Origin of the sequence: Nocardioides piscis, from assembly GCF_011300215.1 — a bacterium.
GTDB lineage: Bacteria > Actinomycetota > Actinomycetes > Propionibacteriales > Nocardioidaceae > Nocardioides > Nocardioides piscis.
Genome location: NZ_CP049866.1, coordinates 3027687 through 3084044, shown reverse-complemented (window position 1 = coordinate 3084044; position 56358 = coordinate 3027687). Strand labels below are relative to the sequence as shown.

Genomic DNA, 56358 nt, shown 5'->3' with positions numbered 1-56358 from the left:
CGAGCTGCACCGCCCGGCCGAGCTTGGTGGTGGCCGTCGCGTCGTCACCGGCCGACTTGGCGGCCAGGCCTTCCTGGATCATGGCGGCCAGCTCGGCCTGCCCGGTGTAGTGGGCGACCTGCTTGTCGATCTTGGCCGTCAGCTCGGAGTCGTTGGACCAGGTGGCCTTGACGAGGCCCTGGGCGACGACGTCGTCGCCGACGGCGAGCTGGACGCGGGCAGCCAGCTGCTCCTGGCCCACGGCCTTGGCCGGGAGGCGTACGGCGACGTGGTAGTCGCGTGACTCGTCGGCCCAGGCGCCAGTGGGATAGGCCCCCGTCAGCGGGTTGACCTCGACGCGGCGGGCGGTGAGGTCCTCGACCGTCGGTGCCACCTGGCGCACGAAGAGCACCTGCGACCCCTGAGGGGTCCACACCCGGAGCTGGGCGTCGGCGACGCCGCGCGACATCGCGGCCTGCATCATCGCCTTGAACTCGTCGCGCATCTCGTCGGGCCGGGGGATGATGCCGACGGTGCCCAGGAGTGCGGTGGCGACCCGTCGCAGCTCTTCGACCTTCCAGTCGGTGCCGGCTCCGCGGCAGTCGCACTGGAAATAGCCGGTGGCGCGCTGGATGGCGGCGTCGAGCACTTCCTGTCGCTCACCGTTCTCGCCGTCGGTGAGCAAGATGGCGTGCCGCTGGGTGACCTCGGGGACCGAGGCGAAGACGCTGCCGGCCAGGTCGAGCCACGAGCCGATCGCGGTCCCCCCGGACGCCCGGAAGCGCGAGATCGCGTCGAGCGCCTCCGCGCGGGTGGTGTCGTCCATGACGGCGAGCGCCGGTCCGGACCGGACCTGCGGATAGACCAGGGCGGCCTTCTCGGTGCCGGCGATCACCGCGAAGCGGGTGCCGTCGAGGATCTCGGCCACGGCTGCCTGTGCCGCATCCTTGGCCGCCTCCATGGTGTCGTGGCCCATGGACCCCGAGGTGTCGACGATGATGATCTCGCCGGCGGCACCCGAACCCGACTGGCCGGCAACCCCCGCACCCGTGCAGGTGACCGTCACGATGGCATTCACGTCGGTCCCGCCGTCAGGCAGGAACTCGTTCTGATAGACGGCGGCAGTGAACTCAGCCATGCGGCTGCTCCTTCGGGGTCGGGGTGGGTTCTGGGGCGTGCTCGAGCGGCTCCACGCGGGCGAGCACGGTGGTGATGTTGTCCTGACCGCCGCGACCGTTGGCGAAGTCGGTCAGCGCCAGCGCCACGACGGCCGGGTCGGAGCTGTCGACCGCCCGGATCTGCTCGGCCAGAGCGGCCGGCTCGGAGGCGTAGTTCCACAGCCCGTCGGAGCAGACGAGCAGCCAGCCGGGCTCGGACAAGGTCAACCGGACGACCCGGGGCGCGTGGCCCTGGCTGTCGCGTCCCAGCCACTTGGTGATCGCATGGGCCTGGGCGGACGACTCGGCGACCAGCCGGGGGACGCCGGCCTCGATCTGGTCCTGGGCGGCGGAGTCGTCGACGCTGAGCTGCACCCCCGTCGAGGCGTCGGGCAGCCAATAGATCCGGGAGTCGCCGACGTTGGCGCAGGTGACGGTGTCGTCCTCGAGCACGGCCGCGGTGAAGGTCGCCGAAGCCGGGTTGGCGGCATCCGCCGGCGCTGCCGCGACCACCTCGGCCTGGGCTGCCTCGACGGCCGCCGTCATGGCCTGGGTGGCGGCGGCGTGAGTGCTGTCCGGGGTCCCCATCCCCTGGGGCAGCCGTGCCTGGAGGACGGCGAGAGCGGCCCTGGCCCCAGCGAGGGAGCCGACCTGCGAGTCGTCGGTGTTCGACACCCCGTCGAGGACGATCAGGACGGCTCGACGCTCAGGAGCCGATCCGTCGTCGCTGGCTGACATCGCCATGGCGTCCTCGTTGCGGCTGTGTCGGATGCCCTTGTCGCAGACCCCGGCGACCCAGGTGGCGGGCTGCTCGCGGAAGTGGTCGCGCGCGCTGAGCGCCTTGACTCCACACTGCTCGCAATAGCCGTCGGGCCCGACGACGCCCCCGCAGGAGACGCATGGCGGCACGGGTTCGGGGGCCGGCGGCGGGGCGGGGGCCTGTGCCGCGGTGGCTCGGGAGATCGGGCCGCTGCCGAGGTCGTCGATCGGACTCGGCTCACCGCCCTCGGGGTCGGGCACGGTGAGCCGCGGCGACCCGGCAGGCGCTGAGGCCGCCTCGGCGTTGAGGGCTGTGCCGCAGTCCTCGCAGAAGTTGGACTCGCCGTCCGCGGCGACGCCGCAGGAGGGGCAGGCCAGGGCTTCGGACATGCTCACACCAGCGTCCAGTTGCGCACGGCGTTGGCCTGGTTGACCAGCGTGACGCGCTCGTCGAGCGAGCCGGCCTCCCGGGCCAGCCCGCGATACGCCTGCTCGAGCGCATCTCGCAGCGTGTCCTCGCGGGCCTCGATGCCGCCGATCGTGGGTCGCTCGGCGCCGGCCCTGACGGCTCCTCCCTTGGTGACAACCTCGAGCGCATGGTTGAGGATCCGCACGGTGTAGCGCTGTCGCTCGCCGGGATCCATCCGGACCGAGCCGATGCTCGTCAGCGCCTGGTCGAGCACGGCGAGGTCATCGGGCGAACCGGCCAGCAGGACGTCGGCTCGCAGCTGCCGGCTCTCGGGATAGCCGCGACTGGTCGACGGAACCATGTCGAGCGCCCGCACGGCGCCGGCGGTGTCGCCGCCGGTCGCGCGCACCCGGGCGACGCCGAAGGCAGCCGGCGCAGCATAGGCCGCGTCGGTGGCCGCACAGGCGGCGTAGAGCGCCTCGGCGACCTCGGGGAGGCCGCCCCGCTCGCAGGCGATCGCCAGCGCGAGCTTGGGCGCGAGCTCGCCGGGCACCTGCTTGTAGACCGCGCTGAACGCCCCCTGGGCGCTGGCCCAGTCCTCGTCCCGGATCGCGGCGAGGCCGTCGATCCACAGTGCCCGCCAGTCCCACGGGTCCTGCGCCAGCAGCTTGGCCGTCGACTCCTTCGCGGCCGCATCGTCGCCGACCTCGAGCGCTGCGCGGGCGCGGCGGAGCAGCACCTCGGCCGACTCCTCAGGAGCCTGCGCGAGCGCGGCCAGCAGGTCTGCGGGGTCGGCAGCGCCGACGCTGCTCAGCCACGAGTGCTGGGGGTCTGACTGGTCGGGGCGGAGAGCTGGCAGGTGGTGCCAGTCGAGGTCGGAGGCGGAGGTCGACGGGGCCTCGAACAAGGGCGAGGCAGCAGAGGTCAGCGCCGTACCCGTCGTCCTGGCTGCCACCACCTCGCGCAGGACGCCCAGCAGCTGGGTGCGCAGCTCCTCGGCGGAGGTGAAACGGTCGGCAGGGTCGGGCGCACAGCACTTGGCGATCAGCCAGTAGAGCGAGTCGTGCTGCTGGAAGAGCGGGGTGGTGTCGACCGGCGGCAGGGTGTGCAGATAGGTGCCCTGATAGCCGCGGAACTCCATGCAGAGCACCACCAGCGTGCGGCCGATCGTGTAGATGTCGGAGGCGACGCTGGTGCCGACGTGCGGGACCTCGGGCGCCTGATAGCCCACGGTGCCGAAGATGGCGGAGTCGTCGTCGCTGATCCGCCGCACCCCGCCGAGGTCGATCAGCTTGACCGCATCACCGACCTGGATGAGGTTGTCGGGCTTGAAGTCGCAGTAGGCCAGGCCGAGGTCGTGGAGATAGCTGAAGGCGGGCAGGATCTCGAGGATGTAGGCCAGCGCCTGGTCGACCGGCAACGGGTCGTAGGTGCCGTTGTTGTCCTTCATCCGTTGCTTGAGGACCTGCTTCAGCGAGCGGCCGCCGACCCACTCCATCACGATGTAGCCGGCGCCCTCGTGGGTGACGAAGTTGTAGATCTCGACGATCAGCGGGTGCTCGACCTGGGCGAGGAACTGCTGCTCGGCGATCGCCGCGGCGAGCGCGTCGGGGTCACCGGAGTTGAGCAGACCCTTCAGCACGACCCAGCGGTTGGACACGTTGCGGTCACGGGCCAGGTAGATCCAGCCCAGTCCGCCGTGCGCGATGGCCCCGGCGACCTCGTACTGGCCGGCGACGAGGTCACCGGGGCCGAGCTTGGGGGTGAACGAGAACGGCTGACCGCACGTGGGGCAGAAACCCTCCGAACGCCCGGGCCTGCCGTCCTTCGAGCGGCCGATGGCGGAGTCGCACTTGGAGCAGGTGCGCTTGCTCTCCGGCACCGACGGGTCGGCGATGATGGCCTTGGTGGCATCGACGGCGGGCGCGGCGGGCACGACCGTCAGGCCGGCCCCGAGGCGAGCGGCCCGGGTCCGGCGCGACCCCGACCCGGTGCGCCGGGTGGAGCTCGTGCCGGCGCGCGTGGAGCCGAGTGCCGCGGACTGGATGCGGCTGGCCGACGTCTTGGCCGAGGCGGTGCCGGCCGTCAGCGGATCGGGCTCGGCGGCCGCGGGTGCCGGCGCAGCGTCGGCGGGTGAGCCGCAGACGTCGCAGTAGCCGTCCAGGATCTTGCCGGAGCAGCCTGCTTGTGAGCAGCCGGAGCTTGCGCTGGCAGCAGCCGGGATGGGCGCCGCACCTGTGTCGGCGGCCATCCCGCAGACGTCGCAGTAGCCGTCCAGGATCTGGCCGGTGCAGCCGGGCTGCTGGCACGTCATGCGGACTCCTCGGTGAGCACGTGGGTGAGCCAGGACTGATAGGTCGCGACCAGGGACCGCGCGACCGGGAGCGGGGTGGGTTCGCGGGCCAGGACGGCGCGGGCCTTGTCCTCGCTGGCTGCCAGGTCGGCCTCCTCGCCCAGACCATGGGCATCGGCCTTGGCGCGCAGGGCATCGAGGAGGTCGACAAGCTGGGTGCGCTCGGCCAGCGCATCGGCATACGCCCCCTCCGCGATGTCGAGCGCCTGGGCGACCCGCTGGAGGCGCTGGCGGAACGCGCCGATCTCGTCGGGGGTGCTGGGCACCGGGCCGAGGGCCTCGACGTCGGGGATGGCGTAGCGCGGGGCGGGCTCCACGGCGCGGACGCAGCGCTCGGCGAGGGTCGCGATCGTCGACGCCCGAGCGATGAGCTCGCGTCGCAGGGCCTGGGTCGCGTGGAGGTCGGCACGAGCGGCACGGCGCTCGGAGTTGCCGACGATCAGGTCGCGCTCGAAGATGCTGGCGTCCTGCTCGAGCGGGGGCAGCAGCCCGCCGACGTCGGCGCCGCGCTGGGCCCGCTCGGTGACCTGGTCGAGCCGCCGCAAGAGCCGATCGAGGGTCGCGCGAGCTGCGTCGCGCAGGGTGCCCGGCTCCAGCTCGACCTGGTCACGAACCCGCTCAAGGTGGGCGCGCAGGTCCTTGATCCGGGCGGCACTGGCGTCGGCACCGGGCACCAGGGCCAGGCGGGTCCGGAGCTGACCGGCGAGCGCGTCGGAGAGGCGGCACGCCTCGGGCAGCGAGACGGCCAGACCCGCCCCGAGGTCACCGTCCAGCCGTCCCCACACCTGGGTGGAGAGGCGCTCGGCCTCGACCGGTCCCACCCGACCGCCGTCGAAGGTCGCGTTGATCAGCTGGTAGCGCTGCTGCACCGCCTGCCAGAGGGCGAGCGACAGCACCATGTCGGCGGCGACCTCTTCGCCGCGGCCGGCAGCCAGGGCGGCCGCGTCGACCTCGTCGAGCTCGACCCGTCGGGCACGCACCCAGTCGTCGAGAGCCAGCAGGAAGGCCTGCGCCTCGGCCGGGGCCAGGGGCTGCCCCAGGCGGCCCGGGGGTGTGGGGGCAACCGTCATGGGCGCCGTCCGTAGAGCGGTGTCGGTTGGGTCGCGTCGACGCCGAGCGAGGGCTTGAGCCATCGGTTGTACGACGCCTGCCACGACCCGTCGGCCCGCATCCGCTCGAAGACCCGGTTGATGAAGCGGACCAGGTCGACGCGCTCGGAGTTCACGCCGATGCCGTAGGGCTCCTCGGTGAGCCGGCGAGTGGCCAGCACCTCGGCGTAGGGGTCCTGGGCAGCCAGCCCGGCGAGCACGGTGTCGTCGGTGGTGATGGCGTCGGTCTCGCCGTTCTGGAACTTCACCAGGCACCCGGTGTCGTTCGTGGCGGTGACGGGGATGGCTTCGGGGGCGAGCGCCTGGATGTTCTCGATGCTGGTCGTGCCGACCGGGGCACAGGCGCGCTTGCCTGCCATGTCCTCGATGGACTTGATCCCGGAGCCCTTGCGGACGAGCAGCTTCTGGCCCGAGCGGAAGTATTCGGCCGAGAAGGCGATCTGTTGCCAGCGGGTGCAGTTGATCGTCATGTTGCGGGCCACGATGTCGACCTCGTCCTCCGCCAGGAGGGGAATGCGGTCAGCGGCCGTGATGACGCGCAGCTGCACGTGGCCGTCGCTGGTGCCGAAGATCCCGGCCGCGATCGCGTTGACCATGTCGATGTCGAAGCCCTCGATCTGGGCAGTGAAGGGGTTGCGGAAGCCGAGGAGATAGTTGTCGGCGGCAACACCCGCGATGAGGAAGCCGCGCTCGCGGATCCGCTGCAGCGACTGGCCCTGGTCGGCACCGCCGTCCGGGGCGAAGGACTGGGTTGCGGTGGAGGCGTCGCAGGTGGGGGGTGCCGCGGGCTCGGCAACCTCGGCTGAGGTGTCAGGCGCGGGTGGGAGCGGGGTGGCGTCATAACCGCAGGAGGTCGCGGCGAGCACCGCCGCCGAGGACAGGAACGCGACGGCGAGTCGGTGGAGGCGGGTGGCGGTCATGCGTACTCCCTACGACGCTGCGCGATGCCCCAGGCGGACAGGCCAGCGGCCCCGATGCCGAGGAGAACGGTGATGACGGCGAGCAGCAGGAACACGACGTTGCCGCCGCGGAGCTCGTCAGTGGCTGCCTTGGCCGCTCGGGCGGTGACCTCCTGGGAGGCCCGGTCGAACTCGTCCAGGAGGGTGGTGGGACCGTCGGCCGCAGCGGTCGTGGCCAACGCCACGGCCTGCTCGTACTTCCCGCTCTCCTCGAGGTCGACCACCCGGGTGTGGAGGTCGGAGTAGCCGCGCCACAGGCCCAGGGTGGAGTCGGAGGCGTGGGACTCGACGGTCTCGTTGGCACTGCGCCATCCCTCCTCGAAGACCGCCCCCGAGCCCTGGGCGCCCAGGCGCAGGCTCTCGTTGGACTTGGCGTCGTTGGCCGCAGTCCGCGCGGTGGCCTCGTCCACGGCGACTCGGTAGCTGCCGGCGAGGAGGTCGTCATTGTCGCCCTCCTGGCCCGCACTGACCGTCGCCGTGACGAGGGTCAGGAGAGCGACGATCGCGAACGCGGCGGCGATGCCGACGTTGAAGCGACGTCGGAACACCCGCGAGAGCTGCACGTTCACCCACCACAGGAGCGCGAGTGCGACGGCCCCCGGGAGCAGGATCAGGAGGGGGTGCTGGGCGCCGAGCTCGTCCTCGGCGCGCTGCGAGTTGGCGCGGGTGAGGGCGGCGAGGAGGGGCTGCGCCTCGCCGCGCAGCTGGGTGCTGGCACCGCGAAGGTATTCGGCTCCGACGGGGAAGCCCTGACGGTTGTAGTCGCGGGCCTGGGTGTTGGTCTCGGTGAACTGGTTGACCGCCGCGTTGAGCTCTGCCAGGGCCTGCTGATCGGCGGGCTGGGCGTCCGCGGCCTCGGTGATCTGGCGGCTCACCTGGTCGATGGCCTCGTCGTAGGCCTGTCGCCGTTCGGGCGCCTCGAGCCCGCCGACCAGGAAGCTGGTGGTCGCGAGCGCATCGGCGCGGAACAGCGTGGACTGGATGTTCTGCACCCGGACGAGCTGTTCGGTGTTGTCGGCTGCCGCCCGGTTGGCCTGCCAGCCCAGGACCTGCAGAACAGCCGTGACGAAGGCGAACAGCAGGCAGGCGGCGACCACGATGACCTGCCACTGGTTGAGGAGCAGCGGAACGTTGCGAGCGGCGGGCTCGGATGCGGTGGCGGCCTGGGTGCCTGTCGTCGGGGCTTGCGCGACCGTGGGGGCCTGATGGGGTGCGGGTTGGGTCGCTTGGGTCATGAGTGGTCCTCGGGCAGGTCCTGGGGGAGTTGCGCGAACGGCTCGACGGCGTCCGGAGGGGGAGCGAGGTCCTCGGGCACCAGCAGACGCAGCTGCTCGAGGGTGGGTGCTTCCACCTCGCGCAGGCGCCAGGCGTGCTTGCCGATCGCTGCTTCGAGGACGTTGCGGACATAGCGGGCGTTGCCGAAGGACGGCCCCCGCTCGACGCCCGTCAGCATCTCGCGCAGGCGGGCCAGCACCGCCTCGTCGGTGTCGTAGGCGGCCCCGGAGGCCATCAGCTCGAAGATCGCGACCAGCTCGTCGTCGGTGTAGTCGGCGAAGTCGATCGCAGTGCGGAAACGGCTCTCAAGGCCGGGGTTCTGCCCGATGAAGACGGCCATCGGCAGCGGATAGCCGGCCACGATCACGACCAGGTCCCCACGGTGGTCCTCCATCTCCTTGACCAGCGTGTCGATCGCTTCCTGGCCGTACTGGTCGCCTGCCAGCGCATAGGCCTCGTCGATGAAGAGCACTCCGCCGATGGCCGACTTCACCACCTCGGCCGTCTTCATCGCCGTCTGGCCGAGATAGCCGGCGACCAGCTCGGAGCGGTCGACCTCGACGAGCTGGCCCTGCGAGAGCAAGCCGAGCGCTCGATAGATGCCGGCCACGAGCCGGGCGACCGTGGTCTTGCCCGTGCCGGGGTTGCCGTTGAAGATCAGGTGTCGGGTGATGGTCAGGCCTTCGAGACCCGCCTCGGCGCGCAGCCCTTCGACGCGCAGCACCGCCGCCTGCCGGTGGATCTCGGCCTTGACCTCGGTCAGCCCGACCAGGTCGTCGAGCTCGGCGAGGAGCTCCTCGACGGTCTTCCTCGGGGGTTCGGGCTCGACTGGTCCTGGCGGGCTCTGCGGCTCGACGGGGGCCGTCTGGATGTGGTCCGGCTGGGTCGTGCGGTTCGTCGACGATGGGGTCGGGGGTGTGCCGAGTCCGGCGCCCGGGTCATGCAGGAGCTGCGCTCCCTCGAGGGCCGCGAGCTTCTCGCGGACGATCCGGCCCTGCTCCATCACCTGCTGCAGGAAGTGGTCGGCGACACCGGGCACGTGCTCGCGCTCGGCGAGCGGGCGGATGGGCGCGACGTCGCCGGGAGCGGCACCGAGCTGGGCGGCCGCGGCGGTGGCGGCGTTGCCGATGGCGCGGGGGTTGTCCTCGCCGAGCAGGCTGCCTGCGAGCGCGACGTCGGAGAGCGCCTGGGCGTATGAGGCGGCGTGGGTCGAGCCACTGGCCGCGAGCGAGGCCATCGCCGGCGTCTGGGCCACGCGATAGCGCCGGCCACGGGAGGCGGCGGTGGTGAAGTCCTCGGCGGTGCTGTGCCCGGTCTCGGTGCACCAGTCGGCATACGCCCCGCGAGCCGGCTCCGCGACGGTGGCGGCCAGGGCCTCACCCTCGGCACGGGCGAGCGCCGGGTCGAGGCCTGCGGTGGCGGCGAGCTCGGTCAGCGCGTCGAGGGCTTCGCGCAGGGTGCGTGGGGTGCTCATGGTGTTCCCAGGTCGAGGTCGGGGCCGCCCGGGTGGTGGCCGAACTTGGCCTGCAGGAACTGGCCGTGCGCGACCAGGGCCTGGGCGTCGGAGCGGGTCGCCGCGTCGAGGATCTTGTCCATGGTTGCGGCGAGCAGCTCGAGCTGGTCGATGAGCACCATGAGGGCGGTCTTGTAGCCGTCGATGGGTCTGGTGTCGGCCCACTCGCGGGGGAGTCGGAGATAGCCGCCGAGTGCCTCGGGGAGATAGTCGGTGGCGGTGGCGACGACGGAGTAGGAGTCGAGGCTGCCCTGGCCGAGGTTGCGCAGGCGGGGGAGCGTGTCGGTGATGAGCGCGCCGATGCGGTGCACGCGCGAGACGACCACCGGCGGTGCGTTGCCGTCAGCCATCATCTGCTCCACCCGCTCCAGGGCGGCCACGATGTCCGCCTCCGTCGGGGCGGGCGGCGATGTCCCCACCACGTCGTCGGCCGACTGCCCCCGTGCCTTGTCGAACCATGACCTCAGCCCCACTGGCCCACCTGGTCCTGCCCGGTCACGCGCGGTGGGGGAGATCGGTCAGGTCGAGCGTGCCGGTGGGGTTGCGGGCGTCGTGGGCGCGGACCCGGTCGAGATAGGACCTCGACTTCTCGACCTCGGTCTCCAGCACGCCGATGGTCTGCGACATCGAGTCGAGGGCCTTGACCTTGAACTCGTCGATCGAGTCCATCGTGGCGTAGATGTTGGCGAAGGCCGCCTGCAGGTCCTCCATGTTGATGGTCGACGAGGCCGCCTGCTCCTGGATGGCCGCGGAGTTGTCCTTGAGCATCTCCGACGTCCGTCGGATCATCCCCGAGGTGGTGGTGTTGAGGGCCGTCACCTGGTCGAGGACGAGCTTCTGGTTGCCGAGGGCCTGGGCCACGATGACGGCCGTACGCAGCGCAGAGATGGTCGTCGTGGAGGCGCGGTCGACGCCCTTGATCAGCTCGATGTTGTTCTTGATGATGACGTCGATCGCGAGATAGGACTGGATCGAGACAGCGAGCTGGGTCAAGAGGTCCTGGTGCTTCTGGCGGACGTAGAACAGGACGTCCTTGTTGAGGGTCCTGGCGGCCTCGGGGTCGGTCATCTCGAGCTCGGCGATGCGCGCGGTGAGCTTGGCGTCGAGACGCTCGGCGACATAGACGTATTGGTTGAGGCGGCCCATCACGGCCCAGAGGTTGGTCTTCTCCAGGTTGAGCGCGACGTTGTCCTTGGTGAGCTCGTCCTGGCCGTTGCGCAGGCTGTGCAGGATCGCGTTGAGCTGGGACTGGGACGACTGGTACTTGCGGAAGTAGTCCTCGACCTTGTCGCCGAAGGGCAGCCAGTCCATCCACCGCGACACGCCCTTGGCCGTGCTGGGGTCGAGGTCCTCGACCGTTCGGCGCAGCTCGAGCAGCGTCTTGCCGACGGCCGAGCCCTGGGCCAGCCCACCCTCCTGCAGCGCGCGCACCGGCTGCTCGAGCATCCGGTTGGACGTCTCGGCTGCCTGGCGGATGTCGGCATCGCCCATGGTGCGGACGTTCTCGGCCTGCGCGGAGAACTCCGGGCTGCCGGCGGTGGTGGACGACAGGGCGGTGAGGAAGCCGTCGACCTTGGCATCGAGCTCGGGCACGACCTCGGCCGGCACCTGCGGGGCCATCCGCGGGGCCTGGGTCTCGGCGACTGCCCGGGGCGCCTCGGGCGCGGTCAGGGTCAGGGTCGCCTCGGGCGGCGCGAGCGGTGCGGGTGCAGCGGAATCCGACGGCGTGCTCATGTGCTCTATCCCCTCGTCAGCCACATCGAACGTGCGGCCCCTGGGCTGACCCTATCCGCGTCCGAGGGCTGACGGGAGCGCGCCGGTCGTGTCGGTCTGGTCCAGCCACGTCTGTCCCGTCGAGGGCCCATGGGCCTCGGATCAGGTGGTGGTCCATAATGGGACGGGTCAGGCTCGCCAGAGGCTGACTTCGCGGACGTGGTGTAGTTGCAGCACGCTTCCCTTCCAGGGAAGGAGTCGAGGTTCAAATCCTCGCGTCCGCTCCAACTTCCTCGACCGCCGGCTCTGCGCTGGCAGCCGGCTACGGCACGAGCTGCACGTCCTCGCCGATCAGGTGGGCACGGAAGCCGTCATCGTGGACGTCGACGTCCTCGAGGACGAGTCCGTCCGGCAGGCCCTCGACCTCGTGCTCGATGGTGACGAGCTGCCGTACGACCGTGGCGATGGCGTAGGAGATGAAGTCCAGACCCCCGATGTCGATGGAGGTCGGCTCGACGACCAGCCTCCCGGACTCTGCGACCACGGTCCCGGTGGCCGTGACGGTCAGGTCGCGACCGAGGACCTCCACGGTTCGAACGACCATCGACTGGCCGTCGGCGGCCGGGCCGACCGACGTGCCGTCACCGATCTCGTCGGCGACGACCTCGAACGGCACGGTCGCCTCGACGCTCACCCGTTGTGCCACCACCGCGTCAGGGCTGGTGGTGACGTCGTGCCCCACGGCGCTCACGTCGCGGAGCATCGAGTCCTCGGCCACGACCGTCCCGGCATCCAGCCTCAGCTCCTCGAACCAGGCTTCCCCCTCGCTCAGGTCGGTCGGGGGAGTCGTGTCGGGGAGCCCCCCGGCGTCCGTCGGGGTCGTCGCGCTGGGGCGCTCCTCGCCCTGGTCGGCCGGGTCGGTCGCCGTCCACCACAAGGTCGCGCCCATGACGACGAGGACGAGGAGCGTCCCGAAGGCACCCAGCAGCACGTCCCTGGCTCGGCCTCGTCGCATGGGCACAGTGTGGCTCGCCCCTCGTCACGGCTCCTCGGAGCCCCTGCGTTGCAGGCGTCGCGGGGGTGGGTGGCCCTGCCAGACTGACCGGTATGGACGCATACCGGACCCCGGACGCCGCTTTCGACCACTGCCCGGACTTCCCCTGGGAGCCGGCCTACGCACAGGTCGTTGACCCGGACGGCGGCACGCTGCGGATGGCGTATGTCGATGCGGGACCCGCCGACGGCCCCGTGGCGCTGCTGCTTCACGGTGAGCCTTCGTGGTCGTTCCTCTATCGGCACGTGATCGCGGAGCTCACCCAACGAGGGATCCGGTGCGTGGCGCCCGACCTGATCGGCTTCGGGCGTTCGGACAAGCCGCTGGACCAGGGCGACTACTCCTTCGCCCGGATGGTCGAGTGGACCCGCGAGCTGGTCTTCGACCACCTCGACCTGCGCGACGTCACCCTGGTGTGCCAGGACTGGGGCGGTCTGATCGGTCTGCGACTGGTCGCGGAGCACGAGGGCCGCTTCGCCGGGGTGGTCGCGGCCAACACGGGTCTGCCGACCGGGGACTTCGACATGCCGGAGCTCTGGTGGATGTTCCGCCGCGCGGTCGCAGCGGCTGAGGTCCTCGACGTCGGGCGCCTCGTGGCCGCTGGTTGCGTGCGACCGATGGCCGACGACGTCCGGGCCGCCTATGACGCGCCATTCCCCGAGGAGCGCGCCAAGGCAGGCCCCCGCGTCATGCCCACCCTCGTGCCGACCCAGCCCGACGACCCGGCCGCCGAAGCGAACCGTGCGGCTTGGGAGGTGCTCTCGACCAGCCAGGTGCCGTTCCTGCTGGCCTTCAGCGACAGCGACCCGATCACCGGAGCCATGGCACCGATCATGCACAAGCTCGTCCCCGGCGCCCGGGACCTCGATCACCCGACCCTCGAGAACGCCGGCCACTTCCTCCAGGAGGACGCCGGCACCGAGCTCGGTCGTGTGGTGGCCGACTTCATGCTGGGCTGACCGACGCCGAGCTCCTCAGTCAGACGGCGAAATGCACGAGGGCCCCGACCGCGTGTGCGGTCGGGGCCCTCGTGATGAGATCAGGAGACGCGAACGTTCTCAGCCTGGGGACCCTTGGGGCCCTGGGCGAGGTCGAACTCAACCTTCTGGTTCTCGTCGAGCGACTTGTAGCCGTTGGACTGGATGGCGGAGAAGTGGACGAACACGTCCTCGCCGCCGTCTTCCTGAGCAATGAAGCCGAAACCCTTTTCGGCGTTGAACCACTTGACGGTGCCCTGAGCCATGATTTTGATCCTTTGTTTCGTGTCGGGGGCACTGTGCCCGCCGAACCGCTGAAGACATCCAACCTGTGCTGATGTCCAGCGAACCGAAAACCAGGAGTACGAGATACAGGCCGCTACATCGTGTGCGGCCAGGACGACTCGCTGAGCGAGCCATCCCTTCAACGAGAGCAACACTACGCCATGGGTCCAGTGATCCGGACTTCGGTGGCACCTCGGGCGCGCCTGTCGCCCGGTCGAGGGCACCGGATGGGAGCTGAACGTAGGCTCGGGGCCTGCCACACATGTCCCCTCACACAGCCCTCGGAGGCACCGTGTCCCGCACTGCTCCACGAATCCGGACGATCCTGCCCGGGTCCGGCCGCGCCGCGATCGGCGCGACCGTGGCAGGCGGGTTGCTGACAGGGCTCGCCTCGACCCCGGATCGGTTCGGGCGGCTGTTTCGTCGTCGCTTCCCGACGGTGGCAGTCACCGGGATGACCGGGGTCGGGAAGACCCAGCTGGCCGACCGGCTGGCGCGGCGCACACCGGGGGAAGGGGTGGCCGAGGTCGGCTCGGCAGTGATGGAGCGACGCACCCGTCGCTCCCCGCGGCTGCACGGCTTCCGCTTCCTGGTCGTGCCGGGCGACAACGCCGCGACGCGTCTCGGTGCCCTCGACGAGGTCTTCCACGACGAGCCGGTCGACGGCGTGATCCATGTGGTCGCCAACGGCCACGCCACACCGCGACGTACGGCGGGCACCAGCGGTACGGCGAGCGCGACCCGAGAGGAACAGCTGTCCGCGGAGCTGGAGGACTGGTCCATCACCGCCCACCGGATCGCCTCGATGGCCGTGCGACGGGACAAGCCGGTGTGGCTCGTCATCGCGGTGACGAAGGCCGACCTGTTCGCCGACGAGATCGACGAGGTCGTGGACTACTACTCGCCCGGCAGTGGTTCCCCGTTCGCCCAGAAGATCGACGAGCTGCGGGCGCTCGCAGGTGGCGCGAGGCTCTCGGTGGACGTCCTCCCGGTCTCGAGCCAGGGCGGCGATCGCAAGGCAGGCGTCTCAGGCAAGCAGGCCGCCGCCATGGTGGATGCGCTCGCGGCCCGGCTGGCCCAGCTCAGCGGCCACGTGTGACGCCGGCGTGCAGGTCTCACGTGGCCGCCGGAGTGCTCAGAGCAGCCGGCCGCAGGTGGGCCAGGGGGAGCGGCCGCGGGACTTGTAGAGGAGCTTCGCGCGGTAGGTCTGCTCGCTGGACGACGCGTGGTGCGGCATCCCGGAGCCGCCGACGCTGCCCCACGTCGCGACGTTGAACTGGTAGAGGCCGTAGTAGCCCGCCGGGTTCACCGCCCGGGGGTTGCCGCCCGACTCGCAACGGGCGAGAGCGGACCAGTTCAGGCCGTCCGCTCCACGAACGGACCAGGGCTGACGGCCGACGAGCACCCGCCTGGGCTGTGGCGGGCGGATCGTCGTACGCCGTACGACGCGGTAGTTCACCGGCTCACCGTTGTGGATCGTGCGCACAGCGCGGAGTCGCCGGACGCCGGCCTTCCCCTCTCGGACGACCTTGCGACGCCCGGGGGCCAGCTCGGTGGTGGGGACCTCCACGACCCCGGCCGGGACCGACCTGCGCTTGGTCTTGCGTCGCTTCTCCACGTCGACCAGCCGGACGGTGTCACCCTCACGCACTCGCTTCTTGGGCCCACTGACCTCCCGACCGTCACGGACGACCTCGACGAGGTCGTTGCCATCGACGACGACGCCCTGACTGGCCATCAGCCGACTGGGCCAGATCCGAGGCTCGACGGCGACCTCCATCGCAGGCTCGCTGGCGACCTTCAGGCGGACCGTGACCTGGTCGTCGGCTGTCGTCGGCGCCTGCGCCGCGGCAGCGCCGGGCGCCAGGGTGAAGGTCAAGGCGGCTGCGGCTGTGCTCGCGGCGACGCCACGGAAACGGTTGTGGGCAGGACTCGAGGTGGAACGCACGTGGAAGGAACCTCACGAAGTAGCTGTGCGCCATCCGGCGCTCGGACGCGACACCGTCGGGGCGGGTGTCGAGGCCACGGCGTGCATCACCTCACGAGGGGAGGCGCCTCACGCGGGAGGCAGCAGCCACTGGCCCCACCACGACAACACGAGGTGGCCGGCATGTCGAATCGGGCGCGACCGTGTGAAGCGGCTCACGTGGGGGCGAGGGCAGCCTCACCGTGAAGGCGGCGCCCGCACCCAGGGCGGAGCTGACGCGGATCTCGCCGCCGTGGCGCTCGATGATGCGGTGCACGATGCTCAGGCCCAGGCCTGTGCCGGGCAGGGCGAGGGCGGCTGGGTTGGTGGAGCGGAAGAATTCCTGGAACAGCCGATCCTGGTCTTCGGGTGAGATGCCGAGCCCGGTGTCGGCGACGATCAGCTCGACCCCGTCCGGGACGCAGCCGAGGGAGATCGAGATCGTGCCTCCCGAGGGTGTGTACTTGACCGCGTTGCTGATCAGGTTGGCCCCCACGCGATAGAGCTCGCTCGCCTCGCCCCAGGCCCACACCGGACCCGCAGGATAGGTCAGGTCGACCTCGAGGCCTTCCTGGTCGAGGGTCACGCGGAGCAGGTCCAGCACGTCGTCGAGCAGCCGCCGGAGGTCGACGGGACCGGGGTCGAGCACCGAGGTGGGGTCACCGACCTCGGCGAGCACCAGCAGGTCGTCGACCAGGCCGCTCATGCGCGTCACGGCGCGGCCGATGGCCGGAATCGACTCGGGCAGGGACGGAGCGGCGCAACTGCCCGACTCCGCCTCGGCTTCGACCAGCTCGACGTGAGCGCGGATCGAGGTCAGTGGATTCTTCAGCTCGTGCGAGATGGTCGCGATCAGCCGGCTCTTGTAGCCGGCAAGCTCACGCAGCTCCTCGAGGAGCATCCGCTCGCGCTCGAAGGTGCGGGCGTTGACGAGGGCACGACCCAGGTCGTGGCCGATCTCGAGGCCCGTCTGGCGCTCCACCGGACTCCAGTCGGGATGCTCTCCGCGCCGGGTGAGCGCCATGGTCCCGAGGCACTCGTTCCCTGCGCCCAGCGGGATGAACAGCATCGAGGAGGCGCGAATCTCGTGCATCAGGGCGTGAACCAGTTCTTGCTGGTTCGCATCCAGGGCGAGGGTCTCGGCGGGAGACACGGCGTCGGCGGTCACGACTGCCACTTCTTGAGCGGCCCAGAGGCGGCCCGCCGCGACCCGCCCGAGCACGTTGAACGCCTCGAGCGTCTCGTGCTTGGCCCCGGTGGGGGCGTAGATCGTGTCTGCGCTTGCATCGTCCCCCTCGAATGTGTGGAGCCACATCCCGCGGGCGTTGAAACCCAGGGTCACCGCCGGTTGACAGACCTCGATGATTCGTTCGATCGACAGCTCCGAGCTCACCTGACGGACGATGCGTCGGGCCGTGTCCGCGAGCAGCAGCTGCTCGGCGAGCTCTGCTCGTTCCAGCGCGGTGAGCACGCTGCGCCGGGTCTGTCGCGCATAGCGCTGCAGCTGCTCGCGCATGGCCGGGTCGGGACGTCGGCGGTCGCGCGGCACGTCCACCGACAGCAGCCCGCGGAGCTTCCCGCGCTCGTCGAGGATCGGCGCCAGGAGCAGGTCGAGCGGGTGCCACATCTCCGGGTCGTCCGAGAGCTCCAGGTCCGGGATCCAGCCCAGGTCGTCGAGGTCGATGCTCATCCGCTCGTGCGGGACGAACCGGAGGGCGCCCCACCTCTCGGCGCTGGCCAGCTCCTGCTCGATCTGCGAGATCGGTGTGCGGTGTCCGAGCAGCTGGTCGCGAGCCTCCGTGCTGCCGGCGACGGCGATCATCTCCAGGGTGTCGTCGCCACGGGCGATGCTGATCGCAGCGACCTCGAAGCCCAGCAGGTCGGTCACGCCCTCAGCGATGTTCTGCAGGGCATCGACGAACACAGCCTCGACGTCCGGCTGGTCCATCACGTCCCCACTCTGCTGGCCCCTGGCACTCGTCATCGAAGCGGTGCCCACCCTCCGACCCTAGCCGCTGCGCCTGCTCCGCGATCGCGATTCGCGAGGTTCCCCGGCGCCGGGAACGCCGCGGGGAACGTGCCTCATCGCCCCGGCGTCACATCGGCCCCCGGCACCGAGCCCGGCTTCCCGGCGTCGGCGTACGACCTCACGATCGAGGTGTTGAGGGGGAAGTCGATCGAGAGCTGTCGGAAGAGCAGCGCACCTGCAGCCGCGGCGGCGTGGGAAGCCTCCGCGACCACGACGTCGGCCAGGTGAGCGGGGGTGTGGACGACGACCTCGTCGTGGAGGAAGAAGACCAGGTGGGGCCGGGCCTCGACCGGTCCGGCGCCCAGTCGCCAGAGGCGGTTGCGCAGGTCGGCGATCCAGCACAGGGCCCACTCTGCGCCTGTTCCCTGCACCACGAAGTTGCGGGAGAACCGACCGTAGGAACGCCGCCGACGAGTCTCGCTCTCCGGGTCTGCTCGCGCGGTGTCGACGTCGGTGGTCGATGCCTCTCCCAGCGGAGGACAGCCACGCCCGAGCAGGGTGCGGACTCCCAGCCCTCGCTCACCAGCGCGCGCTGCCTCCTCGACGAGGCCGAAGGCGGCGGGGTAGCGGCGCGTCAGCCCGGCCACCATGCGTCCGCTCTCGCCGCTGGTGGCGCCGTACATCGCACCGAGGAGTCCGAGCTTGGCGTCGTTGCGGCTGCCGACAGCGCCGTCGTCGACCATGCCCTGATAGAGGTCGGTGCCCTGTGCCGCCTTGGCCAACGCTCGGTCGCCGCTCATCCCAGCCAGCACACGCGGCTCGAGCTGCGCGACGTCGGCGACGACGAAGACCCACCCGTCGTCCGCCACCGCCGCGGGCCGGACCTGCACCGGGAAGGACAGCGCTCCGCCCCCGTTCGACGACCACCGCCCCGTGATCGACCCGGCCGGCTGGTAGGACGGTCGGAACCTGCCGTCCTTGACCCACTGGTCAGCCCACGCCCAGCCGTTCGTCGAGAAGAGGTGCGCCAGCTGCTTGTAGCGCAGGAGCGGGACGACGGCCGGGTGCTCGACCGCCCGAAGTGTCGACGCACGGGTGTCAGGGACCTCCACCCCGGCGCGGCGAAGTGCACCCAGCAGCTCGGGGCGTGAGTCGGGATTGAGACCAGGAGCCGCGAGGGCGCTGCGCACCTCACCTGCCAGCGCCTCCAGCAGGACTGGGCGTGCGCCGCGCGGCGGGCGCGGCCCGAGCTGCTCGCCGAGCAGGCGCTCGTGGATGTCGGTGCGCCAGGGCACCCCGGTGTGCGTCATCTCGGCAGCGACCAGCGCCCCGGCCGATTCCGCGGCGAGGAGCAGGCCGAGTCGTGGCGCCTCGCTGGAGGCCGCGACGGCAGCACGCTGCCGGGCGTCCTCGAGGTCGGCGCGGAGGTGCTCGGTCGAGTCGTCGACGGAGAACAGCGCCGGATCGGACGGGACGGCGGGCCGAAGCCGGTCCCAGTGCTCGGACTCCTCTGCGACGAGCAGCGACGCGTCGGCGGCGGGCGCCCGACGGAGCAGCTGACGCCCCAGCCGCAGGTCGTGGCACCGTTCGACCCGGATGCCGGCCTCCAGGAGCGGGGGATACCACCGCGCAGTGTCGTCCCATACCCAGCGTGGACCGTCGGGCTCGCGCCCTTCGACGTATGCCGACAGGTCGGCCAGCTCGATGACGTGCTCCAGCCCGGCGTCGACCGCGAGCACGCGATCGCCCGGCAGTCGCGTCAGCGAGATCCGGGTCATGGAGGACACCCTCCCAGCCGAGCCGGGCTGTCCAGGCCAGGCCAGCCGATCAGGGCTCTGAGCTCCAGCGGAAGAGCCGTCTGGCCAGCATCCCGGCGCCGGTCAACCAGGCTGACATGACCACGAGGCTGACCCAGCTCACTGTCGGACCGGCGGGGGCCAGGGCGTCTGCCACCGAGTTGGCCAGGTGCTTCAGCGGGAAGAACGAGCCCACGGTCTCCATCCAGTCCGGGACGACCCCGAACACGAAGACGTCGGAGAAGAAGGCCAGCGGCAGGATGATGCCGAGCCCCACGGCGGTGACCGCCTTGCTGCTGGGAAGCACCGATGCCAGCAACAGGCCGCAGGCCGCCAGCGAAGCGGTGCCGAGGACGAGCACCCCTGCGGCGAGCGGCAGGCCGCCCCAGGCGACTCGCAGGTCGAACCACAGCACCCCCGACACCAGGATGAGGGCCGCGGTGACCAGCACCAGTCCCAGCGCGGAGACCAGTCGCCCCGCGAAGTAGGTCTGGATCTGCAACGGTGTGCCGTGCAACCGCTTGAGGATCCCGCGCTCGCGCGCTCGAGCGACGGCCTCGGGGATGTTGACCACGACGGTGACGACGACGCTCCACGCGATCATCCCCGCGGCGGCCTGCAGCCCGAGGTCGGGCTCCGCCACCCCGGAGCCGCCCATGAGGGACGCGTTGAACGCATACAGCCCCACCGGCATCGCGATGGCGAAGAACACCCAGCCGGCGTCGCGCAGCGCGGACTGCGTCGCCCATCGCGTCTGGTCGCCCACGAGCGACAACCAGCCGGGCCGCCCGACGACCCGGCTCGCCACGTGCCCGAGGGGGCGAGCCACCAGGGTCGAGCGGGCGACGACGCCGTGCCGGGTCCGGCGGCGCGCGCGGCCCTCGGGCGCGTCCCAGCGGAACGTCAGCCTGGCCACCACCGCGGCGCCGGCGACCCAGGCGCCGATCACTGCGAGTGCCCTCAGATCCCATCCGGCTCCTGACGCGAACGGGTCGAACTGCTCCTGCAGGGAGTCGTTGAGGGCCTTCAGCGGGAAGACCCGGGCGATCCGGTCCGCCCAGCCCGGCATCTCGCCGTAGGCCGTCACGCCGGAGACGAAGGACAACAGCACGGCGAGCGCGATCGAGACGGCCTGGGCGGCTGTTGCGGACCGGGCCAGCCCGGCCACCGCGACACCGGCGACGGCGAAGCAGGTCACCGCTGCCAGCACCGTCACCGCTGTGGCGGCGAACGTGTCCCACTGGATCTGCACGTCATAGGCCACGACGCCGACCAGCAGCATGGAGGCCAGGGAACCCAGCGCGAAAACCACTGCAGCGGTCGTGCGCGCGCCGAGATGGATCCACAGGGGCAGGGGAGTGCCGTGGACCCGCTTGAGGATGCCGCGTTCGCGGGCATCGGCCAGCGACGCGGCGATGGTGGGGAAGGCGCCGTACAACGCGCCCATGACGGCCGCTGACGGCGTGACGAACTGCATCACCCGCACCGGGGAGTCGGCGCTGACCGTGTCGTTGCCGACCAGGGCACCCATGACGACGAGGAACGTCAGGGGGAAGGCGAAGGTGAAGACGAGGGCGATGCGTGAGCGCCACAGGTCGCGCAGGGCATAGCCGAGCTGGTCGGTGAACAGTCGCAACGAGGTGGGCCGTCGCTCGTCCGTACGGCGGGCAAACGGCGCCCGGGCGCGGGTCACCAGCGCCGTCATGTCCCCACCGGAGCGGTGTGCGCCTCCACGGGGCTGACCCCCGCCTCCTCGATCAGCTCGAGATAGACGTCCTCGAGCGAGGGACGCTCCACGGTGAGGCCAGACACCTCGACCCCGGCAGACCTGGCCCAGCCGAGCAGACGCTCCAGCGCGACCGTGGGCTCGGTGGTGCGCAGCTGCCAGTCCCCGCCCTGGGGCTGCAGCGCAGCTCCGAGGTCAGGGACCTGGGACACCACGACGTCGAGCGGGAGCCGGAAGGCGATGGTCGACGAGGACCGGCGCGCTCCGCCGAGCTCGGCGGGTGTGCCGATCGAGACCAGTCGGCCGGCGACCATCACTGCGACGCGGTCCGCGAGGTGCTCGGCCTCGTCCATGTAGTGAGTGGTCAACAGGACGGTCTTGCCCAGACCGCGCAGGTTCTCCACCAGCTCCCAGGCCCGACGCCGGGCCGAGGGGTCGAAACCGGTCGTCGGCTCGTCGAGGAAGAGCAGCTCCGGATCGCCGACCAGCCCGAGAGCGAGGTCGAGGCGTCGTCGCTGGCCTCCTGAGAGGGTCTTGACCTTGGCGTCGGCCTTGTCGGCGAGGCCGACGAGCTCGATCACCTCGTCGACGCCCAGCTGCCGCGGATACATGCCGCGGTAGAGCCGCACCAGCTCACGAGGGCTGAAGTCCTCGTCGACACCCGCCTCCTGGAGCACGATGCCGATCTGCTCGCGATAGGCACGGCCTCCCGTGGCGGGGTCGAAGCCGAGGACGTCCACGCGCCCCGACGTACGCCGACGATGCCCCTCGAGGATCTCCACCACCGTGGTCTTGCCGGCCCCGTTGGGACCGACCAGGGCGAAGACCTCGCCCGCCTCCACGCTGAACGACAGGCCGTCAACCGCCCGGGTGGTGCCGTAGTGCTTGTGGAGGTGCTGGACCTCGATGGCGTGGGCTGGGCTCATGACCCGCCCTTGCCCACCCGCATGCCGGCCAACGAGCGGCCCCAGTCGCGGGCCCGCTCGAGCTCACCGTCGAGGAGCGGCCCAGCCATGTCGTCGACGAAGAAGCTCGCCGACGCGAGCAGCCGGCCGAGGTGCTGGCGGCGCACCTCCTTGGCGGCAGCCTTGGCCGCGGAACCGGGGAGGTGGCGCACCGACCCGACGCGGGTGTCGAAGGTCGCGACGTCGAGCCGGTCGCAGGGGCGCAGGTCTCCCAGCCACTCGCGGATGCCCCGGGCCGCATGGCCGGTCTCGGCCCCCTTCCCCTCGGCGTCGCGACGCGTCGTGGCGCGACTCATCGAGAAGGCGTGTGTCGGTCCGCCGACGACCAGCAGGTCGACGTCCTCCGGCAGGGGCACGGGGGCATGGGTGACGTCGACCAACCGCACGTTCCCGTCGATCCCTTCGGCGATCGCCGCTGCCACGGCTCGGGAGTTGCCCCACATCGACTCATAGACCACCAGCGCGTTCATCGTGCGCTCCGTTCTCTCTCGGGAGTCGGCGGTGGCGAGCTTCGAGAACGCCACATCGACCCACCCCTCAACCCAAGACTCCCGCCTGCGTGAGGCGGGAGTCAGGGGAGGAAGTCGGCGATCGACGGGACCTAGGTCAACAGGCCAGCGTGGTCACGCCGTCCTGGCCGTGGTCACGTCAGTCGTGTCGGCGGCCTTGGCCACGGCCATCAGCGCCATCGCGATCAGCAACAGGGTCAGCCCGAGACCGATCGCCATCGCCGCCACGCCGAACGCGACCACCGAGGTGAAGAGGGAGGCGCGCAGGAACGAGGCCGACATCGCGGTCTCGCGCAGCGGGTCCTCACGGTCGAGCTCGGCATACGTCTTGCCGCCCGTGGCCTCCAAGGCGTGCTTGTCGATGATCTGCGCCTCGGCATAGGCAGAGAACGGACCGTTGACCTCGTCCCCGGCCAACATGTCGGCGTCCTCGGCGACGGTGATGTTGGCGGCGGACAGCTGGTCCTGGACCATGAACCAGGTCACGCCTCCCGCGACGATCATGAGCAGTCCGATGATCGCCACGATGCTGGCGAGGGTCTTGGTGCTTCCACTACGTCGTGCCACGACTTCCTCCTGTGCAACTGTTTCTTGTCGGGCGGATGCCCTGGGAAAACTCGGGGGTTCAGCGGATCACTGCAACCGAACAGTGAGCGCGCTGGACGACTTCCTGGCTGACGGAGCCAAGCAGGAGGCCGCTGAAGAATCCGCGCCCGCGGGACCCGACGACGACGAGCGACGCGACGGCGGACGCGTCGACGAGGATCTGGGCCGGAGCCACCGGGATCGCTTCCTGGAGCAGGTCGACGTCCGGGTGCGCAGCACGGACGCCGGCGACGCTCTCGGCCAGGAGCAGCTCCTTGTCCTGCGCAAGGTCGATGGAACGCGGGTCGCTGGCGAACATGTCGGTGGACGGCGTGTGGACCTTCCAGCCGTGCAGGGCCGCGACGCTCGTGTGCAGGCGCTCGGCCCGTCGGCAGGCGAACTCGATGGCTGCGTTGCTCGTGGGGGAGCCGTCGACGCCCACGACGATGCGTTTGGGCTCAGGCGTGGGCGGCTCGCGCACGACCACCACGGAACACGCTGCGTGCCGGGCGAGGTGCTGGCTGACCGAGCCGATCAAGGCCTCACCCACCCGTCCGTGACCCTGGCTGCCGACGACCAGCATGGATGCCGACTCGGCCAGGGCGAGCAGCTCGGGAACGACAGGGCCGGAGTGCCTCTCCACCGAGGAGTCCGACACTTCCGCGTCCTGCAGTGCCTTCTCGGCCCGGGCCAGAACCTCGGGCCCACCCCGGACCAGGACGTTGTCGTCCCACTCCGAGCTGACGACCTCATCAACGATCACGACACGGATGGGGGCACCTACGCCGGACGCCTCGTCGGCTGCCCACACGAGTGCCTGGTCGGCGTCGACCGACCCGTCGTAGGCAACCAGGATGGGGAGCGCTTGTCTCATGCGCACACTCTGCGCACGCGGCGAGGACGTCAAGAAGGGTCTTTCGTCCCGAACTTGTGGTGCCGGTCGGCGTCCGGCGACCACTGGCGCCGAGCGCCCGGACACGTCAGCATGCAGGTCATGGAAGAGGTCAAGGTCCAGCCCGTCGACTTCGAACGCCTTGCCGCCATCCTGCCGCCGGGCCGGGCGGAGCGCTTTGCAGAGGCGGCGGTGCGCGCGCGAGCCGCCTTCGGAGACCGAGTGGTGTGGCACGTCAACGCCACCGCCCACGGCGGTGGTGTCGCCGAGATGCTGCAGACACAGCTCGCCTATGCCAACGGCTCGGGCATCGTGAACCGCTGGCTGGTGCTCAGCGGCGACGCGCACTTCTTCGCGATCACCAAGCGCGTGCACAACATGCTGCACGGAACCGTCGGTGACGGAGGACCGCTGGGAGCCGCCGAGCGCGCGCACTATGACGAGGTCCTGCGGGCCAACCTCGACCAGCTGCTCGGGCGCGTGTCTGCGGGGGACATCGTCCTGCTCCACGATCCCCAGACCGCTGGCCTCATCGAGGGTCTGAGAGGGGTGGGGGCGCGGGTGATCTGGCGGTGCCACGTGGGTCGTGACGAGAGCAACGACGTGACGGACGCGGCATGGGCCTTCCTGCGTCCCGACGTCGCGCAGGCCGAGGCGGTGGTCTTCTCTCGACGGGAGTATGCCCCCGACTGGATCGACAGCGAGCGGCTGGCCGTGATCCCCCCTCCATCGACCCGCTGGCGTCGAAGAACATGCCGTTGGAGCCGGCGCACGTGGCGGCAATCCTCGAGCACGTCGGTCTGGTCGCCGGCGAGAGGGGGGAAGACCTCGTCGGCTTCGTCCGGCCGGACGGGACCCCGGGAATGGTGCGTCCCCGCCCTGCGGGAGAGCTCCTGGGGGGTGGTCAGCCCCCTCCGGGCGACGTGCCGCTGGTGGTGCAGGTGAGTCGGTGGGACCGGCTCAAGGACATGACCGGCGTCCTGCGCGGATTCGTCCGGGCCATCGACGGGGACGACCTGCGTGGGGCCCACCTGGTGCTGGCCGGCCCCGACGTCTCCGGGGTGTCGGACGACCCGGAGGGGGCCGAGGTCCTGCAGGAGTGCCGCGAGGTGTGGGAAGGACTGCCGCAGGAGATCCGAGATCGCGTGCATCTCGCGTCGATCCCCATGGAGGAAGGCGACGAGAACGCCGTGATCGTCAACGCCCTGCAGCGGCACGCAGCGGTGGTCGTCCAGAAGAGCCTGGTCGAGGGGTTCGGCCTGACGGTGACCGAGGCCATGTGGAAGGGCCGCCCGGTCATCGCCAGCCGGCTCGGCGGGATCCAGGACCAGATCACCCATCGCCAGGACGGCTTCCTCGTCGATGACCCCTACGACCTCGACGAGTTCGCCGGGGCACTGCGGCAGCTGTTCGCCGATCCTGGCCTCGCTGCGCGCCTCGGCGTCGCGGCACACGCGCGCGTGCTCGAGGAATATGTCGGGGACGTCCACCTGCGGCGCTACGTCGACCTGTTCGCCACCCTCGTGGGAGAACGGTCGGTGCTCGACCCGCTCTGACCACGCCCGCACACTGCGGACCTTGGTCCCTAGCGGGGGCGTCCATCGACCGGGAGACTTGGAGACGACGGAGCCACCGTGTCGCCATACGCAGGCAGGAGGCGACTCCCCATGGGACGGGCCCGGCAACAACGAGGCGTCCTCGACGGTCGTGTCCTCGGCTGGCTCGTCGTGCTCGACCTGACCGCGAAGACGCTGCTGCTCCTGCTGGTGCTGCAGGTGGCGCTGGACCCCGCGTGGGGCAACCTCGAGGGGAAGGCGCCCGGCGCGAGGGCGGTGACCTATCCGTTGCTGGCGTTCCTCGTCCCGGTGGTCTTCCACCTCCGCAGGTCGGGTGGGAGCTATCCCTGGGGCGCGGACGTGCTGCTGACGGTGCCGGCCTTCTCCGACATGCTCGGCAACCGCCTGGACCTCTATGACCGCGTGGACTGGTTCGACGACCTGGTGCACGTGGCGAACACCGGATTCCTCGCCGCCGCCGTGGTCCTGCTCTGCGGCGCCGCCGGGGCACCACTGAGGCGTCGGCTCGAGCTCGCCCTCGCGTCCGGCATGACCCTGTCCCTGCTGTGGGAGCTGTGGGAGCTCTATGCGTTCGTGCAGCGGTCCGCGGAGGCAGGCAACGCCTACGTCGACACCGTCGGAGACCTGGCCCTGGGGTGGGTCGGCGCGGTCCTGGCAGCGTTGCTCGTCCATGCTCCAGACGGCTCGCGAAACGGATCGCGAGGGCCGGAAAATGAAGAGAAGGCCCCGTGGAGCCGGAGCCTTCTCAGTGTCCGAGGGGGGACTTGAACCCCCACGCCCTAATACGGGCACTAGCACCTCAAGCTAGCGCGTCTGCCAATTCCGCCACCCGGACGAGTGCTGGAGAACAGTAGCAAGCCGACCGGGGAACGTCCGCATCGGGGCAACCCTGCCGCGGGGCTGGGAACCGGGGCAGGATGGGGGCATGTCGCAGACCTCCGAAGCCTCGCCCGACGGCGCCGCTCACGACCCTGCGGCGGAGGTCGTGGACCTGTGTCGCGAGCTGATCCGGATCGACACCAGCAACTTCGGCGACGACACGGGGCCGGGGGAGCGCAAGGCTGCAGAGTATGCCGCGGGCCTCCTCGACGAGGTCGGGATCGAGCCGCGCCTGTATGAGGCGCAGAGTGGACGGACGTCGCTGGTCGCGCGCTGGGGCGGAGGCGACGGCCGCCCGCCGTTGCTGGTCCACGGCCACCTCGACGTGGTGCCCGCCGCCGCCGAGGACTGGCAGGTCGATCCGTTCTCCGGTGAGGTGCAGGACGGGTTCGTCTGGGGCCGGGGTGCGGTCGACATGAAGGACTTCGACGCGATGCTGCTGAGCGTCGTGCGTGCCCGGGCCCGCGGCGACCGTGCCCCGCAGCGGGAGATCGTCATCTGCCTGACGGCCGACGAGGAGGCCGGTGGCCACCAGGGTGCTGAGTTCCTGATCGAGCAGCACCGCGACGAGCTGGCCGACTGCACCGAAGCCGTCGGCGAGGTGGGCGGGTTCAGCGCCACCGTCAGGGGTCAGCGCATCTACCTCATCGAGGCCGCCGAGAAGGGCATGGCCTGGATGAGGCTGACGGCTCGAGGTCGTGCCGGGCACGGATCCATGATCAACCCCGACAACGCGGTGACCCGGTTGGCCGGCGCTGTTGCCCGCATCGGCGCTCATGAGTGGCCCGTGCGGCTCACACCCACCATGGAGGTGCTCCTCGCGACCGTCGCCGACATCGCCGGGACCGAGGCGACGCCGGACAACGCAGAGTCCCTCATCGAGGAGTTCGGCAGCGCCGCCCGGATGCTGGGCGCGGTCATCCGCAACACCGCCAACCCGACCCAGCTCGGTGCTGGCTACAAGGTCAACGTGATCCCGACCGAGGCCACGGCCCACATCGACGGCCGCTTCCTCCCCGGCTACGAGGACGAGTTCTTCGACACCCTCCGCGCCCTGGCCGGCGACGGGATCGAGCTCGACTTCCTCTCCCACCAACAGCCGTGGGAGACGCCCTACGACGGTGACCTCGTCGCGGCAATGACCCGGTCGCTGCTCGCCGAGGACCCTGGGGCGGTCGTGGCGCCATACACGATGAGCGGGGGGACCGACGCCAAGCACTTCAACAAGCTCGGGATGCGGTCCTACGGGTTCGCGCCCCTGAGGCTGCCCGCCGACCTCGACTTCACCGCGCTGTTCCACGGCGTCGACGAGCGGGTGCCGGTCGACGCGCTCGAGTTCGGCGCGCGGGTCTTCGACCGCTTCCTGGACCAGATCTGAGCTGGATCAGCCCTGGGCGAAGAGCGTCAGCCGCTGGCGGATGATCTTGCGGCGCAGCACCACGCGCCGGATCCCGTCACTGCCGATCCGGAGCCGGTCGAGCTCCCAGCCGCCGTGCTCGGCGCGGTCGATCAGCATCCGGGTCACGACGTTGCGAGAGAGGTCGCGCGGCACCACCAGCGTCTCGAACTCCCATTCCACGCCGGGACGTGGCGGTCGGCGGAGAGCGGCCGGCATCGCTCAGTCACCACTCACGTCGTCGAGCGCGTCGATGATCTCGTCGGGCAGCGTCAGGTCCTCGGTGGTGAGGGCACCGTCCAGCTGGGCGGCGGTCCTCGCGCCGACGATGGGAGCGGTGACGCCCGGCCGGTCGCGCACCCACACCAGGGCCACCTCGAGCGGGGTCCAGCCCAGGCCCTCAGCGGCGCGGGCGACGCTCTCGACGATCGAGCGACCGCGCTCGTCGAGATAGCCGTTGACGAAGCCGGCGAAGTGCCGCGACGCGGCCCGGGAGTCAGAGGGCGTCCCGCTGCGGTACTTCCCGGTCAGCACCCCCCGTCCGAGCGGTGACCACGGCAGGACGCCGAGGCCGAGCGCCTCGGCAGCCGGCAGCACCTCGTGCTCGACACCTCGCGCGAGCAGGGAGTACTCGACCTGCGTCGAGGCCAGGGGAGTGCGACCGGGAACGGCACGCTGCCAGGTCGCAGCCTGGGCCGTCTGCCAGCCGGAGTAGTTGGAGATGCCGACATAGGAGGTGCGACCCGACGTGACCGCGTGGTCGAGAGCGGCGAGGGTCTCCTCCACGGGGGTCTCGTCGCTCCAGATGTGGACCTGCCACAGGTCGACGTGGTCGACCTTGAGCCGCCTCAGCGAGGCATCGAGCGCGGTGAGCAGGTGCCCGCGCGAGGTGTTGGTGACCCGCTCGCCCGTACGGCGCGTGATGCCCGCCTTCGTCGCGAGCACGACCTCGTCGCGGCCGACCACGTCGCCGAGCAGCGTGCCGATCAGCTCCTCGCTGGCCCCGTCGCCATATCCGGCGGCCGTGTCGAGCAGGGTGCCGCCCTTCTCGGCGAACGCGATCAGCTGGTCGCGAGCCTCGTGCTCGTCGGTGTCGCGACCCCACGTCATCGTGCCGAGGCCGAGGCGGGACACCTTCAGGCCGGTGGAGCCGACCGCTCGCTGCTGCATGCGCCGAGATTAGCGACGCACGCCCAGCGTGGCCGGCACGGCTCGCCGACGCCGAGCCGCGTAGGCTCCCGCTACGTGTTGGATCTCCTCAAGGCCGTGGTGCTCGGCACCATCCAGGGACTGACCGAGTTCCTCCCCATCTCCAGCAGCGCGCACCTGCGGATCTTCCCCGAGCTCTTCGGCTGGGGAGACCCGGGCGCGGCCTTCACGGCCGTCATCCAGATCGGCACCGAGCTCGCCGTCCTCATCTACTTCCGCCACGACATCTGGCGCATCGGCAAGGCGTGGTTGCTCTCGCTGGCGAAGCCGGAGTGGCGCGGTCATGTCGACGCACGGATGGGGTGGTTCATCATCATCGGCTCACTGCCGATCGTGGTGCTCGGCATCCTCCTCAAGGACGTCATCGAGAAGGACTTCCGCAACCTGTGGATCATCGGCTCGACGCTGATCGTGATGGGCATCGTGCTCGGGATCGCCGACCGGTTCTCCCGCGACAACAAGACGATCAAGCAGATCGGGCTGCGCGACGCCGTCCTGATGGGCCTCGCCCAGGCGATGGCGCTCGTCCCCGGCGTGTCGCGCAGCGGCGCGACCATCTCAATGGGCCGGGCCCTGGGCTACGAGCGTGAAGCCGCAACGCGCTACGCCTTCCTGCTCGCGATCCCGGCGGTCGTCGGCGCAGGCCTCTTCGAGCTCAAGGAGATCCCCGGCGGCGACAACTCCTACGGCTGGGGACCCACCTTGGTTGCCACCGTGGTCAGCTTCGTCGTCGGCTATGCAGCGATCGCCTGGCTGCTGCGCTATGTCTCCACGAAGTCCTACACGCCGTTCGTGCTCTATCGCGTCGCGCTCGGGACGGCGACCCTCATCCTCGTCAGCGCAGGCGTGCTGACCGCCTGATCCGAGATTGACTGACGTCAGTCAGTTCCGCGCCGCGCCTGACTGACGTCAGTCAATCTGGCGAAGGGTGGTCAGCAGCAGGGCCAGGGCGAGCACCTGGGTGGCAACCACGGCGAGCACGAGCGCCGGCAGCGAACGGTCGTAGAGCCAGCCGGCTCCGGCGCCGCCGACGATCGCGAGGGCCCCCTGGATGCCTGCGAAGACGCCGTATGCCGTGGCGCGCCGCGGCGCCGGCACCAGGTCGGCGACGGCCGCCTTGATCGTGGAGTCCTGCACTCCGTGCGCAAACCCCCACACCGCCACCCCGAGCAGCACCAGCACCAGCGGGCCACCCAGGGCGAGAGCCGGCACCACAGCGACGAGCACCGGCACCACCAGCAGGACCTTCGACCCTGTGCGGTCGTACACCGATCCCACCGCGAGGGCTGCGACGGCTTCGACGGCCATCGCCCCGGCATAGACCAGCGGCACTGCGGCGAGCGGCACCAGGCCGTCCACAGTCAGGTGGTAGCCGATGATGCCGAACGTGACCAGGCCACCAGTGGTCAGGGAGCAGGCCATCGCGTAGCGGAAGAACACGGGTGGCAGTCCGACTCCCACGGCCTCGGCCAGCCATCCCCGACGTGGTGACGACGCCAGCTCGGGCGCGACCGAAGCGGGCGGAGTGTCATAGACGGACGGGTCCGGCACCCGCAGCGCGAGGACGACCAGCAGCGCCATGGCCACGGCGCCCGGGACGGCCAGCACGGCCATGCCCGCCCACACCGAGGCTCCTGCGACCACGGCGGCCACGACGAGGGGGCCGGCGAAGGCGCCGACCTGGTCGAGGGCCTTGTGGACACCGAAACCACGACCGCGGCCCACGGCACCGGCGGCATGCGCGAGCAGGGCGGACTTCGACGGCGAACGGATCGCCTTGCCGAGGCGCTCCAGCAGGATCAGCACGACCGCGAACGCCAGTCCCGCAGCGCCCAGCCGCGGCGCGAACCAGAGCAGCGGCACGCACAGGGCCGTCAGGCCGTAGCCGAGGATGGTGAGTGACCAGTAGCGCCCGGTGCGGTCTGCCACCGGCCCGAAGACGAGCCTCAGCACGAGGGCCATCGCCTCGCCGGCGCCGGTCACCAGACCGACAACGAGGCCCGAGGCACCCAGTGCGGCGAGCACGGGGCCATACATCGACCGGGCGCCCTCATAGACCATGTCGGCCGCCAGGCTGACCAGCCCGAACCACCACACCACCTGCCAGGCGGACGGGCGGGGGCCCCTCACAACCACTTGGCGCGCTTGAACAGCCAGAACAACACGCCGGACGTGAACACCATCAGGAGGACGGCCCAGGCATAGCCGTAGCGCCACCCGAGCTCGGGCATGTGCTCGAAGTTCATCCCGTAGACGCCGGCGATCAGGGTCGGGACGACCACGAGCGCCGCCCCGGCGGAGATCTTGCGCATGTCCTCGTTCTGCTGGACCTGGATCCGGGCGAGATAGGCGTCGAACGCGGTGGAGAGCAGCGAGTCGAGGGTGTCGATGACCTCCGCGACGCGCTGCAGGTGGTCGGCGACGTCGCGGAAGTAGGTTGCCGCCTGGGGGTCCATCCCAGGGTGGACCCCGCTCGCGAAGCGGCGCAACGGCTCCCTCAGCGGGACCACGGCGCGGCGCACCTCCGCCAGCTCGCGCTTGAGGGCATAGATGCGGACGCTGTCGTCCTTGGCCCCGGGGGAGAAGACGGACTCCTCGACCTCGTCCACGTCGACCTCGAGCTCGGATGCAACCTGCTGGTACTCGTCCACGACGTGGTCACACACCGCATAGAGGACCGCCGCCGGACCGTGGGCCAGGACCTGGGCCCGCTGCTCGAGGTCGCGACGGGACTCGCTCAGCTGCGACCCGTCGCCGTGTCGCACCGTGATGACGTAGTCGGTCCCGACGAAGACGTTGATCTCGCCCGTCTCGACGGCGTCGCGCTCGTCGACGTACCAGAGCGTCTTGAGGGTGAAGAAGAAGTGGTCCCCGTAGTCCTCCAGCTTGGGCCGCTGGTGCGATTCGCCGGCGTCCTCGACCGCCAGTGGGTGGAGGTCGAACTCCTGGGCCAGCTCCGCCAGCTCGTGGGGCTCGGGGTTGAACACCCCGATCCACTGGAAGTCGCCCGGCCGGCGCTCCAGGCGGCGCGGACCGATGTCCTTGATGTCCAGGTCGAGCTCGACCCGCTCACCGTCACGGTAGAGCGCGTTGTCGACGATCACGGGGTCAGGCTAGTCCCACTAGGGTCGCGGGCATGGCAACGGTGATCCTGGTCCGACACGGTCGCAGCACGGCCAACGCCACCGGTGTGCTGGCCGGACGGCTGCCCGGGATCAAGCTCGATGACGCCGGCGCCGAGCAGGCCGCCGCGACCGGCGCGCGGTTGGCGGGGGTGGCACTGGCCGCCGCGGTCTCGAGCCCCCTGGAGCGCTGCAAGCAGACCGCCAGGTCGGTCCTGGCCCAGCAGGCACAGCCGGTCAGGCTGTCGACCGACCGGCAGCTGAACGAGTGCGACTACGGCGACTGGCAGGGACGCAAGCTCGTCGAGCTCGCCAAGGAACCGCTGTGGAAGACCGTCCAGTCGCAGCCCTCGGCCGCCACCTTCCCCGGGGGCGAGGGCCTGCGCGCGATGCAGGATCGAAGCGTCGAGGCCATCCGTCGACACGATCGCCGGGTCGAGTCCGAGCACGGCAACGGCGCGATCTGGCTCGCCGTCAGCCACGGCGACGTCATCAAGTCGATCATCGCCGACGCCCTCGGGACGCACCTGGACCTCTTCCAGCGCATCCACGTCGACCCCGCCTCGATCTCGATCATCCGGTTCACCGAGTCGCGGCCCTACGTCCTCGGCGTCAACACCCACGCCGGCGACCTGGCCTGGCTCGCGCCGCCGCCCAAGAAGCGCTCGACCCGCAAGCGGTCCACCGATGCCCCGGTGGGCGGTGGCTCGGGACCGGGCTCCGCCTAGGGTGAGAGACATGCCCTTGGTTCACTCCTTCGACCCCCCCGAACGATTCGTGGTGGGCACCGTCGGTCCGCCCGGCAGCCGCACGTTCTTCCTGCAGGCCCGCGACGGGGTCCGGCTCACCAGCGTCGCCCTGGAGAAGCAGCAGGTCGAGGCGCTCGCCGAGCGTGTCGACGAGCTGCTCGACGAGGTGATGCGCGCCGAGGCCAACACCGCCCTCATCCCCGCAGTCACCCCGTTCGACCAGGTGGACACGGGGCCGCTGGAGCAACCGATCGAGGAGGAGTTCCGAGGCGGCACCATGACGCTGTCGTGGGACCCGGCGTCCGAGCGGATCGTGATCGAGGTCTATCCCTTCACCGAGGCCGCGGTGGTCTCCCCGGACCAGCTCGAGGAAGATCTCCAGGAGCCGGACCCGGACGAGATCTTCCTGGTCAAGCTCACGGCCGGCAGTGCTCGGGCCTTCGTCGACCGGGCCCGCAGCGTCATCGGTGCGGGTCGCCCTGACTGCCCGTTCTGCGGCAACCCGATCGATCCCGACGGACACCTGTGCGTGCGGGCCAACGGCTTCCGGCGCCGGGACCCGCACTGAGGATGCCCGACCACCTCGTCGGCGACCTGACGCTGCACGGCCGGGTCATGCCCGCCTCCAACGCCACCTTCGTCGGTGAGATCGACGGCTGTCGGGTGGTCTACAAGCCGGTCGCCGGGGAGCGCCCGCTGTGGGACTTCCCCGACGGGACCCTCGCCGGCCGCGAGCTGGCCGCCTACCTGGTCAGCGAAGCACTGGGCTGGGACGTCGTGCCGCGCACGATCCTGCGCGACGGTCCGCACGGGCCGGGGATGGTCCAGGTCTGGCAGGAACCCGAGCCGGACCAGGCGGCCGTGCGGATCGTGCCGGCGGATCGCCCGCCCGAGGGGTTCCTGCACGTCTTCGACGGCGTGGACGCCCACGACCGCGCGGTCTCGCTCGTCCACGAGGACACTGCCGCGCTGCGGCGCATGTGCGTGTTCGACGTGGTCGTCAACAACGCCGACCGCAAGGGCGGCCACGTGCTGGCCATGGCCGACGGGCACCGCTACGGCGTCGACCACGGAGTCAGCTTCCACGTCGAGCACAAGCTGCGCACGGTGCTCTGGGGCTGGATGGGGGACCCGCTGGCCCCGGAGGAGGCCGCCGCCGTACGGCGCGTGCTCGACCTGACCCTCGGCGAGCTCGGCGAGCGGCTGCGCGAGCACGTGAACCGGCGCGAGGTGGACGCCCTGGCCCGCCGCTGCGAGGGGCTGCTCGAGGCCGGTGTCCTCCCGGAGCCTCGCGACGAGTGGCCGGTCATCCCCTGGCCGCCGTTCTAGGGCGGATAGGCTGCCGGGCATGCGTGCCTGGTCATCTCCCGTCGTCCCCGAACTGACCAGCCCCGGTCCCGCTGTCCGCGTCTTCGACACGCCCACCGGCCGCCTGGTCGAGACGAGCCCCGAGGGTCCGGCGCGGCTCTACGTCTGCGGCATCACGCCCTACGACGCGACCCACATGGGGCACGCCGCGACCTACCTCGCCTTCGACCTCCTCAACCGAGCCTGGCGCAGCGCGGGGCACGCAGTCACCTACGTCCAGAACGTCACCGACGTCGACGACCCCCTGCTGGAGCGCGCCGACAAGGTCAAGGTCGACTGGGTCGAGCTGGCCGAGCGCGAGACCGAGCTGTTCCGGCAGGACATGACGGCGCTGAGGATCCTTCCTCCCGACCACTACATCGGTGCCGTCGAGTCGATCCCCTTGGCCATCGACCTGATCGTCCGGCTGCAGGACGCCGGCGCGATCTACCAGGTCGACACCGACCTCTACTTCTCCGTCACCGCCGACCCGGCGTTCGGCGAAGTCTCAGGCTGGTCGCGCGACGAGATGCTGCGTGTCTTCGGCGAACGCGGCGGCGATCCCGACCGCGCCGGCAAGCGGGACCCGCTCGACTGCGTCGTGTGGCGCGGCAAGCGCGAGGGGGAGCCCTCCTGGGACAGCCCCTTCGGGCCGGGACGCCCCGGATGGCACGTCGAGTGCGCCGCGATCGCGCTCGAGCACCTCGGCCACCGGTTCGACGTCCAGGGCGGCGGCAGCGACCTCGTCTTCCCGCACCACGAGATGTGCGCGGGCGAGTCCCAGGTCGCCTCTCCCGACCACAGGTTCGCCGCTGCCTACGCCCACGCCGGGATGGTCGCCTATGACGGGGAGAAGATGTCGAAGTCGAAGGGCAACCTCGTCTTCGTCTCGGCCCTGCGCAACAGCGACGTCGACCCGATGGCGATCAGGTTCGTCCTGCTGCGCCACCACTACCGCTCCGACTGGGAGTGGACCGACGACCAGCTGTGGGACGCGGTCGACGCGGTCGGACAGTGGCGCAAGGCACTGTCCCTGGGGGCAGGCGCGCCCGCGGCGCCCGTCATCGAGGCGGTGCTGGCCGCACTCGCCGCCGACCTCGACGCCCCGAGGGCGCTGGCTGCCGTGGACGAGTGGGTGGCAGCGACGCTCGGGGACACCGAGCACGGTCTGGCCGACACCAGCGACCCGGACGCTTCCGCGGCCCTGCTCCCCGTGCTGGACGCCGCCCTCGGGCTGGCGCTCTGAGTCAGTCCTCGGTGCGCCGCTTGAGGTAGCGCTCGAACTCCCGCGCGATCGCCTCGCCACTCGCCTCGGGGAGGTCGGCGGTGTCGCGCGACTCCTCGAGCGAACGGACGTAGTCCGCGATGTCCTCGTCCTCGTCCGCGAGCTCGTCGACACCGCGTTCCCACGCGCGGGCATCCTCGGGAAGGTCACCGAGCGGGATCGAGCAGTCGAGCAGGTCCTCCAGCTGGCCCACCAGCGCCAGGGTCGCCTTGGGGCACGGCGGCTGCGCGACGTAGTGGGGGACCGCGGCCCAGTAGGAGACGGCCGGGATGTCCAGCTGGGCGCACGCGTCCTGGAAGACCCCCACGATGCCCGTCGGACCTTCGTAGGTGGACTGCTCGAGCTTGAGCCGGTCGACGAGGTCCGGCTCGGTCGCGGTGCCGGTCACCGGGATCGGTCGGGTGTGGGGGGAGTCGGCGAGCAGGGCGCCCATGGTGATGACGAGCTCGCTGCCGAGCTCGTCGCAGGCGGCCAGCAGCTCGGCACAGAACTGGCGCCAGCGCATGTTGGGCTCGATGCCGCGGATCAGGATCACGTCCCGGTCGAGGTCGGGCGGCGACGCGATGGCGATGCGGGTGGTGGGCCAGGAGAGCCGGCGGTGCCCGTTGTCGTCGGTGCCCACGATCGGGCGGTTGACCTGGAAGTCATAGAACTCCTCCGGGTCGATGGCGCCGACGACCCGCGCTCGCCATACGTCCATCAGGTGGTCGACGACTCCCGAGGCCGCGTCGGCGGCGTCGTTCCAGCCCTCGAACGCGGCGATCACCACGGGGGAGACGAGGTCAGGCACGGCGTCGAAGTCGATCACCTCTCCAGCCTAGGACCCGCTCCCCGATCCGCGTCGATTTCGCGCCCACCCCGGCGCGGTGGAACCATCGGTGGCACCTGTCCAGCCCGTGGAAAGGGTGTCCAGCAGTTGGACGCCGGTTCCTAGGCTGACTGCACCGTCCCACGAGGAGCCCAGCCTTGCCTGCCACCCCCGAGACCACCGCGGACCGCCTCGGCGCACCGGACCACCGTCCGGACGCCACCGAGCTGCTCACCCGAGCGCTGGGCGAGCGGATCATGGTGCTCGACGGGGCCATGGGCACGGCCATCCAGCGCGACCGGCCCGACGAGGCCGGCTATCGGGGCGACCGGTTCGCCGACTGGCCCAGCGACGTGCAGGGCAACAACGACCTGCTGACCCTGACGCAGCCCGAGATCATCGCGGGGATCCACCGCGAATACCTCGAGGCCGGCGCGGACATCATCGAGACCAACACCTTCAACGCCAACGCGATCTCGCTCTCCGACTACGGCATGGAGGAGCTCGCCTACGAGCTCAACCTCGAGTCCGCCAGGCTCGCCCGACGCGAGTGCGACGCGGTCACCGCCCAGGACCCCGACCGGCCGCGGTTCGTCGCGGGAGCGCTCGGCCCCACGACCCGCACGGCGTCCATCTCGCCCGACGTCAACGACCCGGCAGCGCGCAACGTCTCCTACGACCAGCTCGTGGCGGCCTATCTCGAGGCCGCACGCGGTCTGGTGGACGGCGGCTCCGACCTGCTGATGATCGAGACGATCTTCGACACCCTCAACGCCAAGGCCGCGATCTTCGCCGTCGCGACGCTCTTCGAGGAGCAGGGCCGCCGCTGGCCGGTCATCATCTCGGGCACCATCACCGACGCCTCCGGGCGCACGCTCTCGGGCCAGGTGACCGAGGCGTTCTGGAACTCGGTGCGCCACGCCAGGCCGATCGCGGTCGGCCTCAACTGTGCGCTCGGTGCCAAGGAGATGAGGCCCTACATCGAGGAGATGAGCCGCATCGCGGACACGTACGTGTCCTGCTATCCCAACGCCGGGCTGCCCAACGCCTTCGGGGAGTACGACGAGGCGCCCACGGAGACCTCCGCCATCCTCGGCGAGTTCGCTGATGCGGGCTTCGTCAACCTGGTCGGCGGGTGCTGTGGCACCACACCCGCCCACATCGCCGAGATCGCCAAGGCCGTCGAGGGCAAGCCCGGACGTCCGGTCCCCGAGGTCCCGGTCGCTATGCGGCTGGCCGGTCTCGAGCCGTTCACCATCGACGACGACAGCCTGTTCGTCAACGTCGGCGAGCGCACCAACATCACGGGGTCGGCGAAGTTCCGCAACCTGATCAAGGCCGGTGACTACGACACCGCCCTCAGCGTCGCCCTGCAGCAGGTCGAGAACGGCGCGCAGGTCATCGACGTCAACATGGACGAGGGCATGATCGACGGGGTCGCGGCCATGGACCGCTTCCTCAAGCTGATCGCCAGCGAGCCCGACATCAGCCGCGTCCCGGTGATGGTCGACTCCTCGAAGTTCGAGATCATCGAGGCCGGGCTCAAGTGCGTCCAGGGCAAGCCGATCGTCAACTCGATCTCGATGAAGGAGGGCGAGGACACCTTCCGGCAGCACGCGCGCCTGTGCCGCAAGTACGGCGCCGCGGTGGTCGTGATGGCCTTCGACGAGGACGGCCAGGCTGCGGACCTCGAGAGCCGCAAGCGGATCTGTGAGCGCGCCTACAAGATCCTGGTCGACGAGGTCGGCTTCCCGGCCGAGGACATCATCTTCGACCCCAACGTGTTCGCCGTCGCGACGGGTATCGAGGAGCACGCCAACTACGGCCTCGACTTCATCGAGGCGACTCGATGGATCACCGAGAACCTCCCCGGGGCCCAGATCTCCGGTGGCATCTCCAACGTCTCCTTCTCCTTCCGCGGCAACAACGCAGTGCGCGAGGCGATCCACGCTGTCTTCCTCTACTACGGCATCCAGGCCGGGCTCTCGATGGGCATCGTCAACGCCGGTGCGCTCGTGACCTACGACAGCATCGACGCCGAGCTGCGCGAGGCGATCGAGGACGTCATCCTCAACCGCAGGGCCGACCCGATGGAGGCGACCGAGCGACTGCTCGAGATCGCCGAGAAGTATCGCCAGACCGACGCCGTCGAGGAGAAGGCCGCGGCGCAGTGGCGTTCGCTGCCGATCCGCGAGCGCATCACGCACGCCCTCGTGAAGGGCATCGACGCCCACGTCACCGAGGACACCGAGGAGCTGCGAGCAGAGATCTCGGCCGACGGAGGGCGTCCGATCGAGGTCATCGAGGGGCCGCTGATGGACGGCATGAACGTCGTCGGCGACCTCTTCGGTGCCGGCAAGATGTTCCTTCCCCAGGTGGTCAAGAGTGCCCGCGTGATGAAGAAGGCCGTGGCCTACCTGCTGCCCTTCATCGAGGCGGAGAAGCAGCCCGGGGACGTCGAGACCAAGAACGGCACGATCGTGATGGCGACCGTGAAGGGCGACGTCCACGACATCGGCAAGAACATCGTCGGGGTCGTGCTTCAGTGCAACAACTACGAGGTGATCGACCTCGGTGTGATGGTCCCTGCCCAGAAGATCCTTGACGCTGCGGCGGAGCACGACGCCGACATCATCGGTCTCTCCGGGCTGATCACCCCCTCGCTGGACGAGATGGTGCACTTCGCCGGCGAGATGCAGCGCACCGGCATGACGATCCCGCTGATGATCGGTGGCGCCACGACGTCCCGCGCCCACACGGCCGTCAAGGTCGACAAGAAGTACGACGGCCCGGTGATCTGGGTCAAGGACGCCTCGCGCTCCGTGCCGACCGCCGCGGCCCTGCTCAGCGACGAGCTGCGCCCGAAGCTGATGGCCGAGGTGAAGCTCGACTACGACTCGCTGCGCACCCGGCACGCCACCAAGCACGACCGTCCGATGCTGTCGCTGGAGGCGGCGCGCGCCAACCGCACGCCGATCGACTGGGACGGCTATGTCCCGCCCCGGCCGACGTCCCTCGGAGTGCGGACCTTCGAGGACTACGACCTCGCCGAGCTGCGCGACTACATCGACTGGCAGCCGTTCTTCAACGCCTGGGAGATGAAGGGCAAGTTCCCCGACATCCTCAACAGCCCGACGGCGGGCGAGACCGCGCGCAAGCTCTATGACGACGCGCAGACGATGCTCGACCAGGTCATCAAGGAGAAGTGGCTGACCGCCAACGGCGTGATCGGGTTCTTCCCGGCCGCGGGCGACGGCGACGGCGACGACACGCTCGTCTACACCGACGAGTCGCGCACCGAGGTGCTGACGACCCTGCACCACCTGCGCCAGCAGGGGGAGCACCGCGCCGGCATTCCCAACCGCTCCCTGGGTGACTTCGTCGCCCCCGCCGGGACCGGCCTGCAGGACTACGTCGGCGGCTTCGCCGTCACGGCGGGTCTGGGCAGCACCGAGAAGATCATGGAGTTCAAGAAGGAGCTCGACGACTACTCCGCCATCCTGCTGGAGTCGCTGGCCGATCGGCTGGCCGAGGCATTCGCCGAGCGGCTGCACGAACGGGTCCGCAAGGAGTTCTGGGGCCACGCGCGCGACGAGGAGCTGTCCAACGAGGACCTGATCGCAGAGAAGTACTCCGGGATCCGACCGGCTCCCGGCTATCCCGCGTGCCCCGAGCACACCGAGAAGCGGACCTTGTGGGAGCTGCTCGACGTCGACAAGATCGGCATCGAGCTCACCGAGTCGATGGCCATGTGGCCCGGCGCGGCAGTCTCCGGGTGGTACTTCTCGCACCCGCAGTCGCAGTACTTCGTCGTCGGCCGGCTCGGTCGCGACCAGGTCGCCGACTATGCCGAGCGCAAGGGCTGGACGTTGGCCGAGGCCGAGCGCTGGCTCTCGTCCAACCTGGGCTACGACCCCGAGGACTGATCAGTCTCCGGGTCGTCGGTCTCATCGGGGTCGAGGTCCTCACCGGTCGGGTCGGAGGCGGTGAGGTCGTCGAGCCAGGCGCCGCCGATCGGCTCGCGCTGCCAGTCCACGATGCGCCAACCCCCACCGGGTCGCCGTCGAGGGTGACGCAGCCGGTGTTGTGCAGCCCCTCGTGGGCGGGAGCGTGGTCGCCGGTGGCGCGATGGCTCACCCACGTCCGGATCGCGGCGCCGTGAGAGACGACCAGCGCGGCCTCGGGGAGGCGCTGCAGAGGCGGGCGATGGCATCGTCATACCGCGCCAAGAACTCCAGGCCGGTCTCGCCACCCGGCATCCGCCGCTCGAGGTCGTCCTCGAGCCAGGCGCCGATGGTCTCGAGGAACCCGTGGATGGCGTCGTGGTCGTTGCGCATCTCGAAGTCGCCGGCCGTGATCTCGCGAAGCCCGTCGTGGCGGCTCGGATCGAGGGCGAGTTGTTCCGCCAGCGGGCGGGCGGTCTGGTGTGTGCGCGTCAGGCTCGAGACGCCGATGGCGGTGATGCCGGCGTCGGTGAGGGCCCTGGCCGCGGCAGCCGCCTGCTGGTGGCCGAGATCGGTGAGCTCCAGCCCCGGGACGCCGGTGTCGAGCTCACCCGAGACGTTGGCGTGGGTCTGGCCGTGGCGGAGCAGGAACAAGCGCATGGTGCGAAGCCTAGGGTCAGCTCGGCCGAAGTCGAGAAGTTGAGGGTCGCCGCGCTTTCGGCCCTCCGCAACCGCGCACCTGCATGTATGTTCCCGTCATGACCCGGCACCGGCGGGTGTCGGTCGCCATCACGACGCAGAGAGAGACCCGGTGATCGCGATGCGTCGAACCCGCGACGTCGTGGCCAAGGCCGTGGAGCGCGTGCGGCCCGGCAACAGCCTGCCCCGCGAAGCCGTGGAGCTCCTCGACGACGCCGCCTTCGAGCGGGAGCTCGCGGAGGTGGCACGTGCGCAGGGGACCGACGCCGATTCAGCCCGGGCGGAGGCCAGGGCCTACCTCCACGAGATGGCCGCCCACCACGGGGACCGGATGACCGAGCAGTGGGCCAAGGTCGGCTCCTGGTTCATGCGCGCCTACGACATCGTGGTCGACGAGGAACAGATCCAGCGGCTCCGCAGGCTCGACAGCCAGCACAGCCTCGGCATCGCGTTCAGCCACCGGTCCTACCTCGACGGCATGGCGATCCCCAACGTCCTGGGAGCCCGCCGGTTCAGCCCCACCTTCACCTTCGGCGGCGCCAACCTCAACCTCCCGGTGCTGGGGGCCGTGGTCAGCAGGACGGGGATCATCTTCATCCGCCGGGCGACCACCGACCTCCCGGTCTACCGCCTCACCCTCCGCTGCTACATCCGGCAGCTCGTGAGGAACCGCCGCAACCTCGCCTGGTCGATCGAGGGTGGCCGCACCCGCACCGGGAAGCTCCGGCCACCGGTCCACGGCATCCTGAAGTACCTCGTCGACGCCGTGGAAGGGCCGGGCTCACCCGACACCCAGGTGGTGCCGATCTCGATCGTCTACGACCAGCTGCACGAGGTGTCAGGCATGACGGCCGAGGCGCGCGGAGCCCGGAAGCGACCGGAGGACCTCAGGTTCGTGGTGCGGTTCGCCCGTCTGCAGCGCACGCGGATGGGCCGCGCCTATCTCACCGTCGGCGAGCCCTTCTCGCTCCGCGAGCGCCTCGACGAGCTCCACGGTGACGGGCTGACGTCCCACCAAGCGATCGAGCGGATCGCGCTCGACATCTCCCACCGGCTCAACCGCGCGACCCCGGTCACCGTGACGGCGATCGTGTCCCTGGCGCTCCTCGGCGCGGACCGGGCGCTCACCCTCGACGAGGTCCTGGACACCGTGGAGCCTCTGGCTCGCTACATCGGTGAGCGGGAGTGGCCGGTGGCCGGTGGCGCCAACCTCCAGGACCGGGCCACCGTCCGGCGAGCGCTGCAGGAGCTCTCGAGCAGCGGGGTCCTCAGCCAGTACGAAGGGGGCACCGAACCGGTGTGGAGCATCCTGGAGGACCAGCACCTCGTGGCGGCGTTCTATCGCAACACAGTCATCCACATGCTCGTCGACCGGGCGATCGGCGAGCTCGCCCTGCTCACCATGGCGGAGCTCAGACCGGACGCCACGCTGCCGGCCGGCGGTGCTGCCGAGGTGGGCTGGGACGAGGCCAAGCGGATCCGCGACCTGCTCAAGTTCGAGTTCTTCTTCCCCGGCCGGGTGCGGTTCGAGGAGGACCTCCGCACCGAGCTTCGCATCCTGGCCGGTGAGGACCTGCTCGACCCCACGCCCGAGCAGGCCGGTGAGCTGCTGCGCCAGGCTCGACCGCACCTCGCGCACCTCGTGCTGCGCCCGTTCCTGGACGCCTACCTCGTCGTGGCTCACCGGCTCGCCGAGCAGGGAGACGCCGAGGTCGACGAGGAGGCGCTGCTCGCCGATGCCCTGGCAGTGGGCCGGCAGTGGCAGCTCCAGCACAAGGTCGCCTCCGCCGAGTCCGTCTCCCTCGAGCTCTTCCGCACTGCGCTGGCGCTGGCGCGGCACCGTGGTCTGCTCGAGGCAGGCCCCGAGCTGGCCACGCGCCGCGAGGCGTTCCTGGTCGAGATCCAGGACTCGCTGCGCCGGTTGGACGTGATCGCCTCGCTCGCGACGGGCACCCGCACCGACGTCCCTGTCACCGGCGTTCTCGGTGCCCTCAGGTGAGTGGACTCTCACCGGCTGTCCAGGCAGCCGTGGAGGCGATCGAGGCCGGTCCGAGCGGGCCGCAGGTCGGAGCGTTCTTCGATCTCGACGGCACCCTGGTCGCGGGCTACACCGCAGCGACCTTCTACGGCGACCGGCTGCGCAAGGGCGAGGTGTCGGCGGGTGAGTTCGTGCGGACCGTCATCACGGCGGTGGACGGCGAGGTGCTCGGCGGGGATCCCACCCGGGTCGCGGACGTGGCGTTCGCTGCCCTGCGCGGCGTCAGCGAGGAGACGTTCGCCGACCTCGGGGAACGCCTCTTCCTGCAGAAGATCGCCGGGACGATCCGCGCCGAGGCGCGCGCTCTCGTCCGGGCCCACCAACGCATGGGTCACACCGTGGCTGTGGCATCAGCAGCGACGAGCTACCAGATCGCGCCTGTCGCGCGCGACCTCGGCATCGAGCACCTCGTCTGCACCCGGCTCGAGGTCGAGGACGGGGTGCTCACCGGACGGCCGGTCGGTGCCATGCTGTGGGGTCGGCACAAGGCGTCCGGGACCCGTGCCTTCGCCAAGGAGCACGACGTTTCCCTGGAGGATTCGTACGCCTACGGCAACGGCTATGAGGACGTGGCGTTCCTCTCCAGCGTCGGGCACCCGGTCGCGCTCAACCCCCACCGTGGGCTCCGGGTGGCTGCCCAGCGACTGGGGTGGACGGTCCTGGACCTCCGCGACCCGCTCACGCCCTCGCTGGCTGCCCTCGGCCGGACGGTGGCGGCGCTCGGCGCGATGAACACCGGCGCCGGCGCCGGCCTCGCCGTCGGGTTGCTCACCCGCGACGGACGGCGCGGACGCAACACCGCGATCAGCCTGGGCAGCACGCTCGCGCTGACGCTCACCGGCGTCGAGCTCGCCGTCCTCAACGCTGACCACCTCTGGTCGCACCGGCCGGCGGTGTTCGTCGTCAACCACCAGAGCGCCCTCGACGTGCTGGTCATGGGCTCCCTCCTCAAGGAGGACTTCACGGTGGTCGCCAAGAAGGAGGCACGATTCGATCCTCGCGCGATGCTGGGGTCGGTGCTGATCGCCCCGGCCTTCGTCGACCGCTCCGACTCCGCCCAGGCGCGCGCAGCGCTCGACGCGCTGGTGGAACGGATCCGGGGAGGCACGTCGCTGCTGATCTTCCCCGAGGGGACCCGCTCCGTGACCCCGGTCCTCGGCCCGTTCCGCAAGGGTGCCTTCCACCTCGCCGTCCAGTGCGGGGTCCCGATCGTCCCGGTGGTGCTGCGCAACACCGGTGAGCTGATGTGGCGCCGTTCCAAGGTCGTCCACCCCGGCGTCGTCGACGTGTGCGTGCTGGAGCCCGAGACCGACTGGACCGCGGACAACATGAACGACAAGGTCGCGGCCCTGCATTCCCGCTTCGCCGAGACGCTGGCCAACTGGCCGGAGGAGGACGCCGGATGACGGACGACCAGCAGGCCACCGACCTCGAGCGCTGGACAGCTGCCGCCGCTTGGTCGCGTCGGCCGGCCCTCGACCCGCTGGAGACGATGACGTGGCGCTCCGAGCGCCACCCTTCCCGGTCCGGCACGTCGTGCACGGTGATCATGCTCGACCGCGAACCCGACTGGGAACGGTTCCGTGAGGCTCACGAGTGGGGGACGTCACTGGTCCGTCGCCTCCGACAGCGGGTCCTGGACCCGGCCGTCCCGACCACGTCGCCAGTGTGGGTGGACGACCACCACTTCGCCCTCGACTACCACCTCCGTCGTCGCCCGGTCGGGGGCAGCGGCTCGATGGACGACGTCCTCGAGGTCGCCCGACAGGTCGCCCTGCGCCCGTTCGACCGGTCGCGCCCGCTCTGGGAGGGGATGCTGCTCACCGGGCTCGACGGCGGGGGCGCGGCCTACGTCCTGAAGATCCACCACGCGCTCGCCGACAGCGCGGGCACGGTGCAGCTGCTCTCACTGCTCCAGTCCGCGACCCGGCGCCATACCCCCGACAAGCCTGTCCTTCCGGCGGACGAGGAGCAGCCGGCCACCGACACCGTCCAGCTCGCCCGTGACGGGCTGCGCGACAACCTCGTCGCGGCTCCCCGGCTCGCGGCGCAGGGCCTGCGCGCCGCTGCGTCTGCCTCGCTGCGTCCGCAGACGGTGCTGGCCGAGACGTTGAGGTATGCCGCCTCGGTCCGCCGTCTCGCCGCCTCACTCCCGGCCCCGCCCTCGCCGTTGCTGGCGGACCGCGACGGTCGGTCATGGCGGTTCCTCGCGCTTTCCTGCCCGCTGGCCGACCTGCAGGCAGCCGGGCGGATCGGCGGCGGCTCCCTCCACGACGCCTTCGTCGCCGCGTTCGCCGGGGGCCTCCAGCGCTACCACGCGGCCCACGGCGTCTCCCTCGAGGAGATCTCGATCCGGCTGCGCGTCTCCCTCGACCGCGCCGAGGACCCGATGAGCGGGGTGCGGTTCGCCGGGGCCATGATCGCCGCCCCGGCGGGCATCGAGGACCCCGCCGACCGGATCGCTGCGGTGCGGGGCGAGGTGCTGTCGCTGCACACCGAACGCGCGCTCGACGCGGTCAGAGCCGTCGCGCCCGGCATCGCGAGCCTGCCCTCCGGCGTCGGCGCAGCCGTGCTGGGAGTGGGTGTCGCGGCGGACGCGTCGGCGTCGACGGTGCAGGGCCCGCCCCGAGCCACCTACATGGCCGGGGCGAAGGTGCTCGGCATGTATCCCTTCGGGTCACTGCCGGGGGTGGCCATGGCCGCGACCCTCCTGGCGCACGCTGACCTGGCCTGCATCGGGGTCAACGTCGATGAGCTGGCCGTTCGGGATCCGGAGGTGCTGCGGACCTCCCTCCAGGACGGACTGGACGAGGTGGCGGCGCTCGGTCGGTGAGCACGAGGCCTTTGGCGTTGTCGCGGACCAGGCCTGGCCCGCCGGGCAACCGGGGACCTACGCCTCTGTCCGAGGCCCACGAGAACGCGGAGGATGGCAGCATCCCGAGCGAAGGGCAGGCCAGCGATGCACGATCGCACCTCATTGACGTTCATGGGCGCGGCCCGGACCGTCACCGGGAGCAAGTTCCTCGTCGACACCGGTGACGTTCGGGTGATGGTCGACTGCGGGCTCTTCCAGGGTGAGCGCGTGCTGCGTCGTCGCAACTGGGAGCCGTTGTCCGTGGACCCGGCGAAGGTGGACGCTGTCGTCCTCACCCATGCCCACCTGGACCACACCGGATATCTCCCGCTGTTGGTCAGGAACGGATTCACCGGGCCGGCATACTGCACGCCCGCGACCGCGGAGCTCGCTGCGATCGTCCTGCGCGACTCGGCGCACATAGCGGAGAGTGACGCGGCGCACGCCCAGGCAGGGGGTTACTCCAAGCACGAGCCTGCCCTTGCGTTGTACGACTCCGGTGACGCGGAGAAGGCCATCGACCTGCTCACCCCTGTGGAGCCCGACCTGCCGATCAACATCGTGGACGCGGTCGGTCTGGAGCTGCGCTCTGCCGGGCACGTTCTCGGATCGGCCTACGCCGAGCTGGATGTGGGGGGCTCCAGGCTGCTCGTCAGCGGTGACGTCGGACGCCAGGGCCACCCGCTGCTGCTTCCTCCGAAGCCGCCCCATGATGCCGACACGGTGGTGGTGGAGTCGACCTACGGTGACCGGCAGCACGAGCCGGACAATGACGACCTGTTGGCCGGCGCCATCACCCGCACCATCAAGCGGGGCGGGGTCGTCCTGATGCCCGCGTTCGCAGTGGACCGCACCTTCGTGCTGCTGATGATCCTGGCGCGGCTGGAGACCGAGGGCCGAATCCCGTCGGTCCCGGTCTACGTCGACAGCCCGATGGCCTTGCGGGCGCTCGATGTCTACAAGAAGGCGATCGCGGGGCACGACCCGCAGCTTCGTCCGGAGGTCACCCTGTCCAGCACGGCGTACCGGCCCACTCGGTTGCAGCTGGCACCGAGCATCGAGGAAGCCGAGAAGCTGAACCGGCCGGGCAAGCCCTGCATCATCGTGTCGGCCTCCGGCATGGCCACCGGCGGCCGGGTGCTGCACCACCTGAGACACCAGCTCCCGAACTCGCGCAACAGCGTGATCCTGACCGGGTTCCAGGTGCCTGGGACCCGGGGCGCGCACTGGTCGACGGAGCCAAGCAGATCAAGATCCACGGCCGCTACGTCCCCGTCCGCGCCGAGATCCATGTGACCAATGCCTACTCTGCCCACGCCGACGCCGATCAGGTGGTCCAGTGGCTCTCAGCCATGAAGCCGCCGGTCACGGCCTACGTGGTGCATGGCGAGGTGGATGCTGCGTGGACTCTGGCGGGTCGGCTGGCCGACGAGCTCGGATGGAACGCCGTCGTCCCGCGTCATCTGGAACGGGTGCACCTGTGACATACGCAGGACCACCGGGCTGTGCCGTGGGTCCACCTCGACGATGGTCGATGCGGCACATCTTCGACCTAGGGTCGCTGACTGCATGCAACCATTGCTCGAAGCCTCCTGGAGGACATCCTGAACACCGCACTTCCGAGTGGACCTGCAGGTCAGCTCCTCAATGACCCAGCTCAGTGGCCCGCGGCCGTCCTGTGGGACATGGACGGCACCCTCGTCGACACCGAGCCCTACTGGATCGCCACGGAGTTCGCGATGGCGGAGAAGCACGGCGGCACCTGGTCGCAGGACCACGCGCTCAACCTCGTCGGCAACGACCTGCTCGTCAGCGGGTCCTACATCCGCGAGCACATGGGCATCGACCGCACGCCGGCCGAGATCGTCGACGAGCTCCTCGACGGGGTCGTGGCGCGGGTCAGCGAACGGGTGCCGTGGCGGCCGGGAGCCCGGGAGCTGCTCGCAGACCTGCATGCCGCCGGCGTCCCCTGTGCGTTGGTCACGATGTCGTGGCAGCGTTTCGTCGCCCCGATCCTCGACCAGCTGCCGGACGGCTGCTTCGGCGCCGTGGTGACCGGAGACCTGGTGGAGTTCGGCAAGCCGCACCCCGAGCCCTATCTCACCGCCGCGGCTGCCCTGGGCGTCGAAGCGGGCGACTGCATGGCGATCGAGGACTCCAACACGGGCGCCGAGTCGGCCGTGGCGGCGGGCTGCCTGGTGCTGTGCGTTCCCAACCACGTGCCGATCCTGGAGGGGGAGCGCAGGGTCTTCCGCGACACCCTCGAGGGACTCACGCTCCCGGACCTGGCGGAGCTTCAGGTATAGGCAGGACCGACCCGCCGAACTCCGGACAGTGCTGCTTGAAGGAGCACCACGAGCACAGCGCCGACCGCCTCGGCCGCCAGTCCTGGGCCTCGTCGCAGGCCCTGATCGCCTGCCAGATCGCCTCGACCTTGCGCTCGGTGGCGAGCAGGTCGGCCTCGTCCGGCTCATAGCGCAGCATCTCGCCGTTGCCGAGATAGACCAGCTGGAGCATCGACGGCACCACGCCGCGGGTGCGCCACAGCACGAGCGCATAGAAGCGCATCTGGAACAGCGCCTTGGCCTCGAACTCGATGCCGGGCGACTTTGCCGTCTTGTAGTCCACCACCCTGATCCGGCCGTCCGGCGCGACGTCGAGCCGGTCGACGAAGCCGCGCAGCAGCAGCCTGCTGTCGAGCACGGCCTCGACATAGGTCTCGCGCTCGGCCGGCTCGAGCCGCTGGGGGTCCTCGAGCGTGAAGTAGGTCGTCAGGACCTCGCGGCAGCTGGTGAGCCAGGACGCGACGTCAGGGCCCTCGCCGGCGAACATCTCGGCGAGCTCAGGCATGGCCGAGAGCATCTCGTCCCAGGCCGGCACGAGCATGTCGGCGGCGCGCGCCGGGGTGCGGTCGGCAGCGGACAGGTCGAAGAGGTCTTCGAGGACCTTGTGGACCAGCGTGCCGCGCACGGCCGCTGCGGAGGGCTCCTCGGGGAGCCGGTCGATCGTGCGGTAGCGATACATCAGGGGACAGGTCATGAAGTCGCTCGCCCGGCTCGGCGACAGGGCGCCCAGGACCTCCACACCGTCGACCGGTGTGGAGACGACCTCGGCGGGCGAGCTGCTGACCATGGTCGAACCCTATGACGGCCCACCGACAGCCATCCGCCGCCGATTCCGGGCCGGCGCCTAGAGTCGGAACGTGACCGACCCCCGAGCGCCCGGCCAGGCGCAGCAGCCCAGGCAAGGTCGACCGGCAGGGACGATGCGGATCGGCTCCGTTGCCGGCATCGACGTCCTGGTGACGAGCTCGTGGTTCATCATCGCGGCCCTGATCTCGTTCTCGATCGCCCCGCGCATCGAGCAGGTCGAGCCCGGTCTGGGTGCGTGGAAATACGTCGCCGGGCTGGTCTTCGCAGTTGTCCTCTATCTCTCGGTGCTGCTCCACGAGGCCTCCCACGCCGTCATGGCGCAGCGTTTCGGCTTCCGGGTCAACTCCATCACGCTGCACTTCCTCGGCGGCATGACCGAGATCGACGCCCCGGCGCGGAGCCCGAGGCAGGAGTTCTGGATCGCGGTTGTCGGTCCCCTGACGTCGATCGGAGTCGGTCTGGCAGCAGTGGCAGCCTGGTTCGTGCTCCCCGAGGGGCTGGTCCGGGTCGCGGTCGAGGGCTTGGCCGGGGCCAACCTGCTGATCGGCGTGCTCAACCTCGTGCCGGGGCTCCCGCTCGACGGCGGGCGAGTCCTGAAGGCGGCCGTGTGGCGCTTCTCCGGCGACTCCACCACCGGCACCGTCGTCGCCGGCTGGGGCGGCAGGCTCACCGCGCTGGCTGTGCTGACGTGGCCGCTGGTTCAGTACGAGGTTCTCGGCGTCACTCCGACGCTCTTCGACTACCTCCTGGTGATCGTGCTGGCGCTCTTCCTGTGGACCGGTGCCACCGCCTCGATGGCGCACGCCAAGCTCCGGCGACGGCTGCCGCTGCTCGTCGCGCGACCACTCGCCCGGCGGGCGCTCGCCGTACCAGAGGACACTCCACTGGCCGAGGCCGTCCGACGGGCCGAGGAGGCCGGTGCCGGCAGCATCGTGACGGTCACGGCCTCCGGGACGCCGACGGGGATCGTGAACGAGACGGCAGTGCTGGCCACCCCCGAGGAGCGACGACCGTGGATCGCGGTGAGCGCCGTGGCGCGCACGCTCGATGATGGGCTGACCCTGCCCGCCACGATCGCAGGCGAGGAGCTGGTGATGGCGATCAGCCAGCACCCGGCCGAGGAATACCTCCTGGTCGAGGCCGACGGCTCCGTCCTCGGCGTTCTTGCGACCGCCGACGTTGACAAGGCTTTCCGCGCCGCCCACTAGGGTTCCGGGCATGTCCGAGACCCCGCTGCCGACCAGCCCCGACGTTCCCGCAGAAGCCTGGTCCGGCGTCCACCGCGGCCCGCTGCGCGTGGGTGAGTGGGTGCGCCTGATCGACCAGAAGGGGCGCAAGCACAACTTCGAGCTCACGGCAGGCAAGCGCTTCTTCTCCAACAAGGGGCACCTCGACCACGACGAGATGATCGGTCGCGACGAAGGCTTCACGGTCACGTCCTCGGCGGGCGGCGAATATCTCGTCTTCCGCCCGCTGCTGTCCGAGTTCGTCGTCTCGATGCCGCGCGGCGCAGCCGTCGTCTATCCGAAGGACGCTGCCCAGATCGTGGCGCTGGCCGACATCTATCCGGGCGCTCGCGTGGTCGAGGCCGGGGCAGGATCCGGGGCCCTGACCTGCTCGCTCCTGCGGGCCGTCGGGCCGTGGGGACGCGTCACCTCGTTCGAGCTGCGGGAGGAGTTCGCCGAGGTCGCCAAGCGCAACGTCGACCAGTTCTTCAACGCCCCCGAGGGCTCTTCGCACCCCGCCTGGGACCTGCGCCTCGGCGACCTCAAGGTCGGGCTCCTCGAGCTGGAGGGCCAGGTCGACCGGATCATCCTCGACATGCTCGACCCGTGGAACTGCATCGACGTCGCCGCCGAGAAGCTCGTCCCGGGCGGCATCGTCTGCGCCTACGTCGCGACGACCACCCAGCTCTCCCGGGTCGTGGAGACCCTGCGCGTCCACGGCGGGTTCACCGAGCCACAGCCCTGGGAGTCCCTCGTGCGCGACTGGCACGTCGAGGGACTGGCCGTGCGGCCCGGCCACAAGATGATCGGCCACACCGCCTTCCTGGTCACCGCACGCCGGATGGCACCGGGGGAGCGGCCGCCGCGCAAGACCCGCCGACCCGCACCGGGTGCCTACGGCCGCGACTACACCGGCCCCCGGCCGTCCGACCTCCCGCCGTTGCCCGAGCCCGAGGGCGAGGGCCAGGACGGGGTCGAGTGAGCGTCCGGGTCGTCCCCTGGTCGCCGCAGTGGCGGGTCGAGTTCGAGCGGGTTGCCGACGACCTTCGTACGGCGCTGGCAACCGTGCCGCGGGCCCGGGTCGAGCACGTGGGATCCACCTCTGTCCCGGGCCTGGCGGCCAAGCCGATCCTCGACATCGACGTGATCGTCCCGCGAGCCGACGTCGGGGCAGCCGTGGCGGCTCTCGTGAAGGTCGGCTACGTCCACCGGGGCGACCTCGGCGTCGCCGACCGTGAGGCCTTCCACCCCCCGGACGATGCGCCTGCACGCCACGTGTACGTGTGCGTGGAGGACACCGTCAACGTTCGCAACCACCTCGCCGTGCGCGACACCCTGCGCCGCGACGCGGCCCTCCGCGACGCCTATGCCGAGGTGAAGCTGGCGTTGGCCGAGCACCCCGGGATGGACATCGACACCTACATCGCCCGCAAGTCGGGGGTGCTGCAGCGGGCGTTGGAGGCCTCGGGGGAGTTCACTGCTACCGAGCTCCGCGCGATCCGGCGGCTCAACGACCCCGAGGACTCACTGGGCTGAGCGGCGGCTCGTCGCCATACCGCAGCCAATTCGTGACCAACACTCGAGCGCTTCGACGCACCGATCACCGCAGCATGGGTAATGTCCAAATCAATCAGGAGGTGACGCTCATGTCCGATTCGACTCCCACTGGCGGAATGGGTCCCGAGGAGCTGGCCACGCAGGTGCGCTTCCTGGAGGCCGAGGTCCACGACCTGCGCCGAAGGCTCACCGAGGCACCCGGGCACTCGCGCGGGCTCGAGCTGCGGCTCAACGACACGCAACGCTCGCTCGCAGCCGTCACGAGCCAGAACGAGCGGCTCGCCCAGACACTTCGCGAGGCCCGCGACCAGATCATGAAGCTCAAGGAAGAGGTCGACCGGCTCGCCCAGCCGCCGGCCGGGTTCGGCACCTTCCTGGGTCGCAACGACGACGACTCGGTCGACGTGTTCACCGGCGGGCGCAAGCTGCGGGTCAACGTCAGCCCGGCTGTCGACCTCGACGCCCTGGTCAAGGGCCAGGAGGTCATGCTCAACGAGGCGCTCAACGTCGTCGCCGCGCTGGAGTTCGAGCAGGTCGGCGAGGTGGTGATGTTCAAGGAGCTCCTCGAGGACGGCCAGCGTGCGCTCGTCATCGCCAACGCCGACGAGGAGCGTGTGGTGCGCCTCGCCGCGCCGCTGCTCGAGGAGCTGCCCAAGGCCGGCGACTCGCTGCTGCTCGACGGGCGCGCCAGCTATGCCTACGAGCGGGTGCCGAAGTCGGAGGTCGAGGAGCTGGTCCTCGAGGAGGTCCCCGACATCGACTACTCCCAGATCGGCGGCCTGGTCACCCAGATCGACGCGATCCGCGACGCGGTCGAGCTGCCCTACCTCTACCCCGACCTCTTCAAGGAGCACAAGCTCAAGCCCCCCAAGGGCGTGCTGCTCTACGGGCCCCCTGGCTGTGGCAAGACCCTGATCGCCAAGGCAGTCGCCAACTCGCTCGCCAAGAAGGTCGCAGAGAAGACAGGTGCATCCGGGAAGTCCTACTTCCTCAACATCAAGGGTCCCGAGCTGCTGAACAAGTACGTCGGCGAGACCGAGCGCCACATCCGGCTCGTCTTCCAGCGGGCCCGCGAGAAGGCTTCGATGGGCACGCCCGTCATCGTGTTCTTCGACGAGATGGACTCGCTCTTCCGCACCCGTGGCTCGGGGGTCTCCTCCGACGTGGAGAACACGATCGTCCCGCAGCTGCTCAGCGAGATCGACGGTGTCGAGACTCTCGAGAACGTCCTGGTCATCGGTGCGTCCAACCGCGAGGACATGATCGACCCGGCCATCCTGCGTCCCGGACGGCTCGACGTGAAGATCAAGATCGAGCGTCCCGACGCCGAGTCCGCGCGTGACATCTTCACCAAGTACCTCACCGCGGACCTGCCCCTGCACGCCGACGACCTCGCCGAGTTCGGCGGCGACGCCGAGGCCTGTGTCAGCGGGATGATCCGGGCGACGGTCGAGCGGATGTACACCGAGTCGGAGGAGAACCGCTTCCTCGAGGTCACCTACGCCAACGGTGACAAGGAGGTCCTCTACTTCAAGGACTTCAACTCGGGCGCGATGATCCAGAACATCGTCGACCGTGCCAAGAAGATGGCCATCAAGGACCTCCTCGAGCAGCAACAGCGGGGCGTCCGGGTGCAGCACATGCTCCAGGCGTGCGTCGACGAGTTCAAGGAGAACGAGGACCTGCCCAACACGACCAACCCCGACGACTGGGCGCGGATCTCCGGCAAGAAGGGGGAGCGGATCGTCTTCATCCGCACCCTCATCACCGGCAAGCAGGGCACCGAACCGGGTCGATCGATCGACACGGTCGCCAACACCGGTCAGTACCTCTGACCGGCACCCCCCACAGAGAAGAGAATCTCGTGATCAAGATCCTGCTCATCGTCCTGGCCGTCGTCGTCGTCCTCGCTGTCCTTGGAAAGCTCCGCAGCCGCTGATCCTCAGTCGAAGGTCGCCACGCCCATGGTCACGTACGTCCATGGGCGTGCGGCCTTCGGCCCCGGCAGGTCGGGGTGCTCGAGCCACTCCGGCTGCCACCCCCCGCTCCGGAGCAGACCGGCGACGTCACGGGTGAGGTGACACCCACCCGCGAGCCGCCGTTGCGCAGGCTCGAGGCGGTGCTGCCATCGCCGTACGCCCGGATCCGGGGCCAGCCCGTGCTCGAGCAGGTGCAACCGGCCCCCGGGACGCAGCACGCGCTGCACCTCGAGCAGCGCCGACGCCGGGTCCGGGATGGTGCACAGGCTGAAGGTCACCAGGGCGCTGTCATGGGAGTGGTCTGGCAGCGCCAGGTGCTGGCCGTCCAGTCCTGCGCGGTCGACAGGCACGCTCGAGCGCGCGCGACGACGCTCCGAGAGCCGCCACCCGACCTCGGAGGGCTCCACCGCGCTCACGTGGGTGACGTCGCCCGGCAGGAAGCGCATGTTCAGACCTGACCCGAACCCGATCTCCAGCACGTCGCCGGTCAGTCCCTCGCAGACTCGGGCACGGAGCCGCCCGATCTCCTCGTTGCGCAACGAGACGTCGGTGAGGCGGGGCACCACATGGTCGGTCCACAGCGCGCGGCTCATCGTCCGAGCGTACGGCGCAGCCACCGGAGCAGGCACCGACATCCGCCTGCGGCGGCTCCATCCTCTCCGTCCCACCCGTAGGCTCGACCCATGACCGTTCGTCGCGTGATGGGCACCGAGATCGAATACGGGATCTCGGTCCAGGGGCTTCCCCTGGCCAACCCGATGGTGGCCTCGACGCAGGTCGTCAACGCCTATGCCTCGGCCACGGTCAAGGCGCGGCGGGCCCGGTGGGACTTCGAGGAGGAGTCGCCACTGCGCGACGCCCGCGGCTTCGACATGGCGCGCCAGGTCGCCGACCCCAGCCAGCTCACCGACGAGGACCTCGGGCTCGCCAACGTCATCCTCACCAACGGCGCTCGGCTCTACGTCGACCACGCCCACCCCGAGTACTCCTCACCCGAGGTGACCTCACCGCTCGACGTGGTGCGCTGGGAGAAGGCGGGGGAGCAGGTGATGCTCGACGCCCAGCGGCTCGCGTCGCAGACGCCGGGTGCCGCCCCGATCGTGCTCTACAAGAACAACACCGACAACAAGGGTGCGTCGTACGGCGCCCACGAGAACTACCTGATGCGCCGCTCCACCCCGTTCGCCGACATCGTTCGCCACCTGATCCCGTTCTTCGTCAGCCGCCAGGTCGTGTGCGGTGCCGGGCGCGTCGGTATCGGGCAGGACGGTCGCGAGCACGGGTTCCAGGTCAGTCAGCGGGCCGACTACTTCGAGGTCGAGGTGGGCCTGGAGACGACCCTGAAGCGGCCGATCATCAACACCCGCGACGAGCCGCACGCCGACCCGGAGAAATATCGGCGGCTCCACGTGATCATCGGCGACGCCAACCTGTCCGAGGTCTCGACCTATCTCAAGGTCGGCACGACCGCCCTGGTCCTGGCGATGATCGAGGACAGGTTCATCACCGACGACCTGTCGGTGGCCGCGCCCGTCGCCTCCTTGCGTGCGGTGTCCCACGACCCGACCCTGCGTGAGCTGCTGACCATGCACGACGGGCGGACCATCACCGCGGTCGAGCTGCAGCTGGAATACCTCGACCGCGCGCGGAAATATGTCGCCGAGCGGTTCGGCGACGACGTGGACGCCCAGACAGCCGATGTGCTGGAGCGTTGGGAGTCGGTGCTGACCCGGCTGCAGCGGGACCCGATGCTGTGCGCGGGCGAGCTCGACTGGGTGGCCAAGCTCAAGCTGCTCGAGCAATACCGCAGTCGCGACGGCCTCGACTGGGACGCCGCCAAGCTGCACCTCATCGACCTGCAGTACAGCGACATCCGTCCCGAGAAGGGCCTCTACGCCAAGCTCGCTGCTGCCGGCAGGATCGAGCGGTTGCTCGACGACGCCTCCGTCGAGCGGGCGATGCACGACCCGCCTGCAGACACGCGGGCCTACTTCCGTGGCCGCTGCCTGGAGAAGTACGCCGACAGTGTGGCCGCCGCCTCGTGGGACTCGGTGATCTTCGACCTGCCTGGTCGCGAGTCGCTCCAGCGGGTGCCCACCATCGACCCGTTGCGGGGGAGCGAGGCCCACGTCGGCGCCCTCTTCGACGAGTGCGACACCGCCCTCGAGCTGGTCGCGCGCCTCACCAGCCGCTGACCGGAGGTTGAGGACGGGCCGAGGGTGAGGACGGGCCGAAACCCACGCCACCCGGAGGTTGAGGAGGGCCGGAGGCCCGTCACGAAACCGGAACGTGGGGTGCCATAGGCCCGCCGGCCCAGCCCGGAGGTTGAGCCAGGCCGAAAGCCCATCACGAAACCGGAGGTGGGGTGCCATAGGCCCGCCGACTCAGCCCGGAGGTTGTGGAGGGCCGAAGGCCCGTCACGAAACCAGAACGTGGGGTGCCATGCGCCCGCCGGCCCAGCCCGGAGGTTGAGCCAGGCCGAAGGCCCATCACGAAACCGGAACGTGGGGTGCCATGCGCCCGCCGACTCAGCCCCGGAGGTTGAGCCAGGCCGAAGGCCCATCACGAAACCGGAGGTGGGGTGCCA

At 70.3% G+C, this 56358-nt stretch carries 51 protein-coding genes and 2 tRNA genes (1 of these 53 cut by a window edge); 24 read left to right on the top strand and 29 right to left on the bottom strand.

What is annotated here, in order from left to right:
• The 9 genes from G7071_RS15110 to G7071_RS15070 form a co-directional block, all read right to left on the bottom strand.
• Window positions 1-1117, bottom strand: partial view of a vWA domain-containing protein gene (locus tag G7071_RS15110; RefSeq protein WP_166320095.1) — the 5' portion only. 161 nt of this gene lie to the left of the window's left edge; only the first 1117 of its 1278 coding nucleotides appear in the window; it begins with the start codon at window positions 1115-1117; its stop codon lies off the left edge, out of view.
• Window positions 1110-2285 carry a PP2C family protein-serine/threonine phosphatase gene (locus G7071_RS15105; RefSeq protein ID WP_166320093.1) on the bottom strand — a complete coding sequence of 392 codons (1176 nt, stop codon included), beginning with the start codon at window positions 2283-2285 and terminating at the stop codon, window positions 1110-1112. Before G7071_RS15105 ends, G7071_RS15110 begins: the two co-directional genes overlap by 8 nt.
• 2 nt (window positions 2286-2287) lie before the next feature.
• Window positions 2288-4618 carry a serine/threonine-protein kinase gene (locus G7071_RS15100; protein ID WP_166320091.1) on the bottom strand — a complete coding sequence of 777 codons (2331 nt, stop codon included), beginning with the start codon at window positions 4616-4618 and terminating at the stop codon, window positions 2288-2290.
• Window positions 4615-5727 (bottom strand): hypothetical protein, encoded by a 1113-nt coding sequence (locus tag G7071_RS15095; RefSeq protein WP_166320089.1) that lies wholly within the window; start codon window positions 5725-5727, stop codon window positions 4615-4617. Before G7071_RS15095 ends, G7071_RS15100 begins: the two co-directional genes overlap by 4 nt.
• Window positions 5724-6686 carry a glutamate ABC transporter substrate-binding protein gene (locus G7071_RS15090; protein WP_166320087.1) on the bottom strand — a complete coding sequence of 321 codons (963 nt, stop codon included), beginning with the start codon at window positions 6684-6686 and terminating at the stop codon, window positions 5724-5726. The genes G7071_RS15095 and G7071_RS15090 overlap by 4 nt, the downstream gene beginning before the upstream one ends.
• Entirely contained in the window at window positions 6683-7960 is a 1278-nt protein-coding gene (locus G7071_RS15085; protein ID WP_166320085.1) for a hypothetical protein, read from the bottom strand. The genes G7071_RS15090 and G7071_RS15085 overlap by 4 nt, the downstream gene beginning before the upstream one ends.
• On the bottom strand, window positions 7957-9474 hold the full coding sequence (locus G7071_RS15080; protein WP_166320083.1) for an AAA family ATPase: 1518 nt from the start codon (window positions 9472-9474) through the stop codon (window positions 7957-7959). The genes G7071_RS15085 and G7071_RS15080 overlap by 4 nt, the downstream gene beginning before the upstream one ends.
• Complete coding sequence (locus G7071_RS15075) at window positions 9471-9893, bottom strand: hypothetical protein (protein WP_166320081.1); 423 nt, start codon at window positions 9891-9893, stop codon at window positions 9471-9473. The genes G7071_RS15080 and G7071_RS15075 overlap by 4 nt, the downstream gene beginning before the upstream one ends.
• 115 nt (window positions 9894-10008) lie before the next feature.
• Complete coding sequence (locus G7071_RS15070; RefSeq protein ID WP_166320079.1) at window positions 10009-11247, bottom strand: toxic anion resistance protein; 1239 nt, start codon at window positions 11245-11247, stop codon at window positions 10009-10011.
• Window positions 11248-11439: 192 nt separating this feature from the next.
• Here G7071_RS15070 and G7071_RS15065 point away from each other — a divergent pair.
• A tRNA-Gly gene (locus G7071_RS15065) sits at window positions 11440-11513 on the top strand.
• 35 nt (window positions 11514-11548) lie between these two features.
• On the opposite strand, the gene G7071_RS15060 is transcribed toward G7071_RS15065, so the two are convergent.
• Window positions 11549-12241: an LmeA family phospholipid-binding protein gene (locus tag G7071_RS15060; protein WP_166320077.1), complete on the bottom strand. Its 693-nt coding sequence runs from the start codon at window positions 12239-12241 to the stop codon at window positions 11549-11551.
• Between the two features lie 92 nt (window positions 12242-12333).
• Between G7071_RS15060 and G7071_RS15055 the strand changes: the two genes are divergently transcribed.
• Window positions 12334-13239, top strand: coding sequence for a haloalkane dehalogenase (locus G7071_RS15055; protein WP_166320075.1), 906 nt, complete (start codon window positions 12334-12336; stop codon window positions 13237-13239).
• A gap of 80 nt (window positions 13240-13319) precedes the next feature.
• Here G7071_RS15055 and G7071_RS15050 read toward each other — a convergent pair whose 3' ends face one another.
• Window positions 13320-13523: a cold-shock protein gene (locus G7071_RS15050; protein WP_166320073.1), complete on the bottom strand. Its 204-nt coding sequence runs from the start codon at window positions 13521-13523 to the stop codon at window positions 13320-13322.
• A 311-nt stretch (window positions 13524-13834) separates the two neighbouring features.
• Here G7071_RS15050 and G7071_RS15045 point away from each other — a divergent pair, with 311 nt between their 5' ends.
• Window positions 13835-14641, top strand: a complete 807-nt coding sequence (locus G7071_RS15045) for a DEAD/DEAH box helicase family protein (protein WP_206062822.1) — start codon at window positions 13835-13837, stop codon at window positions 14639-14641.
• A 36-nt stretch (window positions 14642-14677) separates the two neighbouring features.
• Here G7071_RS15045 and G7071_RS19420 read toward each other — a convergent pair whose 3' ends face one another.
• The 8 genes from G7071_RS19420 to G7071_RS15005 all read right to left on the bottom strand — a co-directional run bounded on the left by G7071_RS19420 (window position 14678) and on the right by G7071_RS15005 (window position 23932).
• Window positions 14678-15490, bottom strand: coding sequence for a resuscitation-promoting factor (locus G7071_RS19420; RefSeq protein ID WP_246210053.1), 813 nt, complete (start codon window positions 15488-15490; stop codon window positions 14678-14680).
• Between the two features lie 91 nt (window positions 15491-15581).
• Entirely contained in the window at window positions 15582-17456 is a 1875-nt protein-coding gene (locus G7071_RS15035) for a sensor histidine kinase (RefSeq protein WP_246210656.1), read from the bottom strand.
• Between the two features lie 134 nt (window positions 17457-17590).
• Window positions 17591-19255, bottom strand: coding sequence for a bifunctional 3'-5' exonuclease/DNA polymerase (locus G7071_RS15030; RefSeq protein WP_166320069.1), 1665 nt, complete (start codon window positions 19253-19255; stop codon window positions 17591-17593).
• Between the two features lie 49 nt (window positions 19256-19304).
• Window positions 19305-20978, bottom strand: a complete 1674-nt coding sequence (locus G7071_RS15025; RefSeq protein ID WP_166320067.1) for an ABC transporter permease — start codon at window positions 20976-20978, stop codon at window positions 19305-19307.
• On the bottom strand, window positions 20975-21925 hold the full coding sequence (locus tag G7071_RS15020) for an ABC transporter ATP-binding protein (RefSeq protein WP_166320065.1): 951 nt from the start codon (window positions 21923-21925) through the stop codon (window positions 20975-20977). Before G7071_RS15020 ends, G7071_RS15025 begins: the two co-directional genes overlap by 4 nt.
• Entirely contained in the window at window positions 21922-22434 is a 513-nt protein-coding gene (locus G7071_RS15015; protein ID WP_166320063.1) for a flavodoxin family protein, read from the bottom strand. The genes G7071_RS15020 and G7071_RS15015 overlap by 4 nt, the downstream gene beginning before the upstream one ends.
• Window positions 22435-22587: 153 nt before the next feature.
• Window positions 22588-23040 carry an aromatic ring-opening dioxygenase LigA gene (locus G7071_RS15010; RefSeq protein ID WP_166320061.1) on the bottom strand — a complete coding sequence of 151 codons (453 nt, stop codon included), beginning with the start codon at window positions 23038-23040 and terminating at the stop codon, window positions 22588-22590.
• 58 nt (window positions 23041-23098) lie between these two features.
• A complete protein-coding gene (locus G7071_RS15005) occupies window positions 23099-23932 on the bottom strand; it encodes a universal stress protein (RefSeq protein WP_166320059.1) in 834 nt (277 codons plus the stop codon).
• A gap of 120 nt (window positions 23933-24052) precedes the next feature.
• On the opposite strand from G7071_RS15005, the gene G7071_RS15000 reads away from it, so the two are divergent.
• From G7071_RS15000 to G7071_RS14990, 3 genes are all read left to right on the top strand, one after another.
• Entirely contained in the window at window positions 24053-24895 is an 843-nt protein-coding gene (locus tag G7071_RS15000) for a glycosyltransferase family protein (protein WP_166320057.1), read from the top strand.
• Window positions 24814-25506, top strand: coding sequence for a glycosyltransferase (locus G7071_RS14995; protein WP_484549351.1), 693 nt, complete (start codon window positions 24814-24816; stop codon window positions 25504-25506). Before G7071_RS15000 ends, G7071_RS14995 begins: the two co-directional genes overlap by 82 nt.
• Before the next feature lie 111 nt (window positions 25507-25617).
• Entirely contained in the window at window positions 25618-26295 is a 678-nt protein-coding gene (locus G7071_RS14990) for a DUF2238 domain-containing protein (protein ID WP_166320053.1), read from the top strand.
• On the opposite strand, the gene G7071_RS14985 is transcribed toward G7071_RS14990, so the two are convergent.
• A tRNA-Leu gene (locus G7071_RS14985) sits at window positions 26277-26362 on the bottom strand. The two genes, G7071_RS14990 and G7071_RS14985, sit on opposite strands and share 19 nt — an antisense overlap.
• Before the next feature lie 90 nt (window positions 26363-26452).
• Here G7071_RS14985 and G7071_RS14980 point away from each other — a divergent pair.
• Window positions 26453-27784, top strand: coding sequence for a M20/M25/M40 family metallo-hydrolase (locus G7071_RS14980; RefSeq protein WP_166320051.1), 1332 nt, complete (start codon window positions 26453-26455; stop codon window positions 27782-27784).
• Between the two features lie 6 nt (window positions 27785-27790).
• Here the strand turns inward: G7071_RS14980 and G7071_RS14975 are convergent, their stop codons facing one another.
• The gene (locus G7071_RS14975) at window positions 27791-27985 is read right to left on the bottom strand and encodes a DUF5703 family protein (RefSeq protein WP_246210052.1); all 195 of its coding nucleotides are present in this window, start codon (window positions 27983-27985) and stop codon (window positions 27791-27793) included.
• A gap of 39 nt (window positions 27986-28024) precedes the next feature.
• Window positions 28025-28972, bottom strand: coding sequence for an aldo/keto reductase (locus G7071_RS14970; RefSeq protein ID WP_166320047.1), 948 nt, complete (start codon window positions 28970-28972; stop codon window positions 28025-28027).
• A 75-nt stretch (window positions 28973-29047) separates the two neighbouring features.
• Here G7071_RS14970 and G7071_RS14965 point away from each other — a divergent pair, with 75 nt between their 5' ends.
• The gene (locus tag G7071_RS14965; protein ID WP_215727627.1) at window positions 29048-29872 is read left to right on the top strand and encodes an undecaprenyl-diphosphate phosphatase; all 825 of its coding nucleotides are present in this window, start codon (window positions 29048-29050) and stop codon (window positions 29870-29872) included.
• Window positions 29873-29920: 48 nt separating this feature from the next.
• On the opposite strand, the gene G7071_RS14960 is transcribed toward G7071_RS14965, so the two are convergent.
• Window positions 29921-31141 (bottom strand): MFS transporter, encoded by a 1221-nt coding sequence (locus G7071_RS14960; RefSeq protein ID WP_246210050.1) that lies wholly within the window; start codon window positions 31139-31141, stop codon window positions 29921-29923.
• Window positions 31138-32115 carry a magnesium/cobalt transporter CorA gene (gene corA, locus G7071_RS14955; RefSeq protein WP_166320045.1) on the bottom strand — a complete coding sequence of 326 codons (978 nt, stop codon included), beginning with the start codon at window positions 32113-32115 and terminating at the stop codon, window positions 31138-31140. Before corA ends, G7071_RS14960 begins: the two co-directional genes overlap by 4 nt.
• Window positions 32116-32147: 32 nt before the next feature.
• Between corA and G7071_RS14950 the strand changes: the two genes are divergently transcribed.
• The 4 genes from G7071_RS14950 to mshC are packed head-to-tail and all read left to right on the top strand — an operon-like array spanning window position 32148 to window position 35475.
• Window positions 32148-32861: a histidine phosphatase family protein gene (locus G7071_RS14950; RefSeq protein ID WP_166320043.1), complete on the top strand. Its 714-nt coding sequence runs from the start codon at window positions 32148-32150 to the stop codon at window positions 32859-32861.
• A gap of 10 nt (window positions 32862-32871) precedes the next feature.
• On the top strand, window positions 32872-33450 hold the full coding sequence (locus tag G7071_RS14945) for a DUF3090 domain-containing protein (RefSeq protein ID WP_166320041.1): 579 nt from the start codon (window positions 32872-32874) through the stop codon (window positions 33448-33450).
• A gap of 2 nt (window positions 33451-33452) precedes the next feature.
• Window positions 33453-34211 carry an SCO1664 family protein gene (locus tag G7071_RS14940; protein WP_166320039.1) on the top strand — a complete coding sequence of 253 codons (759 nt, stop codon included), beginning with the start codon at window positions 33453-33455 and terminating at the stop codon, window positions 34209-34211.
• Window positions 34212-34230: 19 nt separating this feature from the next.
• The gene (gene mshC / locus G7071_RS14935; RefSeq protein ID WP_166320037.1) at window positions 34231-35475 is read left to right on the top strand and encodes a cysteine--1-D-myo-inosityl 2-amino-2-deoxy-alpha-D-glucopyranoside ligase; all 1245 of its coding nucleotides are present in this window, start codon (window positions 34231-34233) and stop codon (window positions 35473-35475) included.
• Between the two features lies 1 nt (window position 35476).
• On the opposite strand, the gene G7071_RS14930 is transcribed toward mshC, so the two are convergent.
• On the bottom strand, window positions 35477-36322 hold the full coding sequence (locus G7071_RS14930; RefSeq protein WP_166320036.1) for a PAC2 family protein: 846 nt from the start codon (window positions 36320-36322) through the stop codon (window positions 35477-35479).
• A gap of 257 nt (window positions 36323-36579) precedes the next feature.
• On the opposite strand from G7071_RS14930, the gene metH reads away from it, so the two are divergent.
• Window positions 36580-40248 carry a methionine synthase gene (metH, locus tag G7071_RS14925; RefSeq protein ID WP_206063044.1) on the top strand — a complete coding sequence of 1223 codons (3669 nt, stop codon included), beginning with the start codon at window positions 36580-36582 and terminating at the stop codon, window positions 40246-40248.
• On the opposite strand, the gene G7071_RS19730 is transcribed toward metH, so the two are convergent.
• Window positions 40230-40358, bottom strand: a complete 129-nt coding sequence (locus G7071_RS19730) for a hypothetical protein (protein WP_281351684.1) — start codon at window positions 40356-40358, stop codon at window positions 40230-40232. The genes metH and G7071_RS19730 overlap by 19 nt on opposite strands.
• Before the next feature lie 97 nt (window positions 40359-40455).
• A complete protein-coding gene (locus G7071_RS14920) occupies window positions 40456-40926 on the bottom strand; it encodes a histidine phosphatase family protein (protein ID WP_206062821.1) in 471 nt (156 codons plus the stop codon).
• A gap of 160 nt (window positions 40927-41086) precedes the next feature.
• Here G7071_RS14920 and G7071_RS14915 point away from each other — a divergent pair, with 160 nt between their 5' ends.
• From G7071_RS14915 to G7071_RS14895, 6 genes are all read left to right on the top strand, one after another.
• The gene (locus tag G7071_RS14915; protein WP_166320034.1) at window positions 41087-42964 is read left to right on the top strand and encodes a lysophospholipid acyltransferase; all 1878 of its coding nucleotides are present in this window, start codon (window positions 41087-41089) and stop codon (window positions 42962-42964) included.
• The gene (locus G7071_RS14910) at window positions 42961-44409 is read left to right on the top strand and encodes an HAD-IB family hydrolase (RefSeq protein WP_166320033.1); all 1449 of its coding nucleotides are present in this window, start codon (window positions 42961-42963) and stop codon (window positions 44407-44409) included. The genes G7071_RS14915 and G7071_RS14910 overlap by 4 nt, the downstream gene beginning before the upstream one ends.
• Window positions 44406-45836: a wax ester/triacylglycerol synthase domain-containing protein gene (locus tag G7071_RS14905; RefSeq protein WP_166320032.1), complete on the top strand. Its 1431-nt coding sequence runs from the start codon at window positions 44406-44408 to the stop codon at window positions 45834-45836. Before G7071_RS14910 ends, G7071_RS14905 begins: the two co-directional genes overlap by 4 nt.
• Before the next feature lie 126 nt (window positions 45837-45962).
• A complete protein-coding gene (locus G7071_RS14900) occupies window positions 45963-47153 on the top strand; it encodes an MBL fold metallo-hydrolase (RefSeq protein WP_246210049.1) in 1191 nt (396 codons plus the stop codon).
• A complete protein-coding gene (locus G7071_RS19415) occupies window positions 47150-47341 on the top strand; it encodes an MBL fold metallo-hydrolase RNA specificity domain-containing protein (protein ID WP_246210048.1) in 192 nt (63 codons plus the stop codon). Before G7071_RS14900 ends, G7071_RS19415 begins: the two co-directional genes overlap by 4 nt.
• A 201-nt stretch (window positions 47342-47542) precedes the next feature.
• Entirely contained in the window at window positions 47543-48163 is a 621-nt protein-coding gene (locus G7071_RS14895; protein WP_166320031.1) for an HAD family hydrolase, read from the top strand.
• Here the strand turns inward: G7071_RS14895 and G7071_RS14890 are convergent.
• Window positions 48129-48989: a RecB family exonuclease gene (locus G7071_RS14890; protein WP_166320030.1), complete on the bottom strand. Its 861-nt coding sequence runs from the start codon at window positions 48987-48989 to the stop codon at window positions 48129-48131. The genes G7071_RS14895 and G7071_RS14890 overlap by 35 nt on opposite strands.
• A 70-nt stretch (window positions 48990-49059) precedes the next feature.
• Between G7071_RS14890 and G7071_RS14885 the strand changes: the two genes are divergently transcribed.
• The 4 genes from G7071_RS14885 to arc all read left to right on the top strand — a co-directional run bounded on the left by G7071_RS14885 (window position 49060) and on the right by arc (window position 53627).
• Window positions 49060-50217 carry a site-2 protease family protein gene (locus G7071_RS14885; RefSeq protein WP_246210047.1) on the top strand — a complete coding sequence of 386 codons (1158 nt, stop codon included), beginning with the start codon at window positions 49060-49062 and terminating at the stop codon, window positions 50215-50217.
• 10 nt (window positions 50218-50227) lie between these two features.
• Entirely contained in the window at window positions 50228-51217 is a 990-nt protein-coding gene (locus tag G7071_RS14880; RefSeq protein WP_166320029.1) for a tRNA (adenine-N1)-methyltransferase, read from the top strand.
• The gene (locus G7071_RS14875; RefSeq protein ID WP_166320028.1) at window positions 51214-51771 is read left to right on the top strand and encodes a GrpB family protein; all 558 of its coding nucleotides are present in this window, start codon (window positions 51214-51216) and stop codon (window positions 51769-51771) included. Before G7071_RS14880 ends, G7071_RS14875 begins: the two co-directional genes overlap by 4 nt.
• A 110-nt stretch (window positions 51772-51881) precedes the next feature.
• On the top strand, window positions 51882-53627 hold the full coding sequence (gene arc / locus G7071_RS14870; RefSeq protein WP_166320027.1) for a proteasome ATPase: 1746 nt from the start codon (window positions 51882-51884) through the stop codon (window positions 53625-53627).
• Between the two features lie 107 nt (window positions 53628-53734).
• Here arc and G7071_RS14865 read toward each other — a convergent pair whose 3' ends face one another.
• A complete protein-coding gene (locus G7071_RS14865; RefSeq protein WP_166320026.1) occupies window positions 53735-54364 on the bottom strand; it encodes a class I SAM-dependent methyltransferase in 630 nt (209 codons plus the stop codon).
• Window positions 54365-54454: 90 nt separating this feature from the next.
• On the opposite strand from G7071_RS14865, the gene dop reads away from it, so the two are divergent.
• Window positions 54455-55966: a depupylase/deamidase Dop gene (dop, locus tag G7071_RS14860; RefSeq protein WP_166320025.1), complete on the top strand. Its 1512-nt coding sequence runs from the start codon at window positions 54455-54457 to the stop codon at window positions 55964-55966.
• Window positions 55967-56358: the final 392 nt, after the last annotated feature.

Excerpts from the sequence above, each read along its gene's own strand:
- G7071_RS15105 (WP_166320093.1), bottom strand. The coding sequence starts at position 2,285 with ATGTCCGAAGCCCTGGCCTGCCCCTCCTGCGGCGTCGCCGCGGACGGC.
- G7071_RS15100 (WP_166320091.1), bottom strand. The coding sequence starts at position 4,618 with ATGACGTGCCAGCAGCCCGGCTGCACCGGCCAGATCCTGGACGGCTAC.
- G7071_RS15095 (WP_166320089.1), bottom strand. The coding sequence starts at position 5,727 with ATGACGGTTGCCCCCACACCCCCGGGCCGCCTGGGGCAGCCCCTGGCC.
- G7071_RS15090 (WP_166320087.1), bottom strand. The coding sequence starts at position 6,686 with ATGACCGCCACCCGCCTCCACCGACTCGCCGTCGCGTTCCTGTCCTCG.
- G7071_RS15085 (WP_166320085.1), bottom strand. The coding sequence starts at position 7,960 with ATGACCCAAGCGACCCAACCCGCACCCCATCAGGCCCCCACGGTCGCG.
- G7071_RS15080 (WP_166320083.1), bottom strand. The coding sequence starts at position 9,474 with ATGAGCACCCCACGCACCCTGCGCGAAGCCCTCGACGCGCTGACCGAG.
- G7071_RS15070 (WP_166320079.1), bottom strand. The coding sequence starts at position 11,247 with ATGAGCACGCCGTCGGATTCCGCTGCACCCGCACCGCTCGCGCCGCCC.
- G7071_RS15060 (WP_166320077.1), bottom strand. The coding sequence starts at position 12,241 with ATGCGACGAGGCCGAGCCAGGGACGTGCTGCTGGGTGCCTTCGGGACG.
- G7071_RS15055 (WP_166320075.1), top strand. The coding sequence starts at position 12,334 with ATGGACGCATACCGGACCCCGGACGCCGCTTTCGACCACTGCCCGGAC.
- G7071_RS15050 (WP_166320073.1), bottom strand. The coding sequence starts at position 13,523 with ATGGCTCAGGGCACCGTCAAGTGGTTCAACGCCGAAAAGGGTTTCGGC.
- G7071_RS15035 (WP_246210656.1), bottom strand. The coding sequence starts at position 17,456 with ATGGACCAGCCGGACGTCGAGGCTGTGTTCGTCGATGCCCTGCAGAAC.
- G7071_RS15030 (WP_166320069.1), bottom strand. The coding sequence starts at position 19,255 with ATGACCCGGATCTCGCTGACGCGACTGCCGGGCGATCGCGTGCTCGCG.
- G7071_RS15025 (WP_166320067.1), bottom strand. The coding sequence starts at position 20,978 with ATGACGGCGCTGGTGACCCGCGCCCGGGCGCCGTTTGCCCGCCGTACG.
- G7071_RS15020 (WP_166320065.1), bottom strand. The coding sequence starts at position 21,925 with ATGAGCCCAGCCCACGCCATCGAGGTCCAGCACCTCCACAAGCACTAC.
- G7071_RS15015 (WP_166320063.1), bottom strand. The coding sequence starts at position 22,434 with ATGAACGCGCTGGTGGTCTATGAGTCGATGTGGGGCAACTCCCGAGCC.
- G7071_RS15005 (WP_166320059.1), bottom strand. The coding sequence starts at position 23,932 with ATGAGACAAGCGCTCCCCATCCTGGTTGCCTACGACGGGTCGGTCGAC.
- G7071_RS15000 (WP_166320057.1), top strand. The coding sequence starts at position 24,053 with ATGGAAGAGGTCAAGGTCCAGCCCGTCGACTTCGAACGCCTTGCCGCC.
- G7071_RS14995 (WP_484549351.1), top strand. The coding sequence starts at position 24,814 with ATGGTGCGTCCCCGCCCTGCGGGAGAGCTCCTGGGGGGTGGTCAGCCC.
- G7071_RS14990 (WP_166320053.1), top strand. The coding sequence starts at position 25,618 with ATGGGACGGGCCCGGCAACAACGAGGCGTCCTCGACGGTCGTGTCCTC.
- G7071_RS14980 (WP_166320051.1), top strand. The coding sequence starts at position 26,453 with ATGTCGCAGACCTCCGAAGCCTCGCCCGACGGCGCCGCTCACGACCCT.
- G7071_RS14970 (WP_166320047.1), bottom strand. The coding sequence starts at position 28,972 with ATGCAGCAGCGAGCGGTCGGCTCCACCGGCCTGAAGGTGTCCCGCCTC.
- G7071_RS14950 (WP_166320043.1), top strand. The coding sequence starts at position 32,148 with ATGGCAACGGTGATCCTGGTCCGACACGGTCGCAGCACGGCCAACGCC.
- G7071_RS14945 (WP_166320041.1), top strand. The coding sequence starts at position 32,872 with ATGCCCTTGGTTCACTCCTTCGACCCCCCCGAACGATTCGTGGTGGGC.
- G7071_RS14940 (WP_166320039.1), top strand. The coding sequence starts at position 33,453 with ATGCCCGACCACCTCGTCGGCGACCTGACGCTGCACGGCCGGGTCATG.
- mshC (WP_166320037.1), top strand. The coding sequence starts at position 34,231 with ATGCGTGCCTGGTCATCTCCCGTCGTCCCCGAACTGACCAGCCCCGGT.
- metH (WP_206063044.1), top strand. The coding sequence starts at position 36,580 with ATGGTGCTCGACGGGGCCATGGGCACGGCCATCCAGCGCGACCGGCCC.
- G7071_RS14920 (WP_206062821.1), bottom strand. The coding sequence starts at position 40,926 with ATGCGCTTGTTCCTGCTCCGCCACGGCCAGACCCACGCCAACGTCTCG.
- G7071_RS14915 (WP_166320034.1), top strand. The coding sequence starts at position 41,087 with ATGCGTCGAACCCGCGACGTCGTGGCCAAGGCCGTGGAGCGCGTGCGG.
- G7071_RS14905 (WP_166320032.1), top strand. The coding sequence starts at position 44,406 with ATGACGGACGACCAGCAGGCCACCGACCTCGAGCGCTGGACAGCTGCC.
- G7071_RS14900 (WP_246210049.1), top strand. The coding sequence starts at position 45,963 with ATGCACGATCGCACCTCATTGACGTTCATGGGCGCGGCCCGGACCGTC.
- G7071_RS14895 (WP_166320031.1), top strand. The coding sequence starts at position 47,543 with ATGGACGGCACCCTCGTCGACACCGAGCCCTACTGGATCGCCACGGAG.
- G7071_RS14890 (WP_166320030.1), bottom strand. The coding sequence starts at position 48,989 with ATGGTCAGCAGCTCGCCCGCCGAGGTCGTCTCCACACCGGTCGACGGT.
- G7071_RS14880 (WP_166320029.1), top strand. The coding sequence starts at position 50,228 with ATGTCCGAGACCCCGCTGCCGACCAGCCCCGACGTTCCCGCAGAAGCC.
- arc (WP_166320027.1), top strand. The coding sequence starts at position 51,882 with ATGTCCGATTCGACTCCCACTGGCGGAATGGGTCCCGAGGAGCTGGCC.
- G7071_RS14865 (WP_166320026.1), bottom strand. The coding sequence starts at position 54,364 with ATGAGCCGCGCGCTGTGGACCGACCATGTGGTGCCCCGCCTCACCGAC.
- dop (WP_166320025.1), top strand. The coding sequence starts at position 54,455 with ATGACCGTTCGTCGCGTGATGGGCACCGAGATCGAATACGGGATCTCG.